The sequence below is a fragment of the uncultured Roseobacter sp. genome, from assembly GCF_947488185.1.
In the GTDB taxonomy this organism is placed as follows: Bacteria; Pseudomonadota; Alphaproteobacteria; order Rhodobacterales; family Rhodobacteraceae; genus Roseobacter.
Genome location: NZ_CANKYM010000001.1, coordinates 383,064 through 439,116, shown reverse-complemented (window position 1 = coordinate 439,116; position 56,053 = coordinate 383,064). Strand labels below are relative to the sequence as shown.

The 56,053-nt window shown below is 61.3% G+C and carries 57 protein-coding genes and 1 riboswitch (2 of these 58 only partly in view); of the genes, 32 read left to right on the top strand and 25 right to left on the bottom strand.

Features of this window, described 5'->3' with window-relative positions; genetic code table 11:
• The 11 genes from cbiE to Q1A52_RS02365 all read left to right on the top strand — a co-directional run.
• Positions 1-424, top strand: partial view of a precorrin-6y C5,15-methyltransferase (decarboxylating) subunit CbiE gene (cbiE, locus tag Q1A52_RS02415; RefSeq protein WP_300010344.1) — the end only. Its footprint begins 776 nt before the window's first position; the window shows 424 of its 1,200 coding nt (coding positions 777-1,200); its start codon lies off the left edge, out of view; its stop codon occupies positions 422-424.
• The gene (locus Q1A52_RS02410; protein WP_300010341.1) at positions 421-789 is read left to right on the top strand and encodes a cobalamin biosynthesis protein; all 369 of its coding nucleotides are present in this window, start codon (positions 421-423) and stop codon (positions 787-789) included. The genes cbiE and Q1A52_RS02410 overlap by 4 nt, the downstream gene beginning before the upstream one ends.
• Entirely contained in the window at positions 786-1,580 is a 795-nt protein-coding gene (gene cobM, locus Q1A52_RS02405; protein WP_300010339.1) for a precorrin-4 C(11)-methyltransferase, read from the top strand. Before Q1A52_RS02410 ends, cobM begins: the two co-directional genes overlap by 4 nt.
• Positions 1,573-2,892: a cobyrinate a,c-diamide synthase gene (locus Q1A52_RS02400; RefSeq protein WP_300010336.1), complete on the top strand. Its 1,320-nt coding sequence runs from the start codon at positions 1,573-1,575 to the stop codon at positions 2,890-2,892. The genes cobM and Q1A52_RS02400 overlap by 8 nt, the downstream gene beginning before the upstream one ends.
• Positions 2,889-3,608: a uroporphyrinogen-III C-methyltransferase gene (gene cobA, locus Q1A52_RS02395; protein ID WP_299780673.1), complete on the top strand. Its 720-nt coding sequence runs from the start codon at positions 2,889-2,891 to the stop codon at positions 3,606-3,608. The genes Q1A52_RS02400 and cobA overlap by 4 nt, the downstream gene beginning before the upstream one ends.
• A gap of 35 nt (positions 3,609-3,643) precedes the next feature.
• Positions 3,644-3,826, top strand: a riboswitch (cobalamin riboswitch).
• Between the two features lie 49 nt (positions 3,827-3,875).
• Positions 3,876-4,553 (top strand): energy-coupling factor ABC transporter permease, encoded by a 678-nt coding sequence (locus tag Q1A52_RS02390; RefSeq protein WP_300010332.1) that lies wholly within the window; start codon positions 3,876-3,878, stop codon positions 4,551-4,553.
• Positions 4,554-4,616: 63 nt separating this feature from the next.
• A complete protein-coding gene (gene cobF / locus Q1A52_RS02385) occupies positions 4,617-5,366 on the top strand; it encodes a precorrin-6A synthase (deacetylating) (protein WP_300010329.1) in 750 nt (249 codons plus the stop codon).
• 103 nt (positions 5,367-5,469) lie between these two features.
• Entirely contained in the window at positions 5,470-6,372 is a 903-nt protein-coding gene (locus Q1A52_RS02380) for a metal ABC transporter substrate-binding protein (RefSeq protein WP_300010325.1), read from the top strand.
• A 91-nt stretch (positions 6,373-6,463) separates the two neighbouring features.
• Complete coding sequence (locus Q1A52_RS02375; protein WP_300010322.1) at positions 6,464-7,363, top strand: manganese/iron ABC transporter ATP-binding protein; 900 nt, start codon at positions 6,464-6,466, stop codon at positions 7,361-7,363.
• Entirely contained in the window at positions 7,363-8,244 is an 882-nt protein-coding gene (locus Q1A52_RS02370) for a metal ABC transporter permease (RefSeq protein ID WP_300012132.1), read from the top strand. Before Q1A52_RS02375 ends, Q1A52_RS02370 begins: the two co-directional genes overlap by 1 nt.
• A gap of 5 nt (positions 8,245-8,249) precedes the next feature.
• Positions 8,250-9,092: a metal ABC transporter permease gene (locus Q1A52_RS02365; RefSeq protein ID WP_300012129.1), complete on the top strand. Its 843-nt coding sequence runs from the start codon at positions 8,250-8,252 to the stop codon at positions 9,090-9,092.
• 68 nt (positions 9,093-9,160) lie between these two features.
• Here the strand turns inward: Q1A52_RS02365 and Q1A52_RS02360 are convergent, their stop codons facing one another.
• Complete coding sequence (locus Q1A52_RS02360; RefSeq protein WP_299780680.1) at positions 9,161-10,849, bottom strand: BCCT family transporter; 1,689 nt, start codon at positions 10,847-10,849, stop codon at positions 9,161-9,163.
• Between the two features lie 136 nt (positions 10,850-10,985).
• On the opposite strand from Q1A52_RS02360, the gene Q1A52_RS02355 reads away from it, so the two are divergent.
• Positions 10,986-11,909 carry a LysR family transcriptional regulator gene (locus Q1A52_RS02355; protein WP_300010319.1) on the top strand — a complete coding sequence of 308 codons (924 nt, stop codon included), beginning with the start codon at positions 10,986-10,988 and terminating at the stop codon, positions 11,907-11,909.
• A 9-nt stretch (positions 11,910-11,918) separates the two neighbouring features.
• Here the strand turns inward: Q1A52_RS02355 and Q1A52_RS02350 are convergent, their stop codons facing one another.
• The 6 genes from Q1A52_RS02350 to Q1A52_RS02325 are packed head-to-tail and all read right to left on the bottom strand — an operon-like array spanning position 11,919 to position 17,884.
• A complete protein-coding gene (locus Q1A52_RS02350) occupies positions 11,919-12,323 on the bottom strand; it encodes a Na+/H+ antiporter subunit G (protein WP_300010316.1) in 405 nt (134 codons plus the stop codon).
• Positions 12,320-12,607 carry a K+/H+ antiporter subunit F gene (locus Q1A52_RS02345; RefSeq protein WP_195819578.1) on the bottom strand — a complete coding sequence of 96 codons (288 nt, stop codon included), beginning with the start codon at positions 12,605-12,607 and terminating at the stop codon, positions 12,320-12,322. The genes Q1A52_RS02350 and Q1A52_RS02345 overlap by 4 nt, the downstream gene beginning before the upstream one ends.
• Positions 12,604-13,104 (bottom strand): Na+/H+ antiporter subunit E, encoded by a 501-nt coding sequence (locus Q1A52_RS02340; protein ID WP_195819579.1) that lies wholly within the window; start codon positions 13,102-13,104, stop codon positions 12,604-12,606. The genes Q1A52_RS02345 and Q1A52_RS02340 overlap by 4 nt, the downstream gene beginning before the upstream one ends.
• A gap of 1 nt (position 13,105) precedes the next feature.
• Positions 13,106-14,659: a monovalent cation/H+ antiporter subunit D gene (locus Q1A52_RS02335; RefSeq protein WP_300010313.1), complete on the bottom strand. Its 1,554-nt coding sequence runs from the start codon at positions 14,657-14,659 to the stop codon at positions 13,106-13,108.
• Complete coding sequence (locus tag Q1A52_RS02330; RefSeq protein ID WP_300010309.1) at positions 14,656-15,012, bottom strand: Na+/H+ antiporter subunit C; 357 nt, start codon at positions 15,010-15,012, stop codon at positions 14,656-14,658. Before Q1A52_RS02330 ends, Q1A52_RS02335 begins: the two co-directional genes overlap by 4 nt.
• A 1-nt stretch (position 15,013) precedes the next feature.
• Positions 15,014-17,884 (bottom strand): monovalent cation/H+ antiporter subunit A, encoded by a 2,871-nt coding sequence (locus tag Q1A52_RS02325; protein ID WP_300010306.1) that lies wholly within the window; start codon positions 17,882-17,884, stop codon positions 15,014-15,016.
• A 272-nt stretch (positions 17,885-18,156) separates the two neighbouring features.
• Here Q1A52_RS02325 and Q1A52_RS02320 point away from each other — a divergent pair, with 272 nt between their 5' ends.
• From Q1A52_RS02320 to Q1A52_RS02290, 7 genes are all read left to right on the top strand, one after another.
• Entirely contained in the window at positions 18,157-19,005 is an 849-nt protein-coding gene (locus Q1A52_RS02320; protein ID WP_300010304.1) for a LysR family transcriptional regulator, read from the top strand.
• A 95-nt stretch (positions 19,006-19,100) separates the two neighbouring features.
• Positions 19,101-20,336 (top strand): 3-sulfinopropanoyl-CoA desulfinase, encoded by a 1,236-nt coding sequence (gene acdA, locus Q1A52_RS02315; protein WP_300010301.1) that lies wholly within the window; start codon positions 19,101-19,103, stop codon positions 20,334-20,336.
• A 128-nt stretch (positions 20,337-20,464) separates the two neighbouring features.
• On the top strand, positions 20,465-21,880 hold the full coding sequence (locus Q1A52_RS02310) for a tetratricopeptide repeat protein (protein ID WP_300010298.1): 1,416 nt from the start codon (positions 20,465-20,467) through the stop codon (positions 21,878-21,880).
• A 66-nt stretch (positions 21,881-21,946) separates the two neighbouring features.
• Positions 21,947-22,672, top strand: coding sequence for a GntR family transcriptional regulator (locus Q1A52_RS02305; protein WP_300010295.1), 726 nt, complete (start codon positions 21,947-21,949; stop codon positions 22,670-22,672).
• A 99-nt stretch (positions 22,673-22,771) separates the two neighbouring features.
• On the top strand, positions 22,772-23,620 hold the full coding sequence (locus Q1A52_RS02300; protein WP_300010292.1) for a glycosyltransferase family 2 protein: 849 nt from the start codon (positions 22,772-22,774) through the stop codon (positions 23,618-23,620).
• 126 nt (positions 23,621-23,746) lie between these two features.
• Entirely contained in the window at positions 23,747-25,522 is a 1,776-nt protein-coding gene (gene aspS, locus Q1A52_RS02295; RefSeq protein ID WP_300010287.1) for an aspartate--tRNA ligase, read from the top strand.
• 51 nt (positions 25,523-25,573) lie between these two features.
• Positions 25,574-26,299 (top strand): GNAT family protein, encoded by a 726-nt coding sequence (locus tag Q1A52_RS02290; RefSeq protein WP_300010284.1) that lies wholly within the window; start codon positions 25,574-25,576, stop codon positions 26,297-26,299.
• Positions 26,300-26,305: 6 nt separating this feature from the next.
• On the opposite strand, the gene Q1A52_RS02285 is transcribed toward Q1A52_RS02290, so the two are convergent.
• Complete coding sequence (locus tag Q1A52_RS02285; protein ID WP_300010281.1) at positions 26,306-27,025, bottom strand: response regulator; 720 nt, start codon at positions 27,023-27,025, stop codon at positions 26,306-26,308.
• A gap of 155 nt (positions 27,026-27,180) precedes the next feature.
• Here Q1A52_RS02285 and mce point away from each other — a divergent pair, with 155 nt between their 5' ends.
• Together mce and Q1A52_RS02275 are read left to right on the top strand one after the other, a co-directional pair.
• Entirely contained in the window at positions 27,181-27,585 is a 405-nt protein-coding gene (mce, locus tag Q1A52_RS02280; protein WP_300010278.1) for a methylmalonyl-CoA epimerase, read from the top strand.
• Between the two features lie 6 nt (positions 27,586-27,591).
• Entirely contained in the window at positions 27,592-27,888 is a 297-nt protein-coding gene (locus Q1A52_RS02275) for a DUF1467 family protein (RefSeq protein WP_300010275.1), read from the top strand.
• Here Q1A52_RS02275 and Q1A52_RS02270 read toward each other — a convergent pair.
• The 4 genes from Q1A52_RS02270 to Q1A52_RS02255 form a co-directional block, all read right to left on the bottom strand.
• Complete coding sequence (locus Q1A52_RS02270) at positions 27,842-28,561, bottom strand: EI24 domain-containing protein (RefSeq protein WP_300010272.1); 720 nt, start codon at positions 28,559-28,561, stop codon at positions 27,842-27,844. The two genes, Q1A52_RS02275 and Q1A52_RS02270, sit on opposite strands and share 47 nt — an antisense overlap.
• Entirely contained in the window at positions 28,558-29,136 is a 579-nt protein-coding gene (locus tag Q1A52_RS02265; protein ID WP_300010269.1) for a nitroreductase, read from the bottom strand. Before Q1A52_RS02265 ends, Q1A52_RS02270 begins: the two co-directional genes overlap by 4 nt.
• A 16-nt stretch (positions 29,137-29,152) precedes the next feature.
• Positions 29,153-30,253 carry a class II histone deacetylase gene (locus Q1A52_RS02260; RefSeq protein ID WP_300010266.1) on the bottom strand — a complete coding sequence of 367 codons (1,101 nt, stop codon included), beginning with the start codon at positions 30,251-30,253 and terminating at the stop codon, positions 29,153-29,155.
• Positions 30,254-30,351: 98 nt separating this feature from the next.
• Positions 30,352-30,831, bottom strand: a complete 480-nt coding sequence (locus Q1A52_RS02255; protein WP_300010263.1) for a VOC family protein — start codon at positions 30,829-30,831, stop codon at positions 30,352-30,354.
• Positions 30,832-31,025: 194 nt separating this feature from the next.
• On the opposite strand from Q1A52_RS02255, the gene Q1A52_RS02250 reads away from it, so the two are divergent.
• The gene (locus Q1A52_RS02250) at positions 31,026-31,568 is read left to right on the top strand and encodes a hypothetical protein (protein ID WP_300010260.1); all 543 of its coding nucleotides are present in this window, start codon (positions 31,026-31,028) and stop codon (positions 31,566-31,568) included.
• Here Q1A52_RS02250 and trpS read toward each other — a convergent pair.
• Positions 31,565-32,581: a tryptophan--tRNA ligase gene (gene trpS / locus Q1A52_RS02245; protein WP_300010257.1), complete on the bottom strand. Its 1,017-nt coding sequence runs from the start codon at positions 32,579-32,581 to the stop codon at positions 31,565-31,567. The genes Q1A52_RS02250 and trpS overlap by 4 nt on opposite strands.
• Before the next feature lie 77 nt (positions 32,582-32,658).
• Between trpS and Q1A52_RS02240 the strand changes: the two genes are divergently transcribed.
• Entirely contained in the window at positions 32,659-33,345 is a 687-nt protein-coding gene (locus Q1A52_RS02240) for a rhomboid family intramembrane serine protease (RefSeq protein WP_300010254.1), read from the top strand.
• Here the strand turns inward: Q1A52_RS02240 and murJ are convergent, their stop codons facing one another.
• From murJ to Q1A52_RS02225, 3 genes are read right to left on the bottom strand one after another with little or no spacing between them, the layout of a single operon-like run.
• A complete protein-coding gene (gene murJ, locus Q1A52_RS02235) occupies positions 33,346-34,899 on the bottom strand; it encodes a murein biosynthesis integral membrane protein MurJ (protein WP_300010251.1) in 1,554 nt (517 codons plus the stop codon).
• A complete protein-coding gene (locus Q1A52_RS02230) occupies positions 34,896-37,673 on the bottom strand; it encodes a [protein-PII] uridylyltransferase (protein WP_300010248.1) in 2,778 nt (925 codons plus the stop codon). The genes murJ and Q1A52_RS02230 overlap by 4 nt, the downstream gene beginning before the upstream one ends.
• A gap of 9 nt (positions 37,674-37,682) precedes the next feature.
• The gene (locus tag Q1A52_RS02225; RefSeq protein WP_300010244.1) at positions 37,683-38,864 is read right to left on the bottom strand and encodes a penicillin-binding protein activator; all 1,182 of its coding nucleotides are present in this window, start codon (positions 38,862-38,864) and stop codon (positions 37,683-37,685) included.
• Positions 38,865-38,949: 85 nt separating this feature from the next.
• Here Q1A52_RS02225 and rsmI point away from each other — a divergent pair, with 85 nt between their 5' ends.
• From rsmI to gshB, 3 genes are all read left to right on the top strand, one after another.
• Complete coding sequence (gene rsmI / locus Q1A52_RS02220; protein ID WP_300010241.1) at positions 38,950-39,807, top strand: 16S rRNA (cytidine(1402)-2'-O)-methyltransferase; 858 nt, start codon at positions 38,950-38,952, stop codon at positions 39,805-39,807.
• Positions 39,808-39,811: 4 nt separating this feature from the next.
• The gene (locus Q1A52_RS02215; RefSeq protein ID WP_300010238.1) at positions 39,812-40,192 is read left to right on the top strand and encodes a YraN family protein; all 381 of its coding nucleotides are present in this window, start codon (positions 39,812-39,814) and stop codon (positions 40,190-40,192) included.
• 72 nt (positions 40,193-40,264) lie between these two features.
• Positions 40,265-41,200: a glutathione synthase gene (gene gshB / locus Q1A52_RS02210; RefSeq protein WP_299780735.1), complete on the top strand. Its 936-nt coding sequence runs from the start codon at positions 40,265-40,267 to the stop codon at positions 41,198-41,200.
• Here the strand turns inward: gshB and Q1A52_RS02205 are convergent.
• The 4 genes from Q1A52_RS02205 to cobU all read right to left on the bottom strand — a co-directional run bounded on the left by Q1A52_RS02205 (position 41,197) and on the right by cobU (position 44,707).
• Positions 41,197-42,711 carry a YifB family Mg chelatase-like AAA ATPase gene (locus Q1A52_RS02205; RefSeq protein ID WP_300010235.1) on the bottom strand — a complete coding sequence of 505 codons (1,515 nt, stop codon included), beginning with the start codon at positions 42,709-42,711 and terminating at the stop codon, positions 41,197-41,199. The two genes, gshB and Q1A52_RS02205, sit on opposite strands and share 4 nt — an antisense overlap.
• A gap of 77 nt (positions 42,712-42,788) precedes the next feature.
• The gene (locus tag Q1A52_RS02200) at positions 42,789-43,469 is read right to left on the bottom strand and encodes a glutathione S-transferase (protein ID WP_300010231.1); all 681 of its coding nucleotides are present in this window, start codon (positions 43,467-43,469) and stop codon (positions 42,789-42,791) included.
• A gap of 60 nt (positions 43,470-43,529) precedes the next feature.
• The gene (locus tag Q1A52_RS02195; RefSeq protein WP_300010228.1) at positions 43,530-44,111 is read right to left on the bottom strand and encodes a histidine phosphatase family protein; all 582 of its coding nucleotides are present in this window, start codon (positions 44,109-44,111) and stop codon (positions 43,530-43,532) included.
• Complete coding sequence (cobU, locus tag Q1A52_RS02190; protein WP_367277980.1) at positions 44,108-44,707, bottom strand: bifunctional adenosylcobinamide kinase/adenosylcobinamide-phosphate guanylyltransferase; 600 nt, start codon at positions 44,705-44,707, stop codon at positions 44,108-44,110. The genes Q1A52_RS02195 and cobU overlap by 4 nt, the downstream gene beginning before the upstream one ends.
• 19 nt (positions 44,708-44,726) lie before the next feature.
• Here cobU and Q1A52_RS02185 point away from each other — a divergent pair, with 19 nt between their 5' ends.
• The 6 genes from Q1A52_RS02185 (at position 44,727) to Q1A52_RS02160 (ending at position 51,312) form a co-directional block, all read left to right on the top strand.
• Positions 44,727-45,605 (top strand): RNA polymerase factor sigma-32, encoded by an 879-nt coding sequence (locus Q1A52_RS02185; protein WP_195819608.1) that lies wholly within the window; start codon positions 44,727-44,729, stop codon positions 45,603-45,605.
• 71 nt (positions 45,606-45,676) lie between these two features.
• Positions 45,677-46,417 (top strand): ChaN family lipoprotein, encoded by a 741-nt coding sequence (locus Q1A52_RS02180; RefSeq protein WP_300010225.1) that lies wholly within the window; start codon positions 45,677-45,679, stop codon positions 46,415-46,417.
• Positions 46,418-46,488: 71 nt separating this feature from the next.
• Complete coding sequence (coaBC, locus tag Q1A52_RS02175) at positions 46,489-47,682, top strand: bifunctional phosphopantothenoylcysteine decarboxylase/phosphopantothenate--cysteine ligase CoaBC (protein ID WP_300010222.1); 1,194 nt, start codon at positions 46,489-46,491, stop codon at positions 47,680-47,682.
• A 22-nt stretch (positions 47,683-47,704) separates the two neighbouring features.
• Positions 47,705-48,157, top strand: coding sequence for a dUTP diphosphatase (dut, locus tag Q1A52_RS02170; RefSeq protein ID WP_300012123.1), 453 nt, complete (start codon positions 47,705-47,707; stop codon positions 48,155-48,157).
• Positions 48,157-49,212, top strand: coding sequence for a molybdopterin-synthase adenylyltransferase MoeB (locus Q1A52_RS02165; protein WP_300010219.1), 1,056 nt, complete (start codon positions 48,157-48,159; stop codon positions 49,210-49,212). Before dut ends, Q1A52_RS02165 begins: the two co-directional genes overlap by 1 nt.
• 84 nt (positions 49,213-49,296) lie before the next feature.
• The gene (locus tag Q1A52_RS02160; protein ID WP_300010216.1) at positions 49,297-51,312 is read left to right on the top strand and encodes a M3 family metallopeptidase; all 2,016 of its coding nucleotides are present in this window, start codon (positions 49,297-49,299) and stop codon (positions 51,310-51,312) included.
• 1 nt (position 51,313) lies between these two features.
• Here the strand turns inward: Q1A52_RS02160 and Q1A52_RS02155 are convergent, their stop codons facing one another.
• The 5 genes in view from Q1A52_RS02155 to mreC are tightly spaced (at most 31 nt apart) and all read right to left on the bottom strand, a layout consistent with a single transcriptional unit that may run on beyond the window.
• A complete protein-coding gene (locus Q1A52_RS02155) occupies positions 51,314-52,246 on the bottom strand; it encodes a glyoxylate/hydroxypyruvate reductase A (RefSeq protein ID WP_300010212.1) in 933 nt (310 codons plus the stop codon).
• A gap of 10 nt (positions 52,247-52,256) precedes the next feature.
• The gene (rodA, locus tag Q1A52_RS02150) at positions 52,257-53,396 is read right to left on the bottom strand and encodes a rod shape-determining protein RodA (protein ID WP_299780751.1); all 1,140 of its coding nucleotides are present in this window, start codon (positions 53,394-53,396) and stop codon (positions 52,257-52,259) included.
• Positions 53,393-55,336 (bottom strand): penicillin-binding protein 2, encoded by a 1,944-nt coding sequence (gene mrdA / locus Q1A52_RS02145; RefSeq protein WP_195819613.1) that lies wholly within the window; start codon positions 55,334-55,336, stop codon positions 53,393-53,395. Before mrdA ends, rodA begins: the two co-directional genes overlap by 4 nt.
• 31 nt (positions 55,337-55,367) lie before the next feature.
• Positions 55,368-55,907 (bottom strand): rod shape-determining protein MreD, encoded by a 540-nt coding sequence (locus tag Q1A52_RS02140; RefSeq protein ID WP_299780756.1) that lies wholly within the window; start codon positions 55,905-55,907, stop codon positions 55,368-55,370.
• Positions 55,904-56,053, bottom strand: the 3' portion of a protein-coding gene (gene mreC / locus Q1A52_RS02135; RefSeq protein ID WP_299780758.1) for a rod shape-determining protein MreC. It continues 753 nt past the right edge of the window; 150 of the gene's 903 nt are visible here — the last part of the coding sequence; its start codon lies off the right edge, out of view; the stop codon is at positions 55,904-55,906. The genes Q1A52_RS02140 and mreC overlap by 4 nt, the downstream gene beginning before the upstream one ends.

Below are 56,053 nucleotides of genomic sequence, written 5' to 3'. Positions count from 1 at the left end.
CTCCGGGTCCATTGGCATCGAATGGCTGTTGACGCATCCCACGCTGGAGGCCACCAGTTTCGAGCCGAATCCGGAGCGCGCCGCACGGATCGCCGCGAATGCAGCACGGCTTGGGGTGGATCGCCTGAATGTCGTCGCCGGGGCCGCACCGAATGCATTGGCTGGACAGAACGAACCGCAGGTTGTCTTTATCGGCGGCGGCCTGACTGGCGAGTTGTTGCACTGGTTGGAGGACAAGCTGGCCAAGGGCACACGGCTGGTGGCGAATGCCGTCACACTCGAAACCGAAGCACTTGTTCTCGAGGCCCAACACCGTCTCGGTGGCACGCTGATCCGTTTGGACGTATCGCGATCAGAACCGCTGGGGCCGAAGCGCGGATGGAAAGCAAGCTATCCGATTGTTCAATGGAGCGTGTCCCTATGATTGCCGCCGGTTTTGGCTTTCGAAAAATGGCTTCCGTCGGCAGTTTGCAGGATGCCCTTGATCGCGCCTGCCAGGCCGCGCAACCGGATGTGCTGGCAACATTGGAAGACAAGGCAACCGCAGAGGCATTTCGCCTCTTTGCCGAAGACGCGGGGGTGCCCGTGAAAGCGGTGCCTTTGGACGTTTTGCGACGGCAATCAACGGTAAGCCAGTCAGACGCCTCACAAGAGGCCTATGGCACAGGCTCCGTCGCCGAGGCTGCAGCCCTCGCCGCAGCAGGTCCAGGCGCACGCCTCTTGACCGTCAGACATACTTCAGCCGACAAGCTTGCGACCTGCGCGCTTGCCATCAGAGAGACATCATGACCGTCCATTTCATCGGCGCCGGACCGGGCGCCCCCGATCTTCTGACCCTGCGCGGGCGTGATCTCATCGCGTCTTGTCCTGTGTGCCTCTACGCGGGCTCCCTCGTGCCGGAGGCGATCCTTGCGCATTGTCCACCGCAGGCAGAGATCGTGAACACCGCGTCGATGTCGCTGGATGAGATCATGGGTGCGATCCAATCCGCACATGCGGCGGGCAAGGATATCGCGCGGCTGCATTCAGGCGATTTGTCCGTCTGGTCCGCGATGGGCGAACAGATGCGCCGCCTGCGCGCGGCCGGTATCCCGGTGTCGGTCACGCCCGGCGTGCCTTCTTTCTCGGCCGCCGCAGCCGCCCTGGGGGCGGAGCTGACCTTGCCGGGGCTGGCGCAATCCGTGGTGCTGACCCGCACGCCGGGCCGTGCCTCTTCGATGCCGGAAGGCGAGACCCTGACAAATTTTGCCGCGACCGGCGCAACCCTGGCCATCCATCTGTCCATTCAGAATCTTGAAACGGTTGTCGGTGATCTGGCCCCCGCTTACGGCGCGGACTGCCCGGTCGCGGTGGTCTATCGCGCCAGCTGGCCGGATGAACAGATCATCCGTGGTACGCTCTCGGACATTGCTACGCGACTGGACACTGGGATCACGCGCACGGCGCTGATCCTCGTTGGGCCCGCTCTGGCGGCGGAGGGGTTTGACGAAAGCTGCCTCTATTCAACGGATTACGACAGGCGCTACCGCCCGCAAAGCGCGGAAAGCCCCTGGGCAAGCTGGAGCCATGGCGATGACTAATGTACCGGGCATCATGATCTCCGCGCCCTCTTCGGGGACAGGGAAAACAACGGTGATGCTGGGGCTACTGCGCGCACTGGCAGAGGACGGGCTGCGGGTGCAACCCTTCAAATCCGGGCCGGATTACATCGACCCGGCCTTTCACCATGCGGCCAGCGGACGCGCGTCCTTCAACCTCGACAGCTGGGCCATGGGGCCGGATTTGCTGGCTGCAATATCCGCTGAGGCGGCGGGTGCCGACATCTGCGTCGCCGAAGGGTCGATGGGCCTCTATGATGGTGTCGCCACTCGTGGACAAAGCGGTTTTGGCAGCAGCGCCGAGACAGCGCAGCGCATGGGCTGGCCCGTGGTTCTGGTCGTGGATGTCAGCGGGCAGGCGCAATCGGCGGCGGCCACGGCGCTCGGGTTTCAGGCGTATAATCCGGAGGTTCCCTTTGCCGGGGTGATCCTGAATCGCTGCGCCTCGCCGCGCCACGAACGTCTCGCGCGTCTGGGCATGGAAAATGCCGGGTTGAACGTGCTGGGCGTTCTGCCACGCCGGGGGGACCTGACCTTGCCAGAACGCCATCTGGGGTTGATCCAGGCCGTGGAACACCCCGATCTGGACGCAGCCATTGCAGGCTATGCGCAGTTTCTACGCGACCACGTCGACATCGCGGCCATTCGCGCGGCGGCCAAGGGCCAGATAACGCCCCTCGACAGCGTCAAGCTGCCAACACCCCCGGCCCAGCGTATCGCCCTGGCGCAGGATGCGGCGTTTTCCTTTACCTATCCGCATGTGCTCAAAGGCTGGCGGGAAGCCGGGGCGGAAATCCTGCCCTTTTCCCCGCTGGCGGATCAGGCCCCGGATGCAAGCGCCGATCTGGTCTGGCTGCCGGGGGGCTACCCGGAACTGCATGGTGGCGTGCTGGCCTCAGCCGCCACATTTCAGGCCGGTCTGCGGAAACACGCAGAGACGCGGCCCGTGCATGGGGAATGCGGGGGCTACATGGCCCTGGGCGAGGCGCTGATCGACAAGGAAGGCACCCGGCACCAGATGGCGGGGCTTCTGGGACTTGTCACCAGCTATGAGAAGCGCAAATTCCACCTCGGCTACCGGCGGGCCGTGTTGAAGGCCCCGCTGCCCGGTCACGCGCCGGGTGCGGCGCTGCGCGGGCATGAATTCCACTATTCCACGATCCTGGAGCAGCCCGATGCGGCACTGGCAGAGGTGGCGGACGCCGATGGCAACCCGGTGCCCGAGACCGGATCGCACCGAGGTCATGTGTCCGGCACTTTCTTCCATTTCATCACGGGTGAGGAAGGCGCGTGACCGGCTTCGTCAGCTTTGTGGGGTCAGGCCCCGGCGATCCCGAACTGTTGACACTGAAGGCCGTAGACCGGTTGAAACGCGCCGATGCAGTATTGTTTGACGATCTTTCCTCGGGGCCGATCCTCAGCCATGCCCGGTCGGGCGCAGATCTGGTCGGCGTCGGCAAAAGGGCAGGCCGCCCATCCCCCAAACAGCATCATGTCAGCCGCCTACTCGTGGAATATGCCCAGATGGATCAGCGCGTGGTGCGTCTGAAATCAGGCGACAGCGGGCTTTTTGGCCGGTTGGAAGAAGAACTGGTGGCGTTGCGCGAGGCCGGCATCCCGTACGAGATTATTCCGGGCATCCCCTCCGCCTGCGCTGCGGCGGCTGCGGCGGGTATACCGCTGACGCGCCGTCTGACCGCACGGCGCGTGCAATTCGTGACTGGGCATGATGTCAGCGGGCAACTGCCACAGGATCTGGACCTGCAGGCGCTCGCGGACCCGACTGCGTCTACAGTTGTCTTCATGGGCAAGCGGACCTTCCCCAAACTGCTCGACGCGCTGACCGAAAGAGGCCTGCCACCCGAGACACCGGCGATTCTCGCCGAAAGCGTCAGCAGTCCGGAGCAGAGCATCCAGCGTACAACGGTGGCGGCACTGGCCGAGCAATTGGCGCAGGAAATCGGTGATAAACCCGCTTTGATCCTCTTCGGGCCGTTTGCCGAGGGCTGAAAGTCGCTTTTCTGCTTGTTCGGGCGCGAACATCAGGGATAGGACTAAGGCACGGTGCCACGTTTTGTGGCTGAAAAGGGAACTGAGTGAAAGTCTCAGACTGCCCCCGCAACTGTAAGCGGCGAGCGCGATGGATGACCCACTGGCCCAAGGGCTGGGAAGGACCTGAGTGCCGCGACCCGCAAGTCAGGAGACCTGCCGCGCAACCCAACCCCGTGCACGCACGGACAACGACCTGCCGGAGGGGCAGGATAGAAAGGACAGCACATGCATATCGAACCAGGTGTCGTGGACGGGGCCAAAATGGCCTTTGCCTATGCGACCGCAGCAGGCGCCGCCGGCTATACTGCGAAACTCGCTTTCGAAGACCTCAAGAGCCACAACGCCGCTTCCTTTGCGCTGCGCACGGTGATGGCCACCGTGGGCACCTTCATCTTTTTCGAAGTGCTGCCGCATTTCGCTGTAGGCGTCTCCGAAGTACACTTCATTCTGGGCACCACGCTGTTCCTGTTGATGGGCGCGGCACCTGCCGCCCTTGGTCTGGCACTTGGCCTGCTGGTTCAAGGCGCGTTCTTTGCGCCCAGCGACCTGCCAATGTTTTTCGTCAACGTCACGACGCTTCTGGTGCCGCTCTTTGCGATCTCGGCGCTCGCCAACCGGTTTATCCCGCGAGACAAAGCCTATGTTGACCTTGCCTATGCGGATGTCTTCAAGCTCTCCGCGATGTATCAGGGTGGCGTCGTCGCCTGGGTCGCCTTCTGGGCCTTCTACGGCCAGGGCATCGGGGCGGAAACAGCGCAATCCGTGCTGACCTTCGGGGCTGCCTACATGCTTGTCGTCCTCATTGAGCCGATTGCCGATCTGGCGGTGCTGGCCGGTGCCAAGGCGCTGCGGTCGGGCAAACTGTCGGGTCTCTTCACCGCACGTCTCTACAACGCGGCCTGATCCGATTGACATCAATAGCCCGGGTCCCTGCGCGGGATCCGGGCTTTTTCGTGGATATTTCTTATGATCGATACCCTCTGGCTCATCGGCATCGGCACCGGGTCACCCGCCCATGTCACGATGGAGGGGATGCAGGCCATCCGCGAGGCATCGGTCATTCTTGTCCCCCACAAAGGCGCGGGCAAAGACGATCTCGCCTCCCTGCGGCACGGCATCATTGCCGCCGCCGGATCGACGGCGCGGATCGTACCGTTTGACTATCCCATCCGCGATCCCGCCTTGCCCTATCTGGAGCGGGTCGAACGCTGGCATGATGAGATTGCCGCGCGCTGGCAGACGGCACTGGCAGATGTTGGCGCGTCTGGTCCGGTTGCTTTGCTGGTCTGGGGCGATCCATCGCTCTACGACAGCACAATCCGTATCGCCCGGCGTCTGACCCCACAACCGGCGCTGCGGGTCGTGCCGGGGATCACCGCGGTTCAGGCGCTGACCGCCGCCCATGGCATCCCGCTGAACGATGTGAATGGCCCTATTCAGATCACCACGGGCCGTCGTTTGCGCGATCACGGCTGGCCAAATGGCGCGACACGTCTTGTGGTCATGCTGGACGGGGAGGCCAGTTTCCAACATCTGGACGAGCCTGACCTGCTGATCTGGTGGGGGGCTTATCTGGGCATGCCCGAACAGGTTCTGGATCACGGGCCTCTGGCCGAGGTGGCCACAAGGATCGTTGCCGCGAGACAGGCGGCGCGTGCGCAGCATGGGTGGATCATGGATACTTATCTTCTGGGCAGGCCGCAGGACGCGCACTAGAAAGTGATCGCCTCTAGTTGCGAGTCATTCTCAAATTCCTTGACAGTTGCGAGTGATTTGCATTTACAGTCGGGAAAGCCCTATAGTCATGACGGAGACTCCAATGCTGCACTCGCTGATCAAATCCACGTCCTGCGCCGTTTTCGCCGCCGCTCTTGCGACACATGCCTATGCCGATGACAAGATGAAGGTGGTCACGACCTTCACCGTGCTTGCGGATATGGCGGCAAATGTCGCCGGTGATGCGGCAGATGTTGTCTCCATCACCAAGCCCGGCGCCGAAATTCATGGCTATGAACCAACGCCGCAGGACATCGTGCGCGCGTCGGATGCCGATCTGATCCTGTGGAATGGTATGAACCTGGAATTGTGGTTCGAACAGTTCCTGTCCAATCTCAAGGATGTTCCATCAGCGACCCTCACGGATGGGATTGACCCGATCCCGATTGCTTCGGGCAGCTACACCGGCAAACCCAACCCGCATGCCTGGATGGGGCTCGACAATGCATTGATCTATATTGACAATATCGCCAGTGCCTTCGCCAAGCAGGATCCGGAGAACGCGGAAACCTATGCCGCAAACGCGGCTGCCTATAAAGACGAATTGCGGGCAACCATCGAACCGCTGCGTGCGGCCATCGCGCAAATCCCGCAGAACGCCCGCTGGCTGGTGACCTGCGAAGGGGCCTTCAGCTATCTCGCGCGCGATTTCGGCATGAAGGAGCTGTACCTCTGGCCGATGAACGCGGATCAGGTGGGCACACCTCAGCAGGTGCGCGGTGTCATCGACGCGGTCCGCGCCAATGATATCCCGGTGGTGTTCTGCGAGAGCACGGTGAATACGGCACCGGCCAAACAGGTCGCGCGGGAGACCGGCGTTCAATACGGCGGCGTTCTTTATGTGGATTCGCTGAGCACAGCGGACGGTCCGGTGCCGACCTATCTCGACCTTCTGAAGGTGACGGCGGGGACCGTGGCCACGGGGCTGACGGAGGCGACCAATTGATTGACGGGCAAATGCGCCCTATTTGCAGGCGATGAAGCAGCATGTGCGGTCGGTGAGGACTGCGCATGCTTTGCAAGGTGAGGACGACCGAATGCGCGATGATCTGCCAGCAGAACGGGAGCTTCCCGGTGGCGATGCCCGCACCAGCGGCCTGATGGCGCAGGATGTGACGGTCACCTATCGCAACGGCCACACCGCCTTGTGGAACGCCAGCTTCGAAATCCCGCGCGGTACGGTGACGGCACTGGTCGGGGTGAACGGTGCGGGCAAGTCGACGCTTTTCAAGGCGATCATGGGGTTTGTCCCGGCCTCAAAGGGGGAAATCCGCATTCTGGGGCAAAGCGTGCGTGACGCGCTGCGCCAGAACCTCGTCGCCTATGTGCCGCAGTCCGAGGAGGTCGATTGGGCCTTCCCCGTGCTGGTCGAAGACGTGGTCATGATGGGGCGTTACGGGCATATGGGGTTTCTGCGCCGCCCCGCCCCTGCCGATCACGCCGCCGTCGATCAGGCGCTCGCCCGCGTCAACATGCAGGACTATCGCCACCGCCAGATCGGGGAGCTGTCCGGCGGCCAGCGCAAACGTGTCTTTCTGGCCCGCGCCCTGGCGCAGGACGGGCAGGTCATCCTGCTGGACGAGCCTTTCACCGGCGTCGATGTGAAAACCGAAGAGCAGATCGTGGGGCTGTTGCGGTCGCTGCGGGACGAAGGCCGGGTGATGCTGGTCTCGACCCATAACCTTGGGTCCGTGCCGGAATTCTGTGACCGGACGGTTCTGGTTAAGGGCACCGTTCTCTGTCACGGCCCCACGGAAACGACCTTCACCCGCGAGAACCTGGAAAAGGCCTTTGGCGGCGTGTTGCGGCACTTCACCCTTGGCGGCGACACGCTGCACGACGATGAAGACGCCCGCGCGGTCACGATCTTTACCGATGACGAACGCCCGTTTGTGCAATACGGCGACAAGACCCAACGGACGGAGCCGCGGGAGTGATCGAGACGCTCGCAGAACCCTTCGCCTACACCTACATGACAAACGCCATGTGGGTCTCCGCGCTGGTGGGGGGCGTCTGTGCGTTCCTGTCGGCCTACCTGATGCTCAAGGGCTGGTCGCTGATCGGCGACGCGCTGTCCCATTCCGTCGTGCCCGGCGTCGCGGGGGCTTATATCCTCGGTCTGCCCTTCGCACTTGGTGCCTTTATCGCGGGCGGGCTTGCGGCGGGGGCCATGCTGTTCCTGTCCGAACGCTCCGGCCTCAAAGTCGATGTGATCATCGGGCTGATCTTCACCTCCTTCTTCGGCCTGGGTCTCTTCATCGTTTCGCTCAATCCGATGTCGGTGTCGATCCAGACCATCACCATGGGCAATATCCTTGCCATCACGCCAGAGGACACGCTGCAACTGGCGCTGATCGGGTTTGTGTCGCTTGCTGTGCTGCTGGCGAAATGGAAGGACCTGATGGTGACCTTCTTCGACGAAAACCACGCACGCGCCATCGGTCTGAACCCCGGCTTGCTTAAGGCGGTCTTCTTCGTACTCCTGTCCGCCTCTGTCGTGGCGGCGATGCAGACTGTCGGCGCGTTTCTGGTGATCGCCATGGTCGTCACACCGGGCGCCACGGCCTACCTGCTGTGTGACCGCTTCCCGCGCCTCATCGCGACCTCCGTGGCCATCGGCGCAGGCAGTAGCTTTGCCGGCGCCTACATCAGCTATTTCCTCGATGGCGCAACGGGCGGTATCATCGTCACCCTGCAGACGCTGATCTTCCTTCTGGCCTTCGTCTTTGCCCCCACACACGGGCTGCTGGCGGCGCGGCGCAAGGCCAGGATGGCTCTGCGACAGGGTGCGCCTATTCCGGTCGAGGAGGTTGCCTGATGGATATGCAGACCCTCCTGATGCCCTTCACCTTTGGCTTCATGCAGAATGCCTTCCTGATCTCGATCATCGTGTCGGTTCCCACCGCCTTGCTGTCCTGTTTTCTGGTGATGAAAGGCTGGGCGCTAATGGGCGATGCGGTCAGCCACGCCGTTCTGCCGGGCATCGTGCTGGCTTACATTCTTGGTTTGCCGCTTATCATCGGGGCCTTTGCGGCGGGCATGACCTGTGCGCTGGCAACGGGGTATCTCTCCAACAACAGCCGGGTGAAACAGGACACGGTCATGGGGGTCGTCTTTTCGGGCATGTTTGGCGTCGGCATCGTACTTTATGTGTCGGTCGAGACAAATGCCCATCTCGATCACATCCTGTTCGGCAATATGCTCGGGGTGGACGTGTCTGAGCTCTGGACCGCTGGCATCGTCTCGGTCGGTGTGGGGCTGATGCTGGTGCTGAAATGGAAAGACTGGCTGCTGCACAGCTTTGATCCGGCGCAGGCACAGGCCTCCGGGCTTTGGGTCAACTGGCTGCACTACGGCTTGCTGGCCGCCCTGTCTCTGACCATCGTGGCTACGCTTTCCGCTGCGGGTCTGATCCTCGCAATTGGACTGCTGATCGCGCCGGGGGCGATTGCCTTTCTGCTGGTACGCAAGTTTTCGACTATGCTCTGGGTGTCGGTGCTGGTCTGTATGATATCGATGCTGCTGGGCACCTATGCCAGCTTTTTCCTCGACAGCGCACCGGCCCCGACCATCATCCTGATCCTGACGACCGTTTTCATCACGGCCTTCGTGCGTCGCCAGATTCTGGCGCGGCGCATGTCCATGCGCCGGGTTGGAGAAAGCTAAAGTGCACTCCAACACGCACAAAAAAAGCCCCGCGTGATGCGGGGCTTTTCAGATTTTGTGAGGCCCGCTTATTCAGCAGGGCTTGCCGACATGTCGTCGTCGATCTGATCGAATGTGGTCGGAACCCCGGCCGCCTCACGGCGACCATCGTTCCAGATCGCCTTGATCAGCGCGATGCACATCAGCGCCATCACGATGGAGAAGGGCAGCGCCCCGATCACCATCGCAGTCTGAATGGCTCCTGTACCGCCGGAGATCAGCAGACCGCCAACCACCAGCGCCAGCGCCGCACCCCAGAAGATGATGTGAGGACGTGCCTTTGGACCTTCGTCGCCAGCGGCGTTGATGGTGTTCACGATCAGAACCGCAGAGTCAGCAGAAGTGACCAGGAAAGTCATCAACAGGACCACGATCACAACCGCCATGCCCCAGGCCAGTACCTGCGCGATAGGCGCCAGCATGAACTCGGTCATCGCAAAGATCTTGTCCCCGTTGGCCGCGTCAAGGATCAGACCGCCCGCACCACCATTGAGTTCAAGATCAATCGCTGTACCCCCGGCCCAGGAGAACCAGACAAAGCACATCAGCGATGGCACGATCATGGCACCCAGAACGAATTCACGGATTGTCCGACCACGTGAAATACGCGCCAGGAACAGGCCCACAAAGGGTGCGAACGCGATCCACCAGGCCCAGTAGAACACCGGCCACCAGCCCTGCCATTGCGTGAGCAGGAAGGCTTCGGATCCTTCAACACCATCAGAACTGTAAACGTTAAAGCTTAGCCATGGCAGCGCGATCAGGTAGTCCCAGATACCGACGAAGAAGGCCGCCGCACCAAAGAATGTCGCGCCAAAGATGATAAAGAAGCTCAGGAGGAAGATCGACAGCACCATGTTGATATTGGACAGCCACTTGATGCCTTTACCAACACCGGACAAAGCCGAGAGCGTCGAGGCCCCCATGATGACCAGCAGGGCAACAACGATACCCAATGATGTCGCAGAACCGTCTTCCAACGCGAGACCGCCAATGCCGATCCGTGTCAGACCAGCGACGAATTGCTCCACACCAAAACCAAGCGTCTGCGCCACACCAAGAATGGTGGCCACAACGGCAACGATGTCGATGAGATGCCCCAGCGGACCGGAGAGCGATTTGCCGAAAAGAGGTGTCAGCGAGGACCGGATGGTCAGCGGCAGACCGCGACGATAGCTGAAGAAGGCCAGTGCCAGACCGGCAACCGCATAACATGCCCAAGCGCCCAGACCCCAGTGCAAGAAGGACCAGACATAGGCCTCGCGCACGTTGTTGGCATCCAATGCGGTCGTGACACCCTGAATAACCGACGGGTTGTTTTTGAAATGTGCCACCGGTTCTGCCACGGCCCAGGTCAGCATGCCAACGCCGATCCCGGCGCCGAACATCATCGAGAACCATGAGAAATTCGAAAATTCGGGCTTCTCGCCGTCGGTGCCCAGGTTCAGACGTCCGGCCGTCGGCCAGATGGCCAGGCCGATACAGACGATCACGAAGGCGGTCACAACCCAGATGTACCAGGCCGCGAATTGCGCAAGAATTGCAGTGTTCCAGTTGCCCAGAACGGTGCCCGCCTGGGTCGGCCAGACGATACACCAGACCACCAGCATACTGATGATGATCTTACTGATGACGGTCACGTTTACGCTGAACCCCCGATAAAAACCGCTGTCGGCGGTCTTGATCGGCAGATCAGATAGTGGGGGTTTTATGGACATTTATTGTCTCCCTGTTCCCTGTTGGCCCGCATCGGAGATGCCAGCGCGTGTTATGGTAGGGGTAACAGTAAAGGTTGTATAGTGTTTGATAAGTGGCAACATTGTCGACTATAGTTTGATAAATAGGAAACCTTAGATGGCTAAACGCGCACTCTTGCGGTCTTTGAGCGATGTGGACATCCGATTGATACGGGTTTTCATCGCCGTGACTGAGTGCGGCGGCTTTGCAGCGTCAGAGCTGGAATTGAATATTGGCCGCTCGACGATCTCGAAACATATCTCTGATCTGGAACTGCGCATCGGGCTGAAGCTCTGCAACCGGGGTCCTGCCGGATTTTCCCTGACGCCGGAGGGGGAACAGGTGCTGGAGGCGGCCCATGGCCTGCTGGCGTCGCTGGACGGGTTCCAGGCCCATATCGACAATATCCACATCCATCTGACGGGCACCTTGCGGCTCGGGCTCTTTGACCAGTCGACGACGAACCCTGAGGCGCGGGTCCACAAGGCCATCCAGGCCTTCGATGCCTCCGCCCCGGATGTGGCCTTTGAGATTGCGCTGGATCCGCCTGGCGTGTTGGAGGCGCGGGTCACGGATGGCACGCTCGACATCGCCATCGTGCCGATCCACCGGCAATCCTCCATCCTGCAGTATACACCGCTTTATCAGGAGCATATGACGCTCTATTGCGGCGAAGGACATCCGCTCTTCGATGTGCCGGAAACGGCGCGCGCTGATGCCCTGAACCTCGCGCAGTACAAATATGCGGGCTACGCGTTCAACTCCCCCAATATGAAGGCCGGGCAGTCCTTGGGCATTCGCCGCGCCGCGCGGGTGCAGGAGGAAGAGGCGCTCTCCCTCTTGATCCAATCGGGTCGCTATCTGGGATATCTGGCGGATCACGTGGCGGAGACATTCCTGCGGAAAGGCGCTGTGCGCCCCGTTGCCGCGCAGGACACAGGCTACAGCAGCACCTTTGCCGCCATCGTCCGCCGAAAACCGGAGCCGACCCGGAAGACCGAAGAGTTCCTCAATTGCCTTGTTGCGGCACACCAGGCCTAGGACCGTGCCTCAGCCTTTCGGGGATTGCACTGTTGCCGGAGACGCCATTTCGCGATCCGCTTCGGGCACGTTCAGGGTGGACCAGGTGTCGTCCTGTGGCGGCTCTGGCGGAGTGTCACAGGCGCGGCGATGAATGTTGACCTTCGCCATGAAATTCGCCGAAATCGGCGCGGTCACGAAGAGGAACGACATGATCAGCAGCTCGTGCAGCGAGCCGTCCCCCACCGTGAAGGAATGGATCATGGACGCGAGCAGCAAGGCGCCGATCCCCACCGTGCCAACCTTAGTCGGTGCATGCAGTCGGGTCATCGAGTCGTTGAACTTCAGCAGGCCAATCGCGCCCACCATGGCAAAGCCCGCGCCAATCAACAGGCAGATGGCAACGGCGTAGGTCCCGATAATCTCAGCGGTCATTCGATGATATCCCCCCGCAGAACAAATCGCGCATAGGCGACAGTTGAGACAAACCCCAGCATGGCAATGATCAGCGACACCTCGAAGTAGATGCGCACGCCCTGTGCAATGCCGAGCAAGACAATCAGGCCGATGGCGTTCACAACCATCGTGTCGAGCGCCAGAATGCGGTCGCCCGTCGACGGCCCCATCACCAGCCGGATCATCGACATGGCCTGCGCCAGAGCGATGACGACGAAGGTCACGATGAGCGCGATGTCCATCAGCTGTGTCGCGAAACTCATGCGAAAATCTCCTTCAGGCGGCGCTCGTAGCGGGTTTTGATCTCGTCACGCACGGCGTCGGGATCCTCCGTGTGCAGCACATGCACAAGCAGGCTGTGCCCTTCGTCCGACAGATCGGCCGAGACGGTGCCGGGGGTGAGTGTGATGGTGCCGGCGAGGATGGTAATGGCCTCGGGCTGGCGCAATTCCAGCGGGACCACGATCCACGCGGGGCGCAGTTTGGAATTGGGCTTGGTCAGCACGATCCAGGCCACCTGCACGTTGGCGACCATGATGTCCCAGATCACCATGATGCTGTAGGTCACCATGCGGCTGACGTGAAAGGCGCGGGGCGTATCCGGCCACCAGACCGAGGTGCCCCAGGGGATGATGATCCCGAGGATCACGCCAAAGACCACCATGCCTGCCGAGATTTCATTTTGCAGCAGTGTCCAGACCACCGCGAGCAGCAGGGTGACAAGGGGGTGTGGCAGGAGCCAGCGGTATGCCTTGATCATGTCAATATCCCTCCTTTGGTGTGCTGAGTTTTCCGGGTGTGTCCAGCACGGTCTCTATGTAAGGTTCCGGATTGAAGAGCTGGTCGGAAATATCCGCCATGTAGGCAGTCGCCGGTCCGGCAAAGACCGTGTGCGCCACCAGCAGCGTCAGCAACCCGCCCACCGCAACATAAGACAGCGTCGCAGGCGCGGGAGTGGCGGCGGTGGTTTCTGCCGGCTCGTCCGCCACCGGCATTGATTTTGCCTTCCAGAAGAGGGTGCTGCCCGCGCGGGAGAACCCGACGACGCAGATCAAGCTGGACGACAGGACCACGGCCCAGATCCACGCAGCGGCTGAGGTGGAAAAGGCCGCATCGAGGACCAGCAGCTTGCCGACAAAGCCCGACAGCGGCGGCAGACCGGCCATGGCAATGGCCGCCAGAAAGAACAGCGCGGAAGTCAGCGCGGCCCCCGGCACGACAGGCTGGGCGATCAGGTTGAGGTCCGCGCGTCCGGTTCTGACCAGATCGACGATCAGGAACAGGGCGGCTGCGGCCAGAGTCGAATGCACGGTGTAATAGAGCGCGGCCGTGATACTTGTCGGCGTAAAGAGCGAGATCGCCACCATCACCATCCCCATCGACCCGATGACCGCGAAGGCCACCAGCCGGTCGAGGTGACGCGCAGCCAGAACGCCTATCATACCAATGGCCAGCGAGGCCAGCGCGGCAGGCATCAGCCATGTGGTGTGCAGCCCGGCGGTCACGTCCAGATCGGGGCTGAAGATCATCGTGTAGACGCGGATGATCGCGTAGGCCCCGACCTTGGTCATGATGGCAAAGAGCGCGGCCACCGGCGCGGGCGCTTCGGCATAGCTCGAGGGCAGCCAGAAGTGCAGCGGCAGTACCGCCGCCTTGATCGCGAAGACCAGCAGCAGCAGGACAGCGGCAAGGCGAATCCCAACGGTCTCCGCGCCGTCGATCAGGCGCACACGCTGGGCCAGATCGGCCATGTTCAGCGTCCCGGCTTCGGCGTAGATCGCGCCGAGGGCAAAAAGGAAAAGGGTCGATCCCAGCAGGTTGAAGAGCACATATTGCACGCCCGCACGCAGGCGCGCATTGCCGCCTGAGTGGATCATCAGACCGTAGGAGGCGATCAGCAGCACTTCAAAAAAGACGAAGAGGTTGAAGAGGTCACCGGTCAGGAAAGCGCCCATGATCCCCATCAGCTGGAACTGGAACAGCGCGTGGAAATGCCGCCCGCGATTGTCCCATTCCGATCCGATGGCATAGAGCAGCACAAAGAGCGCCAGCACGGCCGTCAGCAGCACCATGAGCGTGGACAGCCTGTCTGCCACCAGCACGATCCCGAAGGGCGCGGCCCAATCGCCGAGCTGGTAGAGCGTGATGGTTCCGTCCGAGGCCTGCCAGGCAAGGCCTGCGGCTACGAAAATCAACGCCAGAACCCCGGCAATAGAGAACACGCGCTGAATGCCGATGTGATACCGTGCGGCCAGCACGATGAACGGGGCCAGCAGGGCGGGCAGCACGACGGGGGCAATGATCCAATGGGTCATGTGGCGTCTCCCGTACCCGTCGATGGCTTATTGATGGCGTCATCCACGTGGTCATCATCCGAGCCGAGATAGGCACCAAGGGCGATCATCACCACAACTGCCGTCATCCCGAAGGAGATCACGATGGCCGTGAGCACCAGCGCCTGCGGCAGCGGATCGGCATAGACCTCGATACCGTCGCGCAGGATCGGGGGGGCGCCAATGCTCAGACGCCCGGAGGCAAAGAGAAACACGTTGACCGCATAGGTCAGCAGCGAAATGCCCAGGATGACCGGGAAAGTGCGCAGGCGCAGCATCAGGTAGATGCCCCCTGCCGTGAGAATGCCGATGGCGGATGCGACAAGCAGTTCCATATCACACGCCCTCCCGCGCTGGTGTCATGGGGGGATCGTCACGTGACGGATCGATGTCCATCGGGTGTTCGGTATCGGGGACATGGGCCCGGCGCGCCAGCCGCGAGAAGCTCTCCAGCGACAGCATCACCGCGCCGACCACCGCGAGGAACACGCCGAGGTCAAAGAGCGCCGCTGTTGCCAGCTCGAACTTCTCAAAGGGCGGGATGCGCACATAGGTGAAATCCGACGTCAGGAACGGCTTGCTGACAAACCACGACCCGATGCCCGTGAGACCGGCGATCAGCACACCCGCACCGATCACCCCGTGATAGGGATAGCGCAGCCGCGCGGAGGCCCAGCTGAACCCGCTGGCCATATATTGCATCACCACCGCGATGGAGACGACCAGCCCGGCGATAAAACCGCCGCCCGGCTCGTTGTGACCGCGCAGGAAGATGTAGAAACCGACCATCAGCACCACCGGCATGATCACGCGGGTCAGCACCACCATCATGGTGGGGTGCATGTCACCCGCACGCGGCTGATCGGGCTTGCGGTTCAGCAGGCGGGCACGAACGGGGCCGGACAGAAGCGTTTCGGTCAGCGCGTAGATCAGCAGGGCGGCGATACCCAGCACGATGATCTCGCCATAGGTGTCAAAGCCCCGGAAATCGACGAGGATCACGTTGACTACGTTAGTGCCGCCGCCGCCTTTGTAGGAGTTGGCAAGGTGGAATTCCGAGATCGGTGTCGTGATGGCGTCACGCACCAGGAAGTGCCAGGCCATGCCCATGGTCGCCAGACCGCCCGCAAGGGCGATGGCGGTATCGCGTGTCCGCCGCATCGCCGTGCTTTCAATCGGGGTCTGATTGGGCAGGAAGTTCAGCGCCAGCAGCAGCAGGATGATGGTAACCACCTCGACGGTGATCTGCGTCATCGCAAGGTCGGGCGCGCTGAAATAGACAAAGCCGACCGATACCATCAGCCCGGCAATGCCGATCAGGATCAGCGACATCAGGCGGTTGCGGTGCAGGAACACCATCCCGATGGTTGCCGCCAACAGCATGACCCAGCCTGCAAAGGCGACGGGTGTAACAGGCTGCATCTCTCGGCTGGCGGGGCCCACGGTGCCTGTGCTCCAGGCGTAAAACCCTGCAACGATGACTGTGACGGCCATGATCGCGCCATAGCGGGTGAAAGCACCATTGTGCAGCCCGTGGATAAAGCGCTGGGAGAGCGCAACAATTGCAGCGATCAGCGCTTCGAAAATCGTCTTGGCCTCGGGGCGTGGGGTCGTCTCCCACAGGCGCAGGGCGGGGTTGAAGATGGCCAGCATCAGCAAGCCACCCACGACGGCAATGACCGACATGAAGAGGGCGGGCACAAGGCCATGCCAGATTTTGAAATAGGCCTTGGGCACCTCGGCGGTGTCCCCCAACACGGAGGCCGTTACCACTTTCACAAAGGGCTCTGCCAGGAAGGGGGCAACACCGATCATCACCACCAGCACGACCAGAATGGCGGGCGGCAGCCACATGCCCGCGCCGGGATCATGCGGCTTGGCCGGGTAGTCGTCGCGCACCGGGCCAAGGAAGGTGTGACCGATCAGGCGGAAGCAGTAGGCCGCCGAGAACAGGGAGCCGAAAGTCGCAAGGGCAGGCACCAGCCAAGGCGCACCGAAGAGCACGGTGTGGGTGGCTTCCTCCAGCATCATCTCTTTGGACAAGAAGCCGTTTAGCAGGGGAATACCCGCCATCGACAGCGCCGCGAGTGTTGCGATGATAAAGGTGATCGGCATCAGGTGGCGCAGCCCGCCAAGTCGACGGATATCGCGTGTATGGGCCTCGTGATCGACGATCCCTGCGGACATGAAGAGCGCGGCCTTGAAGGTGGCATGGTTGAGAATGTGGAACATCGCCGCCATCGCCCCGAACGCGGTGCCGGTGCCCAGCAACATGGTGATCAACCCGAGGTGACTGACCGTCGAAAAGGCCAGCAGTGCCTTGAGATCGTGTTTGAACAGGGCGATGATCGCGCCCAGCACCATGGTGATCAACCCGGCGGTCGTGACAATGACAAACCACTCCGGTGTGCCCGACAACACCGGCCACATGCGGGCCATCAGGAAGATGCCCGCCTTCACCATCGTGGCGGAGTGCAGATAGGCAGAAACGGGTGTCGGCGCCGCCATGGCGTGCGGCAACCAGAAATGGAACGGAAACTGCGCCGATTTGGTGAAACACCCCAGAAGGATCAGCAGCAGGGCCGGGACATAAAGCGGGTCGGCCTGGATCAGGTCGCGGTTCTGCAGGATGACGCTCAGATCGTAGCTGCCCGCGATCTGACCGAGGATCAGCATGCCACCGATCATGGCCAGGCCACCCATGCCGGTGACTGTCAGGGCCATGCGGGCGCCTTGCCTGCCTTCGGGCAGATGCTTCCAATAGCCGATCAGCAGGAAGGAGGAGAGCGAGGTAAGTTCCCAGAAGACCAGCAAAAGCAGGATGTTGTCGCTGAGCACGATCCCCACCATCGCGCCCTGGAACAGCAGCAGATAGGTGAAGAATTCGCCCATGTTGTCGTCGCGCGACAGGTACGAGCGGGCGTAGGCAATGATCAAAAGGCCGATGCCGAGGATCAGCAGCGCAAAGAAAAACCCGAGCCCATCCAGCATCAGCGTGAAGTTCATGCCCAGAGAAGGAATCCAATCAACCCGGGCGGTCACCAGATCGCCCGCAAGCACGGCGGGCAGGTTGGTCAGCAACCCGATGAACGCCGCCAGCGAGACGGTAAAGGTGATCCCGGCGCAGGCCTGTCTGCCTGCGGAATTCATCAGTCCAGGAAGCAGCGCGCCGAAGAATGGTAATGCGACGATCAGGAAGAGGGACACGCGAACTCCTAGTCTTTTGGTCTGAAAAGTTCTCCATTATCTGTGCCAGAATGCGCCTGTTCTCAAGCGAAACCGTCAAAAATTGTTACAAAAGGCAGCTTTGACGTTAATTGGTCGCATCTGCAGCGCCAATTGTTCAGGCCGGCGGTGTTGCGGCTGGTGCGCCCCTCGTCTCGGATGGGCGGTCGCAAGATGGACCTGCCTGTGAGGATCGACTAGGCTTTGCCTGATCCTCAGCGCGTGACGCGTCCCTCTGACCCCCGGCCCTTTCCATGAACATCCAGCAAATGCGTATCCTGATCGCGGTGATAGACGAAGGATCGTTTGCGGCTGCTGGTGACGCTATTGGCCGCTCTCACTCCGCGATCAGCTTGCAGGTCAAGGCGTTGGAAGAGGAATTGGGCGTTCTTCTGTTCGACCGTATCGTGCGTCCGCCCGCACCGACGGGCAAAGCACGCGCGCTGGCGGATCATGCCCGCAAGGTGATCAAGCTTTTCGACGCGACCGAAGATGTGGTCATGGGGCAGATGATCCGGGGCCGGTTGCGTGTCGGGGCGGTCCCGACCGTGTTGAGCAGCTTCCTGCCGCCCGCGCTTGCGGAACTGCGCATGCAGCACCCTGATCTTTCCATTGATGTGCACAGTGGCAGTTCCGACCAATTGGCCGCGCGATTGCAGCAAGGTGCTCTCGACATCGCAATCTGCACGAAGCCCCCAGCGCCTATCGAGGGGTTGGAATGGCATCACATCGCGCATGAGCCGCTGGTCGTCATCGCGCCCGCGGAAGCGGTGGGTGACGAAAAAACGCTGCTCTCGTCTCTGCCCTTCATCTGGTTCAACCGCAAAACATGGGCGGGCAGCGCGATAGAGGCGCATTTGAACAAACGGGATATCGCGGTCACGGCAATCATGGAAATCGATTCACTGGATGCCATCGAATCCATGGTGCGTGAAGGGTTGGGGGTGTCGATTGTGCCGGTCTGCCGGGGCAGCAATGGGATCTGGCCCGGATTACGCTCTGTCTCCTTTGGTGATCCGCCGTTTGCACGTGACGTCGGCGCGTTGCTCTTGGGCGATCCTCCGCATGATCCACTGATCGCGACGTTTTTGGCGGCACTTTAACATCAGTAAATCTCATGAAAAATGCAAGAATATCTCGATATGTTTTGATATCATCATGAACTAGACTGCGTCTATCCACAGTCAAAGGCGCTCTCATGTTTGATCGGCAGATGCAGGACCCTCCCTCCTTCTTTCTCAATGAGGCCCAGATTGCGTTGCAGTCGCGCGCAAGGGATCTGGCGCGCGACGTTGCCCTTCCGCTTGCGACACAGACCGACGCGACAGAGCGATACCCGCAGGAGGTGGTCCGGCAGATGACCGACGCCGGGTTCATGGGCATGTGCGTGCCTGAAGACCTGGGGGGCCTCGGGTTGAGCTGTTTCGACATCGCGCTGGTGGTCGAGGAGTTCGCGCGGTGCTGTGGCGTCTCCGGGCGGATCGCGGTTGAAGGCAACATGGGCGCCGTTGGAGCCATCCTCGCCTACGGTACACAAGCGCAGCGCGAGATCGCGGCGCAACACGTGTTGGCGGGAGACAAACCCGCCATCTGCATCACCGAGCCACAGGCAGGCAGTGCCGCAACCGAGATGCGCACAACGGCGGAGCGTACGCGCGATGGCTGGGTGCTGAACGGCACCAAGCACTGGATCACCGGCGGGGGCGTGTCCCGGTTGCACCTGATTTTTGCGCGCGTGATCGAAGACGGCGCGTTCAAGGGGATCGGCGGATTCATCGCCTATCTGGATGAACCCGGTCTGGAGATTGGGGCGCGTGAACCCACGATGGGCCTGCGTGGCATCCCGGAGACGACTATTCGGTTCAACAATCTGCATCTGCCAGCCGACCGTCTGATCACGCCGCCAGAGGGGATCGAACGGGGCTTTGCCGGTCTGATGAACGCCTATAACGCCCAGCGTGTTGGCGCGGCCACGGTGGCGCTTGGCCTCGCGCAAGCGGCTTTCAATGCCGCCTGCAGCCACGTCAAGACCCGCGAACAATTCGGCCGCCCGATTGCAGAATTCCAGGGCCTACAATGGATGCTGGCCGACATGGCCACACAGATCGACGCAGCGCGCATGATGATCTGGCGCGCGGCAAAAAGTGCTGAGGCTCAGGCCTCTGGTTTTCCCGATCCATTGCTTGCCGCACAGGCGAAGGTCTTTGCCTCGGAAATGGCTGTGAAGGTCACCAACGACGCTTTGCAGTTGCACGGTGCCGATGGGTATTCCCGTAACAACCCGGTTGAACGTCTGGTCCGGGATGCGCGGATGTTCACGATTGGCGGGGGAACCGCCCAGATGCTGCGCAATCTGATCGCGGGCCGGGTGCTCGATATGAAAACGCCGCAGACGCGGGACGGATACACGGTTGAGGCGCGTCCAGGCGGTTAGGATTTCGGCAAGGCGCGACAAACCGCTGTTAACGCCAGATAGAATTTTCGTGAGACTATCGATCCTTGGAAAATTTGCGATAGAAGGGGTCTGTAACCCCGTGCCGCTGTCGCAAAGGATGACCCAGGATGTGTGCCGATACCGCTTTGAAATCTGCGACGCCCTTTACGGATATCAGAGGCGTTCCCGTGTCCTATCGCGACCGGGGCGCCATTGACGGGCTGGAGCGCGCGATCCTGATGTCACTCTCTTTCCGTGGGGATGCCGATGCGGAGATTAACGCCGTTCTGGCAGAGCATCCCGATTTCATCATGGGCTGGCTTTTCAAGGCGGGGTGGCTGACGCAGGCGATGGAAACCCGGGTCTACGACACGATGCTGCAGTGCCTTGCCCAGTCTGAACGCTTACTGCCGGGCTGCAACGAACGGGAATTAGGCCACCACGAGGCGATCAAGGCCTGGGTCCACGGCGATTTCTTTGGCGCCGTGCAGAAATGGGAAGCGGTGCTGACGCGGTACCCGATGGACCTTTTGGCGTTGGAGTTGATCCACTACACGATGGTGTTGCTGGGTGACGTGCCGGGGCAGCGCGATGTGGTCGCACGGGTGTTCAACCTGTGGGACGAGAGCATTCCCGGCTATGAATTCGTGCTGGGGTTCTATTCCTTTGGTCTGGAGGAGAACCGCGATTTCGCGCGCGCCGAAGAACTGGCGCGTCAGGCGTTGGCGATCCGTCCGGATAATCCTTACGCCGTGCATACCGTCAGCCATGTGATGGAAATGCGTGGGCGGCAGGCCGGTGGCATCCGCTTCATGCGCGATCACGCGGGCATGTGGGGGACGTCGAACTTTGCCAATCACCTCTGGTGGCACACCGGCCTCTATCACCTCGATCTCGAACAGTACGATCAGGTCTACGACATCTTCGATACCCACCTCGATTCCCGGAACAAGGATGGTCACAAGTATGAGGAGTTGGATGCGGCAGCTTTGCTGTGGCGCATGAACCTCGTGGGGCAGGATGGGGGGGACCGTTGGACCCATCTGGCGAATAAATGGGAGCCCGCCGCCCAGGATACACTTTATGCGTTCAACGACGTGCATGCGATGCTGACCTTCGTGTCAGACGGTCGCGAAGACGCGCAGAAAGCGCTTTTGTCGGCGAACGAACGGTATCTTGAAAATGCCTCCGATGCCAATGTCGCGATGACCCGCGAGATCGGTCTGCCTTTCTGTCTGGCCATGCAGGATTTTAAGAAAGAGAACTACGCAGGCTGCGTCGACCGGCTGTTGCCAATCCGCTACATGACCCATCGGTTGGGGGGAAGTTACGCGCAGCGCGACATCATCGGCTGGACGCTCCTGGAGGCCGCATTGCGCGCACGTCAGTTCGATCTGGCACTGGCACTGGCAAACGAGCGGACGGGGATCAAACCGACCTCGGCCCAGAACTGGCGCGCGGTGGCCCGTGCTTTCAAAGGTCTGGGGGATCAGGGGCAGGCGGATCGCGCCACGGCCAAGGCGCAGTCCCTGATCGCCGCTTGATCCGCCACGAATACGCAGCGTTTTTGCGCCCATACCTTGCAATGCTGCGGACTTTGGGGCCTCTTGATGGGTGACGGGCGGCTGCGGCTGCCCAGCCTTCGCATCGGAACGCCTTTGAACGAGACATCTTCCAAACCGCAATCCAACGTCCAACGCGCGCTGCATGAACTGCGCGACATGATTTTCACCGGACAGCTGGCGGCGGGTTCCAACCATCTCGAATCCGAACTTGCCGCGATGCTGGACATGTCGCGCACACCGGTGCGCGAAGCCGTTCTGATGCTCGAAGGGCAGGGGCTGCTGGAGTTGAAACCGCGCAAGGGTGTCCGCATCCTGCCGGTGTCGCCGGAGGATATGCGCGAGATTTACGACGTGCTGACAGAGCTGGAAAGCCTCGCTGCTGAACAGGCCGCGCAAAAAGGCTATGCTCGTGCCGATCTTGAAGATCTGGCGCGCGCCATCGAGGACATGGAAGTGGCCGTCATGGCCGAAGATCTGGAGCGTTGGGCGGCGGCGGACGACCGGTTTCACGCCGAGCTGGTGCGCCTGGGACGCAATCGCCGTATCGAGATGATCGTCAGCATGATGCGGGATCAAGTCCGGCGGGCACGCACCACGACACTGTTCATGCGGCCCATGCCGCTCAAGTCAAACGAAGCCCATCGCCGGGTCTATCAGGCCATCGAACAGGGGGATGCGGATATGGCGCGGGCAGCACATCGGGCGCATCGCCAGCAGGCCCGTGAAATGCTGGTCGATCTCCTGGAACGTCACCGCCTGCGGGCGCTCTGACGCCGCGGCGGGGCTGGCATTGGCTTTGGTTTCCCGGTAGTGTGAGCGTTCCCAATTCCTCATTTCTTTCAGGTCCCCATGCACAACTGTCTTCGAATTGTGACCGTCTCCTACAATAGTGCGGAGGTGATCGGCGACTTTCTTGCCAGTGTGCCGCAGGGCATCGAGGTTGTTGTGGTGGACAACAGCAGCCGTGATGCCTCGCGCGAGATTGCGGCGGATCATGGCGCGCGCGTTATCGCGCTGGACCGGAACCTCGGGTTTGGGGCGGCCTGCAATCGCGGTGCTGAAGGAAACGAGAAAGACTTTGTCTTTTTCTGTAACCCGGATTCCACGCTCACACCGGACTGCTGTGATCTGCTGATCGAGGCGGCGGATCGGCATCCAAAGGCGGGGGCGATGAACCCGGCGATCCTGAACGGAAAAGGGGCGATCCGGCTGAACCGCCGCTCGGCGCTGATTTCGCGGGCGGAGTTTACCGACCGTCGCTATGCAGAGCCCGGCAACAAGGACAGCGTCGAGGTGAACATCCTGACAGGGGCTGCGCTTTTCTGCCGTCAGGCGGCCTTTGACGCAGTAGGCGGCTTTGACGAGCGGATATTCCTTTATCACGAGGATGATGATCTGGTGTACCGGATGCGGCAGGCGGGCTGGACCCTGCGGATCGAACACGGCGCCACCGTCACCCACCTGGGCGGCAAATCCTCCGGCAACGCCATTTCCGGCGCGGCGCTCAAGGCCTATTTCATCGCGCAGTCCCGCATCTATGTCGAACGCCGCCACGGTGTCTCAATGCCGCGCACCCGTGCCGCGCTGCGGGCGATTGCCAAACTGCTGTCGCCATTGACCCTGTTCTCGGCGCGCAAACGTGCCCAGGCGCTGGCCTATCTGAAGGGCACGCGGCGCTTTGACATGCAGCGTTACATCGATGGCGACTACATGCCGTGACCGCCACAATGGTCACCGGCAGGGTGGTCACAATCTGCCTCCCGGAGGTTCTTGGCCTGACGCCTTGACTTCTCGCTGCGCAAACGGTGTATCTGGCGCGAAAATTGACCCCGAAGGAATCCCCTTATGCATGCCTATCGCAGCCATTCCTGCGCCGCTCTGACCGCTGACAACGTGGGCGAAAAAGTTCGCCTGTCGGGCTGGGTGCATCGCGTGCGAGATCACGGCGGGGTGTTGTTCATCGACCTGCGCGACCATTACGGCATGACGCAGGTGCTCTGTGACCCCGACAGCGCTGTTTTTGCCGAGGTCGAGAAAGTGCGCGCGGAATGGTGCATCCGCGTCGATGGTGAGGTCAAGGCCCGCGATGCATCGCTGGTGAACGCCAAGATCCCCACCGGGGCGATTGAGGTCTACGTGCGCGATATCGAAGTGCTGGGGGCTGCCGCTGAACTGCCGCTGCAAGTGTTCGGCGATCAGGAATACCCCGAGGAGACACGCCTGCGGTACCGTTACCTCGATCTGCGGCGCGAAAAGATGCAGGCGAACATGGCGCTGCGCTCTGACGTCGTCTCTTCGATCCGCCGCCGCATGTGGGACAGCGGGTTCCGCGAGTATCAAACCCCGATTATCACCGCCTCCAGCCCCGAAGGCGCGCGCGACTTTCTCGTACCGTCGCGCCTGCACCCCGGCAAGTTCTACGCGCTGCCGCAGGCACCCCAGCAGTTCAAGCAGCTGCTGATGGTCTCGGGCTTCGACAAGTATTTCCAGATCGCGCCCTGTTTCCGCGATGAAGACCCGCGGGCCGACCGGTCGCCCACCGACTTCTACCAACTTGACCTCGAGATGAGCTTTGTCGAGCAGCAGGATGTGTTTGATACGATCCAACCGGTGCTGACCGGTATCTTCGAGGAGTTCGGCGGCGGTAAATCGGTCGATCAGGACTGGCCGCAGATTTCTTACAAGGACGCAGCGCTCTGGTACGGCAGCGACAAGCCGGACCTGCGCAACCCGATCAAGATGCAGGTGGTGTCAGAACACTTCGCCGGATCGGGTTTCGCTATCTTTGCCAAGCTGCTGGAGCAGGAGGGCACGGAAATTCGCGCAATTCCGGCACCGAGTGGCGGCAGCCGCAAATTTTGTGACCGCATGAATGCCTTTGCGCAAAAAGAAGGCTTGCCGGGGATGGGATATATCTTCTGGCGGGATCAGGGCAACGGCATGGAGGCCGCGGGGCCGCTGGCCAAGAACATCGGCCCGGAACGCACCGAGGCGATCCGCCAGCAACTGGGGCTGGAGGTCGGCGATGCGGCCTTCTTCCTCGGTGGCAAGCCGAAGACTTTTGAAACCATTGCCGGCAAGGCGCGCAACGTGATCGGCTCGGAGCTTGGGCTGACGGATGAAAACCGCTTTGCCTTTGCCTGGATCGTGGACTTCCCGATCTATGAAAAGGATGAGGAAACCGGCAAGGTTGATTTCGAGCACAACCCCTTTTCCATGCCGCAAGGCGGGATGGCGGCGCTTGAGGGCGATCCGCTCGACGTGCTGGGGTACCAGTATGATCTGGCCTGCAACGGCTACGAGCTGGTGTCGGGTGCGATCCGGAACCACAAGCCCGAGATCATGTTCAAGGCGTTCGAGATCGCGGGATACGGCGAGGACGAGGTGCGCAAGCGTTTTGGCGGTATGGTCAACGCCTTCCAATACGGCGCGCCTCCGCACGGTGGTTGTGCTGCAGGCATCGACCGGATCGTGATGTTGCTCGCGGACGAAAACAACATTCGCGAAGTCATCCTGTTCCCGATGAATCAGCGCGCTGAAGACCTGATGATGGCGGCACCCTCCGACCCTACAAGTGACCAGTTGATGGAGCTTGGCTTGCGCGTCATTCCTCAGGATTGAACGGAACGAATTGCACTTGGCTCTCTGCCAAGCGCGATCTAACGTCTGCGCATGACAACTTCAGATGCCCCTGCTCCGGATCTTGGAGAGCCGGTGAACGGATGGAGCCCAAGGCCAGCTCCTGACGGTGCGCCATTGCACGGTCGCTATGCCGAACTGGAGGCTTTGGACGCGGATCGTCACGCGGCCCTTCTTTACCGGGCGTATGAGGGTCAGGACCACGTCTGGGACTACTTGCCCTACGGACCGTTTTCTTCATCGGCCCTCTATCACCGCTGGGTTCGCGAACTGGTGCAGGACCCTGCGCATTTCTTTTATGCGGTGCGCAACCTTGAAAGCGGCGATTGGGAAGGTGTGGCAAGTTTCCTGCGCATTGATCCTGCAAATGGATCCATTGAGGTGGGACATATCAATTTCAGCCCGTCATTGCAGCGGACACGTGCGGCCACGGAAGCAATCTTCCTGATGATGGACTGGGTGTTTTCCCAAGGTTACAGGCGTTTTGAGTGGAAGTGCAACGCGCTCAACATGGGCTCGCGCCGGGCGGCCCAACGTTATGGGTTCAGCTATGAAGGTATCTTCAGACAGGCTGCAATTGCAAAGGGGCACAACCGGGACACCGCTTGGTTTGCGATGATTGATAAGGAATGGTCAGCTTTGAAGGCGGCATTCGAGGCGTGGCTGGATCCGAGTAATTTCGATCCTGATGGCCGACAGAAAGAACGCCTTGGCGATCTCACGAGACTGGTGCGCGTCGCGAGGGACCCCGCGCTCTGAACTTGTTCAGATCGCCAATTTCTGCGTGAGCCGTTGCTGAATCAAACCGGCAATTTCCGCAGTCTCGATCCCGGCCGGTTCGCCCGCGGCGCGTTTTTGTGCCAGTGCGGCCGCTGCCTTTTCAAGCACCTGATCCTGTGCCGAACGGGCGACACCTCCTAGGAACTGCGCCACGTAGTCGAGCGAACGGTCGTCCGCCGGATCTTCCAGAACGTCCGCGATATGCGCCATATCATCCTGAAAAGCCATGCGGTCGGGATGGATGATTTCATCGGGCAGCTCACGCAGGCCCGTCGGCTGGCGATCTGCCGGCAGGTTGGATAGGACGGCTTGCTGAAAGACGGCGAGCGAGTTGATAGGTTTCTCCAGAAATCCGTCCGCACCGGCAGTCAGCGCTTGATTTTCTCCGTCTGGGTCACCGGAGGTGCCCAGCACAACGTCTACACGGGGTTCAGATTGGGTCAACTCGGTGATCAAGTCGACACCGTTCCCATCGGGCAGACCAAGGTCGACAATCACGACGGAGGGACGATAGACCTGCAGATGCCGCCGCGCCGAGCGCAGACAATCGGCCCGCCGGATTCGCGCCCCACTGCGCAGGCATAAAAGCCGCATCGCTTCACAGGCAAATCGACTGTCCTCGATTACAAGGACGGTCAGACCCAGCAAAGGCCGTGAAGCCGTGGGCGCGGGGATCGTCGCTGCAAAAGGGTCCGTTTTATCCATGATCGTCTCCGGGGTGACTCGGGTTTCGACTCAGCATGGCGCACATATGGCTAACAGCACGTTAATGGCCCCCGGGCCCTGCGGCGGTGCGTCCCTTGCATCCGCCAAAACCTCCCCGCATAAGCAGACAAAAGCCTTTATAGCGGAGAGTTCACATGATTGGTCGTCTCAACCACGTCGCCATTGCCGTTCCTGACCTTGAGGCGGCCGCAGATCAGTATCGCACGGCGCTTGGGGCCAATGTTGGCGCACCGCAGGATGAGCCGGATCATGGCGTCACCGTCATCTTCATCGAGCTGCCGAACACCAAGATCGAATTGCTCTATCCGCTCGGGGACAACAGCCCCATCCAGGGCTTTCTGGACAAGAACCCGTCGGGCGGCATTCATCACGTCTGCTATGAGGTGGACGATATTCTGAGCTCGCGCGACCACCTTCTGAAAACGGGTGCACGGGTGCTGGGCACAGGTGAGCCAAAGATCGGCGCCCATGGTAAGCCGGTGCTGTTCCTGCATCCCAAGGACTTCAACGGCTGCCTTGTCGAACTGGAACAGGTCTGACACCCCATGGGCATTACATCAGCACTTGTTCTCTTTGCGGTGATCTGGTCGATGACCTTCCTCATCGTCTTGCCGATCAGGGTGAAGACCCAAGGGGATCTGGGAAAGATCGTGCCCGGTACCCATGCCGGTGCGCCCGAGGTTCACAACCTGAAGAAAAAAGCATGGATCACCACGGGCATCAGCCTCGTGCTCTGGGCCGTGATCACGTTTATCATCCTGTTCGAGGTGATCACTGTGCGTGATCTCGACTGGTTCAACCGCGGGGCGCCTGAGGTGCCAGCAAGTGGAACAGATGGGTAAAGGTTGCGGCGCCCAGAATTGGAATGATCAGGTTCAAGATCGGGATGGTCAGCGGGATCGCCATCAGAACGCCCGCAATCCAGATCGTTCCGGTGTGGCGTGATCTGAGCAGTTTTGCCTCGGCCCGGCCCACCCGGCGTATCGCGGCCAGCGTGAAGTATTCCCGGCCGAGCAGGAACCCGTTCAATCCCCAAAAGACAAAGGGGGCGGCAGGCGCCAGTGCTACGGTGGCGATCAGTATGAGATAGAGCAGAAGCGCCAGAACATTCGCGGCAATCAGCACGCCGAGAAAATTCACCGTGTCGCGCAGGGCATCGCCAAACGGAACGGGCGTCGGAGCGGGCAGATGCGGATAATGTTCATCTTCCACCGCCTGCGCGACAGTGTCGAGAAACATCGATGTGATGGCCGAGGCCACCGGGATCATCAGGAAGACCGACAGCACCGCCAACAGCAGGGCCGAGCCCCAGCTGATCAGATCGTTCAGCCAGGTCACTTCACCGATGAACGGCAGGGTTGTCTGATCCCCGACCAGACTGCCCAGCAACCAGACAAACCCGGCGGAGGCGGCAATCAGCAGGGCGAGGGTCAGGGCCACGCCCAACAGCAGGACGCGGCGAAAGCGCGGGTCGGTCATCTGCCCAAGTGCTGCGAAAAAGGCGGTGAGGATCATGCCCGCACCCAGGTCGTAATGTCGTGAAGATCCGGACGGGGCCGGTCCGGCGGCGCCGAGGTCTCGGTGCCGATGTGTACGAAGCCCGCAATGCGTTCATGATCAGCCAACCCCAGAGCATCTTGCATGAAACCACGGTCATGACTGGGCCAGCCGCTCAGCCAGTTGGCCCCCCAGCCAGAAGCGAGCGCAGCATTCAGCAGCGCCAGACAGACACATCCTGCGGAATAGGTTTGTTCCAGCGCGGGGATTTTTTCGGAAGGTTTCTGTACTTCGATCACGGCGACAGCTAGGTGACCCTGATCGAATTGCCCACGCCCCTTGTCGATCTGGTCGCTCTCTAGGCCCAGGGCCGCGCCCCGCTTTTGTGCCACGTCGGCCAGTCGGGCCATGGCTGGTTTTTCGATCACGATAAAGCGCCAGGGCTCCAGCTTGCCGTGGTCCGGCGTCCGTGCGGCCGCCTGCAGCAGCGGCATCAGCTCCTCAGCCGATGGCACGGGCATTGCCAGCGTCTTGGCCGGGCGCGACCGGCGGGTGGTCAGAAAGTCGAAGGCATCCGGGTTTGGTAAAGGCATGAACGAGGTTCCGAGGTCAAAGCTGCTGTGCGAAGTGGTCAATCTCGCCTTTGAGAAAGGCGTCGAAACGGGTCCCCGGCTGGCGCACATCCAGTGCCGCCGCCAGCGGGTCTGGAGCGGTGATACGACTGCCAGACAAAGCTTCCAGCGTCGCATGGCCGCAAAAGGGCACGTAGACTTCGGAATATCCCCCCTCATGCACCAGCACCAACCGCCCGTCGCAGAGCCGCTCGGCGGCGTCTTTCACCTTCAGTGTCATCTCGCGGAAGGTTTGCGCCGTGGCCAGCATGCGCGCCAATGGGTCAATCGCGGCGGCATCAAATCCGCAGGCAACGATGATCAGATCGGGCTTGAACGCCTCGATCTGCGGCAAGATGATTGTGTCCATTGCGTGCAGATAAGCCGTGTGCCCGGTCCCGGCGGGGAGCGGCAGGTTAAGGTTACAGCCCTCGCCTGCGCCACGTCCACGGTCTGCAAAGGCACCGGTATCGAGCGGGTAGTTGCCTTCCTGGTGCAGCGAAAGCGTTAGCACATCGTCCCGGTCGTAGTAGATCGCTTCGGTGCCATTGCCGTGGTGCACATCCCAGTCCAGCACAAAAACGCGTTTCGCCATGCCCTTGGATTGCGCCTCTTCAATGGCGATGGCGATATTGGCCAGGAGGCAGAAACCGTTGGGAAAGTCGGGCAGGCAATGGTGGCCGGGCGGGCGCGACAGCGCATAGGCATTGTCGACCGCGCCCGTCAGAACGGCATCCACAGCGGCCACGGCTAACCCGGCCGACAGGGCCGCGATCTCATACCCACCTGACGCGAAGGGGGTGCGCCGACCAAGCTCACCGCCCCCCGCATCCGACATCTCCTTGAAGGCATCGAGATAGCTTTGCGGATGCACCCGTAACAGCATATCGCGCGTGGCTTCCGGTGCCGTGCGCATGTCCAGTTCCTTTGACAGGCCGGTAACATCCATCAGGTTTTTCAGGCGGCGCTTGGTCTCGGGGTTTTCGGGCAATCCCCCGGCGGCCAGCGGTTGCACGTGACCTCCGATGGGCAGCGTGAAAGCATAGCTGCCGCCTGCGTGCCAAAAGCATCTTTCGTCCCAGAAAAACCCGGTTGCCATATCCAAATCCGCTTGCCTCTTGTTGCTGTGAAAGTGGCGTAGCGATGACCGATTGTCCATGCGGCCCAAAATCCGTTTCTTTGATTTCTGCCGGAAAGTCAGTCTGCCTCTGCGAGCAGGGCAGGCACGTCAAGCGGTACATTGACCATGGCAAGATCGCCTTGCGCATCCCGGGGCCAGTCTTCAGGCGCACGGTCCCGGTAGAGTTCTACGCCGTTGCCATCAGGATCGCGCAGATAGACGGCTTCGCTGACACCATGATCCGCCGCACCATCGAGGTCCACGCCCGCGTCCATCACGCGTTTCAGGACATTGGCGAGGCTCTTGCGATCCGGGTACAGGAAAGCCGCATGATAGAGACCTGTGTGGCCTTCCGGAGGTGGATTTGATGCCTTGCTGTGCCACGTGTTCAACCCGATGTGGTGATGGTAGCCCCCCGCGCCCAGAAAGGCGGCTGCCTCGCCATAGCGCTGAGTCACTTCAAACCCCAGAATATCCCGGTAAAACGCGATGGATCGTTCAAGATCGGCCACTTTCAGATGCACATGTCCGACGCAGGCTGCCTGTTGTTCTCTCATCTATCAGCTCTCTCTTGTTTAGGTTCTGTCCTTGTCTACGAACCGCTGATTTCATACGCCAGCTGCGCATTTGCGCATCACCTGTGCGGAGCATTAGCAGATGCATCGGCAAGAATTCGCTAGTTGCGGGAGCCTGAATGAGACTCATTCTGCCACCTATGGTAGCATCTTATGGTTCGGGTGAGGATAACCGTATGAAACGCATCGAAGATTTCCTGATGTCAGGCCGTAATTATCTGCAGTCCGTTGGGCTCAAGCGGATGGCGTTGTTTTGCTTTTGTCTTACGTTGCTTCTCGTTGTCGCAATCCTCTGGACGGGTTTCTTCTTTGTGATCGGAGCAGGCTTGGTAGGTGCCGCGCTTGCGCACCGGGCAAACCAGCGCTGCCAGAAAGAGAACCCGGCGCTGACGATTGCCAAAGTGTTTGGTGTGCGGCGTTTTCTGTTCGATATTTGGGTAAGCGGAGGTGCTTTTGCCGCTGCCGTTCTTATGTTCTTGCAAGGCATATACACGACAGAAGATCAGGTGGTTTTCAGCCTTATCTGCAAAAGTCTCGCAAACGGCTTGTTTGTTTTCAGCGCATCATACTTCGTACTGAGCAGCTTGCGTATCGAGGACGCCAAAATCAAACTGAGCACCTGCTCTGCGGAACAGGCCATGCTCTGGCGCAAAGAAGCGTCAACTGTAAGCGCGACAAAGGGCAGGTCTTTGCTGCACGGTCTGTGGTCCGAAGCTTAACGCACCATGCCGACAATCTCGTAAGTCTTCTCAAGAATAGGCGCCGTGATGTCCCGCGCCTGTCTCGCGCCACGTTTCAGGATTTGGTCAATCTCTGACGGGTCGGCCATCAGCCGTGCCATCTCGCTTGAGATCGGGGAGAGCTTTGAGACGGCCAGCTCTGCCAGCAGCGGCTTGAAGGCCCCGAATTGCTGGCCTCCGACATCCCGCAGCACCTCAGCCACCGATTGATCATTCAACGCGGCGTAGATGTTCACCAGATTGCGCGCCTCGGGCCGGTCGGCAAGCCCTTCAGCTTCCGAGGGCAGCGCATCTGGATCGGTCTTGGCCTTGCGGATCTTCTTTGCAATCGTGTCGGCGTCATCGGTCATATTGATCCGCGATGCATCTGACGGATCGGATTTGGACATCTTTTTGGACCCATCACGCAACGACATGACACGCGTGGCCGCCCCTTCGATCACCGGTTCGGTCAGCGGAAAGAAGTCAACGCCGTAGTCGTGGTTGAACTTGGCGGCGATGTCGCGGGTCAGTTCCAGGTGCTGTTTCTGGTCCTCGCCGACGGGCACATGGGTCGCATGATAAATGAGAATGTCGGCCGCCATCAGCGCCGGGTAGCCGAAAAGGCCCAGCGAGGCGGCCTCGGCATTTTTGCCGGCCTTATCCTTGAACTGGGTCATGCGTTTCATCCAGCCCATGCGCGCCACGCAGTTGAAAATCCAGGCCAGCTGCGCGTGCTCCGGCACCTGGCTCTGGTTAATCAGGATGGATTTCTCCGGGCTGATACCGCTTGCGATGAACCCCGCCGCAAGCTCGCGCGTGTTGCGGCGCAGGTCCGCCGGGTCCTGCCAGACGGTGATGGCGTGCAGATCAACCATGCAATAGATCGTCTCGAACGCCTCGTCCTGCATGCTGACAAACCGTTTGATCGCACCCAGGTAATTGCCCAGCGTCAGCCCGCCCGATGGCTGAATGCCGGAAAAAACACGCGGCGTAAAAGTCGGGGTGGTCATTTCGGGCTCCGTTCTCACTGGAAAAGCAGTTTGAGGTGCCTTACCCATGGGTCAGAGCAGCGTCAAGGAATGAGCCCATGCACGACCACAAAGAAGCCTCCCCGGTCAATCCCTTGCCGCCCGTGGTGGTGATCCTGTTTCTGGCGATTGCCCTGCCGGAGGTTGCGTTCAGCCTCGGCGCGCGCGGTCTGATCGGGGGGCCCGAGGCCGTGGGATGGCGGTTGGCATCGGTGGAAGCTTACGCGTTTTCAGGCGATATCTTCGACTGGATGGTCACCAATGGCCGCTGGTTGCCCGAGCACCTGCAACGGTTCTTGACCTATTCCTTCGTGCACTCCGGCTTCACCTCGGCGCTCTTCGCGGCAGTGCTGCTGCTGGCGCTTGGCAAGCTTGTGGGCGAGACGATGGGGCAACTGGCCGTGCTGGTTCTGTTCTTCGGCGGCGCGATCTTCGGCGCGCTGGTCTACGCTCTGCTGCTCAACGATCCCAATTGGCTGATTGGCGGCTTTCCGGCGGTCTATGGCCTCATCGGCGGCTATTCCTTCGTGATGTGGCAGAGCCTCGCGGCGAGGGGAGAGGAACAACTGCGCGCCTTTAGCCTGATCGCGATGCTGATGGGGCTGCAGTTGATCTGGGGCGTCTTCTTTGATGTGGGAAATGGCTGGGTTGCCGATCTTGCCGCCTTCTTCTTTGGCTTTGGGGCGTCTGCGGCTCTGGTGCCCGGCGGGATCACGCGGGTTCTGGCAGCGTTGCGCCGCGACTGATCAAGTGCCGCTGCGGGACCGACCCAGTGCCTGACGGATTTCGCCAATTCTGATCGCACCGATCAGATGTGCGGTGCCGAAATAGCTGATCATGCCAATCCCGATCAGCACCATCAACGCCAGTGCCCGCCACCAAGGGATGCCGAGGAACGGGCTCAGGGTCACGTTGCTGAACCACAGAGCCGCCCCCATGACCGCCGAGGCGACAACCATGCGCCAGATGCGACTGCGGAACCGTGCATCGAATTGCGCCACATCGCCGTAGCTTTTTGCGCCGACGCGCAAAAGGGCCACCATCACCCAGGCGGCAACGGTTGTCGCAATGGCGGGCGCAATCCAGCCCACAACGGGGGCCAGCCCAATGGCCAGCGCCGCATTCACGACCATCGACACAACCGCGTAGTGAAAGGGCCGTCGGGTGTCCTCGCGCGCGAAAAACAGGGGCTGCAGGATTTTCTGCAGAACAAAGGCGGGCAGCCCCAGCCCATAGATCGCAACGGCCACGGCGATGGCGGCGGTATCGTCCACGGTGGCAGCCCCGCGCTCAAAGAGGACAGAGACCAGCGGGAAGGGAATGATCATCAGCGCCACAGCTGCCGGGATCGTGAGGGCCAGCGAGATTTCCGCCGCCCGGCTGAGCGCGGATTTTGCCCCGGTATCATCGCGGGCCTGAAGGCGGCGCGACAGATCCGGTAGCAGCACGACCCCCACGGCAATACCCACCACACCCAGCGGGAGCTGGTAGAGCCTGTCCGCCGCGAAAAGCCACCCGACGGCCTTGTCGAAATAGCTGGCGACTTGTTGGCCGACCAGCAGGTTGACCTGCACCACGCCCCCCGCCAGCGCTGCCGGGATCGCAACCCGGATCAACCGGCGCATGGCCGGGGTCAGGCGCGGCCGTCGCGGTTTCAGGGCAAAGCCTGCCTTGCGCACAGCAATCCATAACAGCGCGAATTGCGCCACACCCGCGACCGGAATGGCCCAGATAAGCGCCCGCGCCACATCACCGCCCAGCCAGGCCGCAGCGGCCATCGCGCCGACCAGGAATATGTTGAGCAGGACAGGGGCTGCTGCCGCCGCCGCAAAGCGACCGGAGGCGTTCAACATCCCCGATAGAAGGGCGGCGAGCGAGATGAAAAGGACGTAGGGGAAGGCGATGCGCCCGAATTCAACCGACAATCCGAACTGTTCCTGACCCGCAAACCCGGAGGCCAGCGCGTAGATCAGCCACGGCATCGCTGCCATCGCCACCAGCGTCAGACCGATCAGAACCGTCGCCAGACCCGCAAATGCGTCCGAGGCAAACCCGTCCGGATCGTCCCCGCCTTCCAGCCGTTTGGAAAACATCGGCACGAAAGCCATGTTGAACGCGCCTTCGGCAAAGAAGCGGCGGAACATATTGGGCAGGCGAAAAGCAACGACATAGGCCTGGTAGAGTGGCCCCGTGCCCAGCAAGGCAAGGATCATCGCATCCCGGACAAAGCCGAGGATGCGGCTCATCAATGTCCAGCCGCCGACGGTGAAGAGGCCCGAGATCAGGCGGATAGGCTTCACTCGCGCGCCCTTTCAACGCCATCATCAATGGCCTGGCGCAGCTTCTTCTCAAGCGCGCGCTGTTTGCTGGTCGCGTAGTACTTCAGCCCGAACATATCCTTGACGTAGAAGGTATCGACCACCTGTTCGCCGTAGGTCGCGATGACGGCATTGGCGATGTAGACATTGGCGGTGGCCAGCGTGCGCGCCAGATCATAGAGCAGCCCAGGTCGGTCGCGCGTGTCCACCTCAATGATCGTGTAGATTTCCGACCCTTCGTTGTCGAAGGTGATATGCGTGGGCACCTTGAAGGCACGTTCGCGCTTCTTGACCTTGTCGCGGGATTTCAGCGCATCGCGCGCGACAACCTCGCCACGCAGGGTCTTTTCGATCATCTGGCGCAGGCGGGGCAGGCGGGCAGCGTCATAGGGGTTCCCCTCCGCGTCCTGGATCCAATAGGCGTCGGTCACCATCCCGTCCTTGGTGGTGTAGCTGCGCGCATCGACGACATTCGCCCCCACCAGCGCCAAGGCCCCGGCAAGGCGGGCAAAAATGCCGGGGTGATCTGCCATGACGAAACAGGCGCGAGTGGCGTCGCGATCCTCATCTGGGTGCAGGTCGATCAGAATCTCGCCGTCTTTTATGTCGCGCAACATCTTGGCAAAGACCACGTGGGCGGTGACATGCAGTGCCTGCCAGTAGGGATCGTAGTGGCGGGCGGTCTCTGCCTGCAGTTCCTTGCGGGGCCAGTCGCTGAGCGCCTCGCGCAGGGCGCGTTTCGCCTCCACACCTCGGTTTTCGCGATTGAGATCCTCCAGGCCGGTTTCTAATGCGCGCTGGGTTTGCCGGTAAAGGGCGCGGATCAGCACGGCTTTCCAGTTGTTCCAGGTGTTCGGCCCCACGCCACGGATGTCGCAGACCGTCAGCACGCAAAGCAGATCAAGCCGTTTCACGGTCTGCACCGCCTTGGCAAAGTCGCGCACGGTGCGCGGATCGGCGATGTCGCGTTTCTGCGCCATATCCGACATCAGCAGATGATAGCGCACCAGCCATTCCACTGTTTCCGTGTCGGCCTTGTTCAGGCCAAGGCGCGGGGCGATCTTGCGCGCCATTTGGGCGCCGAGGATCGAATGGTCCTCGGACCGCCCCTTGCCGATGTCATGGATCAGCAGCGCGGTATAGAGCACCTTGCGATCCACGCCGCGTTTTAGGATCGAGGAGGCGACCGGCAGGTCTTCTTCCAGCTCGCCCCGCTCGATCTGCGCCAGGTTCTTGATGCATTGGATGATGTGCTCATCCACGGTGTAGCTGTGATACATGTTGAATTGCATCATCGCCACGATCGGTTCGAACTCGGGCACAAAGGCCCCGAGCACCCCCAACTCGTTCATCCTTCTGAGCGCGCGTTCCGGGTTGCCGTGTTTCAACAGCAGATCAAAGAAAATCCGCTGTGCTTCGGGGGCGGTCCGCACCTCATCGTCGATGAGATGCAGGTTGGATTTGATGAGACGCATGGCATCGGGGTGGATCAGCATGCCGGTGCGCAGTGCTTCCTCGAAGAGCCGCAGCAGGTTCAGCTTGTCGGAGAGAAAGACCGTGTCATCTTTGATCGCGATGCGGTTGTTGACCACCATATAGTTGGCCTTGACCCTTGGACGCCGCCGGAAAATCCGCTCCAGAATGGGCTCTGCCTTGACATGGTCGGCTTCCAGTTTGGTCAGGAAGATGCGGGTCAGATCGCCCACTTCCGTGGCATGCAGGAAGTAGTGCTGCATGAACACCTCGACCGCGCGGCGGCCCTTGGTGTCCTCATATCCCATCGCATCGGCCACCTGCACCTGCATGTCAAAGGTCAGTTGTTCCGAGGCACGTTTCGACAACAGATGCAGATGCCCCCGCACCGCCCAGAGGAAATCCTCCGCAGCCGCAAAACCGCGCAATTCGTCTTCGGTGAAGACACCGAGGGTCACCAGATCGGCGACGTCCCTCACGTTATGCACGTATTTTGCGATCCAATAGAGCGATTGCAGGTCGCGCAACCCGCCCTTGCCCTCTTTCACATTGGGCTCCACCACGTACCGCTGGCCCTGCTTGATATGACGGTTTTCGCGTTCGGCCAGCTTGGCCTCGATGAATTCACGTTCGGACCCGGCAAAGAGATCCTTGCGCAGCCGTTGCGCCAGCGTGTCGGCCAGCGCCTGATCGCCCGCCAAATAGCGTTGTTCTAGCATCGCGGTGCGGATGGTGAAATCGTCGGTTCCCAGTCGCAGGCACTCTTTGACCGTCCGGCTGGCATGGCCGACCTTCAGTTTCAGGTCCCACAGGATGTAGAGCATGGATTCAATCACGCTCTCCGCCCAGGCCGTGATCTTGTAGGGTGTCAGGAATAGCAGATCGACGTCTGAAAAAGGCGCCATTTCACCGCGTCCATACCCCCCCACCGCAATCACCGCGAGGTGTTCGCTGGCCGTCGGATTGGGTTTGGGGTGCAGGACCTCGCGCGCCACGTAGAGCGCGGATGTCACCAGTTGGTCGGTGAGATAGGTATAGGCCCGCGTCATCGGACGGGCGTCAAAGGGGTGTTCGGCAAAGGCCGCTGCGATGCGCGCGCGCGCCTCTTTCTGACGGCCACGCAACAGGTTCACGGCGGCGGTACGGATATCGCCAGGGGTTTTTTGCTCGGCAAGCGCCGACGTCAACTCCTCATTGAAAGAGGCCTTGTCAAAGATCAGGTCTGGAGCACAGATCAATCCCTCCACCAAAGGGGCATCGACCTGCTGGACTGGAAGGGACATGAGCCTGCCTTAGAAACCTGCGCCGCCGAAGGATTGAGGGGCGGGGCTGAGAATGGTCACCTGGGCATCGGTAATCGTGGCCACCGCAAGGCCGCGTTCATTGGTGCCATCCGCGCGCAGCCGGAAGATACCGCTGGCGCCCCGGAAGCCGGCGCCCTGTGTCAGGGCTGCCCCCGTGAGCGCATCAGCGTTGCCCTGGCTCACCAGCGCACCAATGGCGGCAATCCCGTCAAAGGCCAATCCGCCGATGGGATGGGGAACACCACCATAGGCCCCTTGATACTGCGCGCTGAAGGTTGCTGAGGCTGCAGGATCCGGGACCGCAAACCAGCCACCCTGCACCCCGGGCAGACTGAGCGTCTGGGCAGGAATATCCCAGCGGGTCAGTCCCATGAACTGCGACGTCTCCGACGTCACACCGGCCTCGGGCAAGAGTTGGGAGAGCAGCGGCAGCGCGCTGGCCGTGTCAGTGGTCATGAAGATGGCATCCGCCGCGTTCCCTTCCACGGCGGATTTAATCTGCGGAATGGCCGCGATCACGTCCTGTTGTGACAGAGCGTAGCCGACCGTGCCGACAACAGACGCGCCCTGTGCCGTCACTGCCCGTGAAATGACATCCCGGCCCTGAGTGCCAGCAGAATCCTGCCCATGCACGACGACGAACCGCTGCTTGCCCTGGGACCGCGCATAGCCAACCACGCGGTTGGCGGTGTTCTGAAAGGTTGGCCCAAGCACGAAAACATTGCCGCCTGCAATGGCAGCGTTGTTCGAAAACGAGAGTACGGCGACATTGTCACCAGCAACCGCGTTCCCCACGGCATTGGCGGAGGCTGCATAGACCGGCCCCAAGATGATTTTTGCGCCGTCATCAACCGCCTGCTGTGCCCGCGCAGCGGCTGTTCCTGCGTCTCCTGCCGTCTGATACACTCGCAAATCGATCGTTGCACCGTTCAGGTCCCGCATGGCGAGACGCGCTGCGTTTTCAAGGCTTTGTGACAGCAATTCGTCCGTTGTAAGGCCTGAGCCGCCAGGTACTAGCAGGGCAACCGGCACCGCGTCGCCGGTATTGATGCTGGGCCCGCCACCAAAGCCGCCGCCCGGAATGGTGTCACAGGCCGCGAGCGCCAAGGCGACAAAGGGCAGGGCAATCAGCTGCACGACCTTGCGGGCGGATGGGAAAACGGCAAACATATGCGGATACTCCAGCAATCAAAGTTTTCGGCGCGAAAGAGCGCGGTTGCGGCAATCATAGACGTCAGGAAAGGCGGGTCCAGCGTTGAATTACCAAAAGGTGCCTTTGCGCGCGGGTCTGTATTTCGTGGGCGTGCCGATTGGAACGGCGCGCGATATCACCTTGCGGGCGCTGGATGTTCTGGCATCGGCGGATGTTTTGGCGGCGGAAGATACCCGCAGTCTGCGGCGTCTGATGGATATTCACGGCATCCCGCTGGCGAGCAGGCCGCTGGTGGCGCTGCACGATCACAGCAAGGATGGCGTGACGCAGCGCTTGCTGAGCGCCGTGGCGGAGGGCCAATCTGTTGCCTATGCGTCCGAGGCGGGGATGCCGCTCATCGCGGACCCAGGCTTCGAATTGAGCCGGGCCGCAGGAGAGGCGGGGGTGATGCAGACCTGCGCGCCCGGTCCGTCGGCTATCCTCACGGCGCTGGTTCTGGCCGGTTTGCCGACAGATGCCTTTCACTTCTCCGGTTTCCTGCCCAACGCCAAGGCGGCGCGGCGGGGCGCCTTGGATGCACTGCGTGAGGTGCCCGGCACATTGGTTTTTTACGAATCCGCCAAGCGACTGGCCGCTATGCTGGCCGATGCGCGCAAGGCTTTGGGGCCTGAACGGCAGGCCGCAGTGTGCCGGGAACTGACCAAGAAGTTCGAAGAGGTGCGGCGCGGAACCCTCGCGGAGCTGGCCGACGTATATGCGGGCGCGAGCGTCAAAGGCGAGATTGTCGTGCTGATCGACCGGAACCGTTCAGAAACTGTTAGCCAAGATGGCCTAGAAGAAGACCTGAGTCGGGCTTTGCAGTCCCTGTCCATGCGTGACGCGGTGGATATGGTGGCCAAGGCCCATGACGTTCCGCGCCGACAAATCTACCAGATGGCGCTGGCACTTTCGAAAGGGTGACGACATGTCCTTGCTTGCGCAGCCTGTGTCCCGGGGGCAGATGGCACATCACGCGGGTAGTGCTGCGGAAATCACCGTGGCCCGTCATTATGAAACGCTGGGGTTTCGGGTGGCCGAAAAGCGATGGCGCGGTGAAGGTGGCGAAATTGATCTGATCATGGAAACCCCTGACCAAGTGGTCTTTGTGGAAGTAAAGCAGAGCCGCAGTTTCGAGGCGGCGGCTCTTAGGATCAGTCAGCGGCAGAGGATGCGCATCTTTGCCGCTGCCGCTGAATATCTGGGGACGCTGCCCAATGGCTCACTCACGGAAGCGCGTTTTGACGTTGCACTTGTGAACGGCCTCGGCGAGGTGCAAATCCTTGAAAACGCCTTTGGCGAGAGTTGATCTTCTGCCCGCATGGGCATTGAACCTTTCCTGCGGCTACGCCATTTAAGGGCGAGCAATGCAGGAGCCGCCATGAAGATCGCCTTTCAGATGGACCCGATCGGGGACGTGGATATCAACGCCGACAGCTCCTTTCGGCTTGCCGAAGAAGCGCAGGCGCGCGGCCATGAGTTGTTTTTCTATTCACCTGACCATCTCGCCTATCAGGAAGGGCGCATCACGGCGCGCGGCCATGATCTGCGGGTGCAGCGGGTGCAGGGAGAGCACGCGCAACTGGGGCATGCCCGTGAAGTGGATCTGGCGGGGTTCGATGTGATCTGGCTGCGACAGGACCCGCCCTTTGACATGCACTACATCACCTCCACCCATTTGCTGGACCGGCTGACGCCGGAGGTTCTGGTGGTGAATGACCCGTTCTGGGTGCGCAACTATCCTGAAAAACTGTTGGTGCTCGACTTTCCCGATCTGACGCCGCCAACAAGCATCGCGCGCGATCTGACGACGATCAAGGCCTTCAAGGAAAAGCACGGCGATATCATCCTTAAGCCGCTTTACGGGAATGGGGGGGCGGGTGTTTTCCGCCTGGATGCGAACGACCGTAACCTGTCATCGCTCTATGAGCTGTTCACCGGGTTCTCGCGCGAGCCGCTGATCGTGCAGAAATTCCTGCCGGCGGTGTCGAAGGGCGACAAGCGGGTGATCCTCGTGGACGGTGAGCCGGTCGGTGCCATCAACCGGGTGCCTGCAGCGGGGGAGACCCGCTCCAACATGCATGTGGGCGGGCGGCCTGAAAAGATCGGGCTGACGGCGCGCGATCAGGAGATCTGCGCGGCCATCGGGCCGTTGCTGAAAGAAAAGGGTCAGATATTTGTCGGGATTGACGTCATCGGGGATTATCTGACCGAGATTAACGTCACCTCGCCCACCGGCATTCAGGAGTTGGAGCGATTTGATGGTGTCAACATTGCCGCAAAGATTTGGGATGCCATCGAGGCGCGTCGGGCCTAGGCGTCGGCAGGACTCACGAGCCGGAAGCTGATGGCTTCTGCGATATGCGGGCGTTGCACGGTGTCGGCTCCTTCCAGATCGGCGATGGTACGCGCGACGCGCATGACCCGGTGGTATCCGCGGGCCGACAGTCTGAACCGCTCCGCTGCACGCAGCAGCAGATCGCGGCCCTCCGCGTCGGGTGTCGCGATTTCTTCCAGAGCCTCGCCTGCGGCATCGGCATTTGAGCGCATGTCCGGCCTGTCGCCAAACCGGGCCTGTTGCACCGCCTGAGCCGCTGCGACCCGTGCGGCGACGGTGCTGGACTTTTCGCCATTGGCGGGCAGGTCCAGGTCCGTATAGGCGACAGGGGGCACATCGACACGCAGATCGAACCGGTCCATCAGCGGGCCGGAAATGCGCCCGAGATAATCCTCTCCGCACTGCGGGACACGGGCGCAGGCGCGTTCCGGGTCGGATAGATAGCCACACTTGCAGGGGTTTGCCGCTGCAACCAGCATGAAGCGACAGGGATACCTGACATGTGCATTAGCGCGCGAGATCATGACCTCACCGGTCTCAATCGGCTGGCGCAGTGTTTCAAGGACGTTTCGCTGGTATTCGGGAAACTCATCCATGAAGAGCACCCCGTTGTGGGCCAGCGACACTTCACCCGGCTTCGCCAGGCGTCCACCTCCGATGATCGATGCCATGGAGGAGGTGTGATGCGGATCGCGAAAGGGCCGGTCGCGGGTGATGCCGCCTTCGTCCAGCAGACCGGCAACAGAATGGATCATCGAAGTTTCCAGCGCTTCCAGCGCTGTCATCGGGGGCAGGATGCCGGGCAGGCGCTGTGCCAGCATGGATTTTCCGGATCCCGGTGTGCCGATGAAGATCAGGTGGTGGTGCCCGGCGGCGGCAATTTCCAACGCGCGTTTGGCGCGCTCCTGCCCTTTGACTTCCGACAGGTCTTTGGTCAGCGCAGAAGCTGCGACTTCCCCCGGTTGAGCTTGCGCAATCGGCACCTGTCCGGTGAAATGACGCACCACATCGCCGAGCGACTTTGCAGCAATCACCCTGGCGTCGCTGACCCACGCGGCCTCTTTTCCGCACTCTTCGGGACAAAGCAGGCCGAACCCTTCGGCGGCGGCCGTCATGGCGGCGGGCAATGCACCAGTAACGGGCACGATCTTGCCGTCCAGCGATAATTCCCCCAAGGCCACGACGGATTGCGTGATGTCACGCGGGATGATCTCAAGCGCTGCGAGCAGCGAGACAGCAATCGGCAGGTCGAAATGGCTGCCTTCTTTCGGCAAATCCGCCGGGCTTAGGTTGATGGTGACTTTCTTCGATGGAAAGGCGATCGCCATGCAGGAGAGAGCGGCACGCACGCGCTCTTTGGCTTCGGAAACAGCCTTGTCAGGCAGGCCGACGATGCTGAACCCCGGCAAACCGGGTGCGAGCGAACATTGCACTTCGACAAGGCATGCTTCCACCCCGCGAAACGCAACCGAATGTGCCACCGAGACCAAACCACCCCTCCATTCCGACGTGGTTAATCGGTACGTGAGGGGTGTTTACGAAAGGTTAATGTGTGCGGTGGCCCCGGTCACACGGGCCAGTCCGCCAAAGGCACACCCATCGGGTAGGGAAACGGATCGTATCTGGTCTTCAACCCGTCGGCGCGCCAGGTCTTGAAGGCAGGATCGTCGATCACTTTCATGCAATAGGCGCGGCTGGCCTGGGAGACCGGCAGGTCATAGCCGATGATCCGCGCGGCAACAGGGGCGTAGAATACATCCGCGAGGCAATAGTCGCCCATCAGCCATCCGTCTTTTGCCCCCGACAGCGCACGGGCAGCGGACCAGATATCTTCAAGGCGGTCCAGATCGGCCATCACGGCGTCCGAGGCTTCAAAGCCTTTGTTGACATGCTGCAGCTGCATTGGACAGGCGTCACGCAGGGCCGCAAAGCCCGACGCCATCTCCGCGCTGATCCAGCGCGCGCGGGCCCGCAGATGCGCCTCAGCTGGCCAGAATCCGGCCTCTGGGTGCCGTTCCGCCAGCGTTTCGGCCATCGCGAGTGTCTCGCCGATGATATCGCCATCCGGCGTCTGGAGCACCGGCACCAGCCGCGCCGGTGACAGCGGCGCAAGGTCCGACGCCATCGTGCCGCTGTAAAGCCCCACCAGATGGGTCCGGTAAGACAGGCCAAATTTTTCCATCATCAGCCAACCCCTGAGGGACCAGCTGGAGAAGGTGCGATCGCCGATATACAAGTCGTAGGTCATGGTGATGACGTTATCTGTTCGGCAGTGCCAGGATCAAACGAACTCTTGTGGCGTGCAGGATCACGGACAGTGATTGATCTGGCTTACCGTCGGCGTTCCGCCTGACCAGACGATGCGCGTGCAGGAAAGGTTGTCGATCTCATGGGACAGCGCCTTGTAGGGCGTGACCCCCAGACCGCGTTGCACCTGCGTGAGGATCACGCCGATATGAGCCACTGCGATGATCTCCGCATCGGGATGGGCGGCGTTGAGTGCGTCCACACGGGCGTTCACGCGGGCCGCCGCCATGTTCCAGCTCTCGCCTTCCGGCGGCTTCACGTCACCGGGTGTTTCCCAATAGGCGCGGCTGAGCGCCGGGTGCTCTTCCGCCACCTGGCTGAAATGCATCCCGTCCCACACGCCGAAGTTGAACTCCCGCAACTCGGGCTCGCTGGGCAGCCGACGGTGTGACGGTCGCTGAACTGCGTCCGCTGTTGCAGAGGCGCGGATCAGATCGGATGAAACCAAAAGCGCCTCCTGTGGCAAGTGGTTTTGCAACCGATTGATGCGCGTTTTGTCCGACAGATCGGCGGGCACATCGCGCCACCCTACAAACGCTTTTTCATGTGTCGGTCCGTGTCGCACCCAATGCCAGACCGTCATGGCAGTTGCCCTTTCAATACCGTGGGCAGGCCAGCCGTCACAAAGACCACCAGATCAGCTTGCGCAGCGAGCGCGATGTTCAACCTGCCCTGAGCCTCGCGAAACCGCCGGGCGAGCGCGTTTTCGGGGACAATTCCGTGCCCCACCTCGTTGGAGACAACCACGCAGGGCGCATCACAGGATTTGAGGTCCGACAGCAACCGCCTCTGTGCGGCATCGATGTCATTTTCATCCAGCATGTGGTTGCTCAACCACATCGTGACACAGTCGATAAGCACGCCCTGACCCGATTCCAGCTCCCTCAGAACGGGCCCTAGTTCTAATTGTGCCTCAAAATTCACCCACCGGTCACTTCTGCGCGATTTATGGACCTCGACGCGCATTTTTATTTCGTCATCAAAGACACGCGAGGTGGCAAGGTAAACAGGAGCTAAATGACTGCTTAACAAAAGGTTTTCGGCCCAAAGCGATTTCCCGGACGCGGCGCCACCTAGCACGAAGGTCAATTTTGGCAACATTTTATCAACCTTTGCGGTGAACCAATCGGGTGTATGGTGCGTATCTATATCAACTGTGCACGGCAAGGTGTGCTTCATCTGACTGGGAGATGTCGCTATGGCTTTGGATACTGCAAGAGATATGTCACTGTCTCGAACAGCGATGAAGGCGGAACTTTTGGACGCGGAGACGGAGTTGCGTCTCGCCTATGCCTGGCGCGATGAGCGATGTGAGAAATCTCTGCACCGGTTGATTACAGCCTACATGCGCCTCGCTATTTCCATGGCGTCCAAGTTCAAACGCTATGGCGCGCCCATGAACGACCTGATTCAGGAAGCAGGTCTGGGGCTGATGAAAGCGGCTGATAAGTTCGACCCCGACAGAGGCGTGCGCTTTTCGACCTATGCCGTGTGGTGGATCAAGGCATCTATCCAGGACTACGTGATGCGCAACTGGTCGATGGTGCGGACGGGGTCGACCTCTTCGCAAAAATCGTTGTTCTTCAACATGCGTCGCGTCCAGGCGAGGCTGGAGCGTGAGAGCGCTGCGGCGGGCGAGGTTCTGGACCGGCACCAGCTGCGCCAGATGATCTCGACTGAGATTGGCGTGCCGTTGCACGACGTCGAGATGATGGAGGGGCGTCTTTCGGGCTCGGATTATTCGCTGAACGCCACCCAGTCGACCGAGGACGAGGGGCGTGAATGGATTGACGCGCTGGAAGACGACAGCACGCAGGCTGCCGAAACGGTCGAGCATCAGCATGACACCGAACAGCTGCGCGAATGGCTCTTGCAAGCCATGGGAGATCTCAATGACCGGGAGCGGTTCATCGTGCGGGAACGCAAGCTGCGTGACCAGCCCCGTACGCTCGAAAGCCTCGGACAGGAGTTGAGCCTCAGCAAAGAGCGCGTCCGCCAGTTGGAGGCCGCAGCCTTTGGTAAAATGCGCAAGTCGCTTGAAAACCAGTCACGCGAAGTGCATCACTTCTTGATGTGATCTGGCGAAAACTCTCAAAAATCATATTCTCGGGGGCGGTCGGTTTGGCCGCTCCTTTCGCGTCTGCAGACGTGGTACCACCCCCGGCAGCAAAGGTTGCCGATGTCGTGTTCATCGGGGAACAGCATGACAACCCGGCCCATCATGCGCTGCAGGCCGCGTGGGTCGAAGCGCTTGCTCCCAAAGCGGTAGTTTTTGAAATGCTCAGACCCGCGCAGGCGGCTTTAGTGACGGATGACAATCGCACCTCCGAAGAAACCCTGAACCGTGCGTTGCAATGGGAGGAGAGCGGCTGGCCTGACTTTGCGATGTATTTTCCGATCTTTGATGCCGCGCCTGAGGCGGTGATTTACGGTGCGGCGGTCCCACGCGATCAGGTGCGTGGGCTGATGCAGCAGGAGGTGACGCAGGTTTTCGGCGCAGCGGACGCGGCACGGTTTGGACTTGATCGACCGCTTGAGGCGGATCAGCAGGCGCGTCGGGAAACCCTGCAGGCAGAGGCGCATTGCGATGCGTTGCCCAAGAACCTGCTGCCAATGATGGTGTCCGTACAGCGGCTGCGGGATGCGGCGCTGGCGCTGGCCGCACTCGAGGCTTATGAGCGCGCGGGCGGACCTGTCGTCGTCATCACCGGCAACGGGCATGCGCGCGCGGATTGGGGCGCGCCGGTCTACCTGCGTCATGCCGCACCCGATCTCGCGGTGTTTTCTCTGGCGCAGGGTGAGGAGGGTTCGGTCCCGCTAGGTCAATTCGACGCAACGGCGGATGGCCCGGGCGTGGATCGGGGCGACCCCTGCGATGCCTTTAACTGATCCGCGGGGGCTGGCGGTCGCGTCATACGCGGCATATGGTCGGAAAGAATTCCACCCGGAAAGGGCGCATCATGCTGGCCGGAAAACGCATTCTTCTGATCATTGGCGGCGGCATAGCGGCTTTCAAATCGCTGGACCTGATCCGCAGGCTGCGTGAGCGGGGCGCAACCGTTACGCCGGTGCTGACCAAGGCGGGGGAAGAATTTGTCACGCCGCTCTCTGTTTCCGCGCTGGCGGGGCAGAAGGTTTACCGCGATCTCTTCGATCTGACGGACGAGGCAGAGATGGGGCATATCCAGCTCAGCCGGGTTGCTGATCTGGTGGTCGTGGCCCCAGCAACCGCTGACCTCATGGCCAAGATGGCCGGTGGTCTGGCAAATGATCTGGCCAGCACAGTGCTTTTGGCCACCGACACGCCGGTGCTTGTGGCGCCTGCGATGAACGTACGCATGTGGCAGCATCCCGCGACCCAGCGCAACCTGACGACCCTGTTACAGGACGGTGTGTCCGTTGTCGGGCCCAATGACGGCGACATGGCCTGTGGTGAGTTTGGCCCCGGCCGTATGGCGGAGCCTCTGGAGATCGTGGCGGCGATAGAGGCGCGTGTCGCGAATGGCCCGCTGTCGGGCAAGAGGCTGATCGTGACATCAGGCCCGACGCATGAGCCGATTGACCCGGTGCGCTATATCGCCAACCGCTCCTCCGGCGCACAGGGGACGGCGATTGCCCGCGCGCTTGCGGCGCAAGGCGCGCAGGTGGTTTTCGTGACCGGACCGGCGGATGTGCCGCCACCGGGTGGCGTCGAGGTCATCCGCGTGCAGACGGCACGGGAAATGCAGGCCGCCGTGGAAGCCGCCCTGCCTGCGGATGCGGCAGTTTTTGCGGCCGCTGTGGCGGATTGGCGGGTGGATGGGGCCAGCACCCGCAAGCTGAAGAAGAGCAAGGACGGCTTGCCGCGCCTTGAGTTTGCAGAGAACCCGGACATTCTGCGGCAGGTGGCCCAGATGAAGAAAGGGCGCCCCGGATTGGTGATCGGCTTTGCCGCGGAAACAGATGACGTGGTGGAGAATGCGACAGCCAAACGAGCGCGCAAGGGCTGTGACTGGATCGTGGCCAATGACGTCTCCGAGGCCAGCGGCGTGATGGGGGGCGCGGAGAATACGGTTGTGATCATCGATGACAGTGGCACGGAGAGCTGGCCCACCTTGAGTAAATCTGACGTGGCGCGCCGTCTGGCAGAGCGCATTGCAGCGGCGTTGGGCTGAGTTCGTGACGGAAGCCGTTGATATGGTTCAGGTGAAAGTGACCTATGGCGAAGGCGCGGACACCACCGTGCCCCTGCCGTCATATGAAACGACAGGTGCCGCGGGCGCGGACATTCGGGCGAACCTGCCAGACGGGGAGATCGAAATCACACCCGGTGCCCGCGTTCTGATCCCAACGGGCCTGTCCATGGAAATCCCGCACGGTTTCGAGGTGCAGGTGCGCCCGCGATCCGGGCTTGCGCTGAAACACGGGCTGATGCTGGTCAACAGCCCAGGCACCATCGACAGCGACTACCGTGGCCCGGTGGGCATCATCGTTCTGAACGCGGGAGAACAGCCTTTTCTGGTCACGCACGGCATGCGCATCGCCCAGCTTGTGGTGGCCCCGGTTGTGCAGGCGCGTTTTGCCCGCACTGAGACGCTCAGCGAAACCGCGCGGGGCGCGGGCGGCTTTGGGTCGACAGGAGGGCACTGATGCTGCTGGTTCTTGCAATGGCGGCAGCGCTCTGGGGGATCGGCGGCGCGATGGGCGCACCGCGTACGACCCGGCTGACGATGATCGGGGCACTTTACGTTGGTGTCCTGATCATTCATCTGACCTTGCCAGACGGCAGTCCGTTGCGCATGGCGACGGGAGAAAGTGCTGCTCTCTGGCTCATCTTGGGTGGGTTTGCCGTTCTGGTTTTCGCGTATCGCCGTATCCTGCTGGCGCTGCGCCGCCGGGCAGAAGTTACGCAGGCACCCGATATGGAGGCGGCCCCGAAACCGGGATTTAGCGAGGCGGAACTGAACCGCTACGCCCGCCATATCGTGCTCCGTGAAATTGGCGGGCCTGGTCAGAAGCGGCTGAAAGAGGCGAAGGTGCTGGTGATCGGCGCGGGCGGGCTTGGTGCCCCGGCCCTGCAGTATCTGGCGGCTGCGGGTGTCGGCTCCATTGGCGTGATCGACGATGACGCGGTGGAGAACGCAAATCTTCAGCGGCAGGTCATTCACAAGGATGCGGCCATTGGGACGCCCAAGGTGTTTTCCGCGCAGGCGGAGATGACCGCACAGAACCCGTATGTGATCGTGCGCCCCTACCACCGCCGTCTGACCGAAGAGATCGCGGCCGATCTCTTTGCCGACTATGATCTGGTGCTGGACGGCACCGACAACTTCGACACCAGGTACCTGGCCAACCGGGTGGCAGTGGCGCAGAAAATGCCACTGATTTCCGGAGCGCTGAGCCAATGGGAAGGGCAGTTGAGCATCTTTGACCCCGCGCAGGACGCGCCCTGCTACCAGTGTATTTTCCCGCAAGCCCCTGCGCCGGAACTTGCGCCCTCTTGTGCCGAGGCGGGCGTGTTGAGCCCCTTGCCCGGCGTGATTGGGGCGATGATGGCTTCTGAGGCCATCAAACTGATCACCGGGGCGGGCACCGTCCTGCGGGGGCAGATGGTGATCTATGATGCGCTTTACGGGGAAAGCCGCACGATTTCGATTGCGCGCCGCCCGGAGTGTCCGATCTGTGGGAACGCTGCGGACAGATGATCCGGAGAATCCGCGCCGATTGCGACGGCGCGGCTTGTGCATCCCTGCCCGCAAACCTAGCTTGACGGACAAAGGAGAGCCGCGATGACAAACCCCCTGCTGCAGGATTGGACCACACCGTTTCAGATTGCGCCGTTCGACCGGATTTCAGACGATGATTTTGCCCCCGCTCTGACGACGGCTCTGGCGGAACATCGTGCCGAAATCGACGCGATTGCCGGCTCCGACGACGCGCCGGATTTCGCCAATACGATCGAGGCGCTGGAGGCGGCAGGGCATGCGCTGCATCAGGTCTTGGGCGTATTCTTCGCGGTGGCGGGTGCGGACAGCAACCCGGAACGCGAGGCGTTGCAGCGCGACTTCTCGCCCAAGCTCGCTGCGCATTTCGCGGAGATTTCGGGCAACAAGGCGCTCTTTGCGCGTGTGGCAGCGATCTGGGAGGCGCGGGCAGAGGCGGACCTGACGGCAGAGCAGGAGCGGGTCCTGATGTTGACGCACCGCAACTTCGTACGGGCAGGTGCGGCGCTGGAAGGCGATGAAGAAAACTGCATGAAAGAGATCAAAAGCCGCCTTGCCGTGCTCGGCACGGAATTTACACAAAACCTGCTTGCGGATGAGCGGGACTGGTTCATGCCACTGGCCGATGCTGATCTTGACGGCCTGCCGGATTTTGTCATCCGCGCCGCGCGGGCAGCAGGTAAGGAAAAGGAGGCGGGCGGGCCGGTTGTCACCCTGTCGCGCTCGCTCATCGTGCCGTTTCTGCAATTCTCGCCACGGCGCGATCTGCGTGAGATCGCCTTCAACGCCTGGACGGCACGCGGTGCCAATGGTGGCGAGACGGACAACCGGGCCATTGCCGCCGAAATCCTTGGCCTGCGCGAGGAACGTGCCCGTTTGCTCGGGTACGAAAGCTTTGCGTCCTACAAGCTCGAAACCGAAATGGCCAAAACGCCGGAGGCGGTGCGCGATCTGTTGATGGCAGTATGGACACCGGCCCGTGCGCAGGCGGAAGCAGATGCCGACGTGCTGACCCGCATGATGCAGGAAGACGGTGTGAATGGTCCGCTGGCGCCTTGGGACTGGCGCTATTATTCCGAGAAACGTCGGGTGGCCGAACACGATCTGGATGAGGCGGCGCTCAAGCCGTACTTCCAGTTGGAGCGCATGATCGAGGCGTCTTTTGCCTGTGCCACGCGGCTTTTTGGGCTCGCCTTCAAACCGCTCGATATCCCGCTCTATCATCCCGATTGCCGTGCTTGGGAGGTGACCCGCGACGGCCAGCATGTGGCGGTGTTCATCGGTGACTACTTCGCGCGCGGCTCAAAGCGATCCGGCGCGTGGTGTTCCGCAATGCGCGGGCAGGCCAAGTTTCCCAAGGTGCAGGCGCCGGTCGTGATTAACGTGTGCAACTTTGCCAAAGGCGATCCGGCGCTCTTGTCCTATGACGACGCGCGCACCCTGTTTCACGAGTTTGGCCATGCCTTGCACCAGATGCTGTCCGATGTGACTTATGAAAGCATCTCGGGGACGTCGGTGGCGCGGGACTTTGTCGAACTGCCCAGTCAGCTCTATGAACACTGGCTGGACGTGCCGCAGGTTCTGGGGGAATTCGCCACACACGCGGATACCGGCGCGCCCATGCCACAAGAGTTGTTGGACAAGGTGCTGGCGGCCGCCACCTATGACATGGGCTTCCAGACCGTCGAATATGTCGCCTCCGCCCTTGTCGATCTTGATTTCCACGAGGGGGCTGCGCCGTCTGACCCGATGGCGCGCCAACGTGACGTGCTCGAGGCGTTGGGCATGCCGGCGGCAATCACCATGCGTCACGCCACGCCGCATTTCGCCCATGTCTTTGCCGGGGATGGCTATTCGAGCGGATACTACAGCTACATGTGGTCGGAAGTGATGGATGCCGACGCCTTTCAGGCCTTTGAGGAAGCGGGGGGCGCATTTGATCCCGACCGGGCTGCGGCGCTGGAAGAGCACATTCTTTCAAAGGGCGGCAGCCAGGATGCGGCTGAGCTCTACACGGCATTCCGTGGGCGGCTGCCCGGCGTGGAGGCCTTGTTGAAAGGACGCGGCCTGGCGGCGGTGTAATTCAGTAGCCGCTGCTGCGATCGACCAGGTGCAGAAAGGGTTCGCCCGCTTCACCCCGGCGAATGTTCTCGGCGATCACTTCGGCAGCGGTGACGGGTCGCGTCTCTGCGGCCACATGTGGGGTCACGGTGACCTTTGGATGGGCCCAGAACGGATGCTCTTGTGGCAGTGGTTCGACACGGAACACGTCTAGTGTGGCGCCTGCCACGCGCCCTTGATCCAGAGCTTCCAATAGCGCGTCATCGTCAATCAATGGGCCCCGTCCGGGATTTATGACAAAGGCACCCTTGGGCAATTGCGCAAGGGCCTGCGCATCCAGCGTGTTATTCGTTGCCGGTGTGTCGGGCAGCAGCAGGATGAGAATCTCGGCCGTTTTCAGCGCAGTGCTCAGCCCATCTGTGCCGTGGTGCATGGAGACACCGGGCACGTCCCTCGCGCTGCGGCTCCAGCCGTTGACGTGAAAGCCCAGGCCGGTCAGCGTGGCCGCGACCGCGCTGCCTAACGCGCCCATGCCCAGAATGCACACTTGCCTTTCAGAGGCCAGCGGCGGGGTATGTGGCACCCACGCCTGATCCGGGTTCACGATGTGTCGGTCCATTCCGAGATGGTAGCGCATCACATGCCCGGCGACCCATTCGGTCATGGATTTGGTCATGCCCGGATCGACCATACGCGCGAGCGGGATCTTCAGGGTCGGGTTCTTTACCACACCCTCGACACCGGCCCAGAGGTTCAGAACGGCCTTGGCACGGGTGTAGGGTGTAAAATCCTGCAACGGTGAATTCGGCGTATAGACGATGTAGTCCACGTCAGCCGGGGCAAAATCGCAGGAGAGGTGAGCAGCTATCCCCTTCGCTTCAAACGCGGTGTTGAGAGGCGTCTGGTAGTTGGCCCAGCGATCCGCATGGGCGGCAAAGAGAACATTCACGGTCATATCAGGTCGGCTATCTCAACCGGTGCACATGGGCGCTTTGCATCAGGCCAAAGGCAAGCATCAGCACCAGCATGGCCGACCCGCCGTAGCTGACCATCGGCAGGGGCACGCCGACGACCGGTGCCAGCCCCATGACCATCGACATGTTCACCGCGAAGAACAGGAAGAAGTTAAGCGCGATCCCGAGAATAAGCAGCGAGGAAAAGCGATCCTTGTTGGTCAGGGCGGACCAGATGCAGAAAACGATGATCAGCGCATAGAGCCCCAGAAGCGATATGCCGCCCAGAAACCCGAACTCTTCGGCCAGGGTCGTAAAGATGAAATCGGTGTGTTTTTCCGGCAGAAAATTCAAGCGGCTTTGGGTGCCCTGCATGAAGCCGCGTCCGGTCCAGCCGCCAGAGCCAAGGGCAATCTTTGACTGGGTGATGTGATAGCCCGCACCCAGCGGGTCCGTACTTGGATCGAGGAAAGTGTCGATCCGCCGGAACTGATAGTCCTTGATCAGCTGCCATTCTGTGCCGCGGGATTGGAAAACGGTTGTCACCAGACCGATGACGCTGGCCAGAACCGCGGCAAAATACGCCCAGTGCACGCCCGCCAGGAACATCAACCCGCCACCCGCCGCCAGCAGGAGGATTGACGTGCCGAGATCAGGTTGCCGCAGAACCAGCAGCGTGGGGATGATGATCGCAATCACCGGGATCAGCACCCAGAACGGGTGGGACGTGCGTTTCGCGGGCAACCAGTCGTAGTAGGCCGCAAGGAACATCACCAAAGTGATTTTCATCAGTTCCGAGGGCTGCAGCCGCATGAAGCCGAGATCAATCCAGCGCTGCGCGCCCATGCCGACGGTACCGAAAAGCTCTACCGCGACGAGCAGGGCGACCGTGAGCAGATAGCCCACGCCCGCAAGCGATCGCCAGAACCAGATGGGCACCATGGCCACGCCGATCATCAGCGCAAAGCCCATGGCAAAGCGCTTCATCTGCGGCTCGGCCCAGGGGCTGAACGACCCGCCCGCGACAGAATAAAGCATCAGGAAGCCTGCGCCGGAAACGGATGCGAGCAAAAGTGCCACCGGCCAGTTCAGGTGGAAAATCTTGCGAAACCCTGTAGGTGCGCTTTTGACAGCATATTCGAGGTAGCTCATGCCTGATCCCGCCCGACAAAGGAGGCCTGTGGTTCCATGCCGCGCAGCTTTTCCTGCTGTTCTTCGATGCGCTCACGGTCTTTGGCGGGATAGGCCTCAAGCGGGGGCTGCCCACCATAGAGCGCCTGCAGGGTGATATCGCGCGCAATGGGGGCTGCGGCTTTGGACCCGCCACCGCCATGCTCAACCACGACGGCCACGGCATATTTCGGCGCTTCAATCGGCGCGAAATTCACAAAAAGCGCATGGTCCCGCCGCTCCCACGGCAGGTCCTCGTTGCGAATGACGCCGGCGCGTCTTTCCGCTGCGGTGATGTTACGGACCTGGCTGGTGCCAGTCTTGCCAGCCATGCGCATCGCATCCTCGATGATGCGCGATCCATAGGCTGTCCCGCGCCGGTCATTGACCACCGCATTCATCGCCCGCCGCATTTTGCGCAGGTTGTTTTCATTCATCCCAAGGCTTTCGCCGCCACGCGAGGGTTGTTCGACCCCGTCAACGGATTTGATCAGGCGCGGCTCGACCGCGCGCCCGGTTGCGATGCGGGCGGACATGACGGCCAGCTGCATCGGCGAGGCGAGCATGAAGCCCTGACCGATGGAAACGTTGACCGTGTCACCGACGCGCCAGCTCTGCCCGTAGGTTTGCTGTTTCCATTCCATGTTGGGCGCAAGCCCCTGGGCCACGGCGGACATCGGGACGTCATGCTTGATGCCGAGGCCAAAGCGCCGTGCCATGTCGGAAATCTTTTCGATGCCGACCTTGATCGCCAGATCATAGTAGTAGACGTCGCAGGACCGTTTGAGCGAGGTCTGCAGATCGACCCACCCGTGGCCCGCGCGCTTCCAGCAGTGAAAACGACGCCCGGAGACGGTCAGATGGCCGGGGCAATAGACCGTCTCATCCGGGCCGATCAGCCCTGCTTCCAGCGCGGCCATGGCGGTGACCATTTTGAACGTCGATCCGGGCGGGTAGAGGCCCTGCACCGTCTTGCTGGCAAGCGGGCGATACTTGTTTCCCGTCAGTGAGCTGTAATCCTTGACCGAAATACCGCGCACAAAGAGGTTGGGATCGAAGGTGGGGGCGGACGCACAGGCCAAGACATCCCCGTGTTCACAGTCGATGACCACGGCGCTGGCGCTTTCCTGATCAAGCCGCGCCTGCACGTAGCCTTGTAATTTGGCGTCGATTGTCAGTTGGATATCGGATCCGGGCGTTCCTTCGCGCCGGTCCAGTTCGCGCATGACCCGTCCGGCAGCGTTGACCTCGACACGTTTGGCACCGGCCTTGCCGCGCAGCACGGGCTCCAGCTTGGTCTCGACGCCGACCTTGCCGATCTGAAACCGCGGGATGCGCAGCACCGGCTCGGGATCGGCGATTTTTTCCAGGTCGTAGTCCGAGACCGGGCCGACATACCCCAAGACATGCGCGAAATCAGATCCTTGTGGATAAACGCGGCTCAGGCCTACCTCCGGGGTGACACCGGGCAGAGCCGGTGCGTTGACCGAGACGCGGCTGATGTCTTCCCACCGCACATCCTCGGCGATGGTGACGGGGAGAAAGGACGGCGAGCGTTTCAATTCGTCCTTCGTGCGCTCAATATCCTCGGGCGCCAGTGGAATGATCTGGGACAGACGATGCAGAACCTCGTCCGTGTCGCCCGCATCTTCGCGCACGATCACGATCCGATACGACGGCGCGTTCTGGGCGAGCCGCGTGCCGTTGCGGTCAAAGACCTCGCCGCGCGACGGGGGGATGAGTCGTACGTTGATGCGGTTCTCTTCCGCCAGCAGCCGGAACTGATCCGCCTGATCCACCTGCAAAAACCGCATGCGTGCGGCCAGGCCACCTATGAACAACAGCTGCGCACCGCCCAAGAGAGCGGCGCGCCGCGAGATCCGGCGGTGGCTGAAATCTGTTTCGGCGCGGGTCTTTTTCATGCTCGCTCTCCCGCTGGGACGTCAGGGCAGGTCATATACGGCCTCCGGATCCATCTACATCGCCCGGCGTTGCCTTGCGCACCCCCATGAAGCCGTGGGTGATGGCAACAACAAGCGGATAGAACAGTATTGTCATGATGGCCTCGAAGACCGTCAACCCAAAGGGGGGCAAATCGACAAGGGTGATCATCAATCCCGCGCGATAGGCGACAGTGATCATGATGATAACGGCACACACAGCGAGCCACTCGCCGGGAAATCCGGTGTCCCGCAGACTGCGCGCACGCTGTTTCAGGCTTTCGCATCCCAACAGCGCCAGAAGCGCCCAGAGCCCGGGGGGGCGCTGCAGCAATAAATCTGCCAGCAGGAACAGTCCGGCCAGCGCGAGTGTAGGCACGAATTCGGGTCGCCGCAGAGACCATGCGCAGGCAAACCCCAGCAACAGATCCGGTCCAACCCACCGGCGGGGCGTGGTTTCCAGAGGCAGCAGGTGGAAAAACAGGATCACACAGACCAGAAATGCAAAAGCGATCCGCATGCTCCAGAGCCGGGCCTGTGGAAGCTCGCTCACTGGCTGACCTCCTCTTGCGCAACGACGGGCTGGGCGGGCAACTGAGGTCCGATGATCTGTGCTGTGTCCGAAACGGGGTCGGTTCCATGATGACGCAAGACACGCAGGAATTCGAGGCGCTGATAGTCGGCGGCCAGGCGGACCCG

Coding starts and splice junctions, on each gene's coding strand:
- cobM (WP_300010339.1), top strand. CDS start 786: ATGACCGTCCATTTCATCGGCGCCGGACCGGGCGCCCCCGATCTTCTG.
- gshB (WP_299780735.1), top strand. CDS start 40,265: ATGAAGATCGCCTTTCAGATGGACCCGATCGGGGACGTGGATATCAAC.
- acdA (WP_300010301.1), top strand. CDS start 19,101: ATGTTTGATCGGCAGATGCAGGACCCTCCCTCCTTCTTTCTCAATGAG.
- Q1A52_RS02160 (WP_300010216.1), top strand. CDS start 49,297: ATGACAAACCCCCTGCTGCAGGATTGGACCACACCGTTTCAGATTGCG.
- Q1A52_RS02310 (WP_300010298.1), top strand. CDS start 20,465: ATGTGTGCCGATACCGCTTTGAAATCTGCGACGCCCTTTACGGATATC.
- cobU (WP_367277980.1), bottom strand. CDS start 44,707: ATGAAGCACACCTTGCCGTGCACAGTTGATATAGATACGCACCATACA.
- Q1A52_RS02155 (WP_300010212.1), bottom strand. CDS start 52,246: ATGACCGTGAATGTTCTCTTTGCCGCCCATGCGGATCGCTGGGCCAAC.
- Q1A52_RS02345 (WP_195819578.1), bottom strand. CDS start 12,607: ATGAGTTTCGCGACACAGCTGATGGACATCGCGCTCATCGTGACCTTC.
- Q1A52_RS02340 (WP_195819579.1), bottom strand. CDS start 13,104: ATGATCAAGGCATACCGCTGGCTCCTGCCACACCCCCTTGTCACCCTG.
- Q1A52_RS02335 (WP_300010313.1), bottom strand. CDS start 14,659: ATGACCCATTGGATCATTGCCCCCGTCGTGCTGCCCGCCCTGCTGGCC.
- Q1A52_RS02250 (WP_300010260.1), top strand. CDS start 31,026: ATGAAACGCATCGAAGATTTCCTGATGTCAGGCCGTAATTATCTGCAG.
- Q1A52_RS02255 (WP_300010263.1), bottom strand. CDS start 30,831: ATGAGAGAACAACAGGCAGCCTGCGTCGGACATGTGCATCTGAAAGTG.
- Q1A52_RS02355 (WP_300010319.1), top strand. CDS start 10,986: ATGGCTAAACGCGCACTCTTGCGGTCTTTGAGCGATGTGGACATCCGA.
- mrdA (WP_195819613.1), bottom strand. CDS start 55,336: ATGAAAAAGACCCGCGCCGAAACAGATTTCAGCCACCGCCGGATCTCG.
- dut (WP_300012123.1), top strand. CDS start 47,705: ATGGTTCAGGTGAAAGTGACCTATGGCGAAGGCGCGGACACCACCGTG.
- trpS (WP_300010257.1), bottom strand. CDS start 32,581: ATGACCACCCCGACTTTTACGCCGCGTGTTTTTTCCGGCATTCAGCCA.
- Q1A52_RS02305 (WP_300010295.1), top strand. CDS start 21,947: ATGGGTGACGGGCGGCTGCGGCTGCCCAGCCTTCGCATCGGAACGCCT.
- Q1A52_RS02195 (WP_300010228.1), bottom strand. CDS start 44,111: ATGACGGTCTGGCATTGGGTGCGACACGGACCGACACATGAAAAAGCG.
- Q1A52_RS02290 (WP_300010284.1), top strand. CDS start 25,574: ATGACAACTTCAGATGCCCCTGCTCCGGATCTTGGAGAGCCGGTGAAC.
- Q1A52_RS02380 (WP_300010325.1), top strand. CDS start 5,470: ATGCTGCACTCGCTGATCAAATCCACGTCCTGCGCCGTTTTCGCCGCC.
- Q1A52_RS02330 (WP_300010309.1), bottom strand. CDS start 15,012: ATGGAACTGCTTGTCGCATCCGCCATCGGCATTCTCACGGCAGGGGGC.
- Q1A52_RS02360 (WP_299780680.1), bottom strand. CDS start 10,849: ATGTCCATAAAACCCCCACTATCTGATCTGCCGATCAAGACCGCCGAC.
- Q1A52_RS02165 (WP_300010219.1), top strand. CDS start 48,157: ATGCTGCTGGTTCTTGCAATGGCGGCAGCGCTCTGGGGGATCGGCGGC.
- Q1A52_RS02390 (WP_300010332.1), top strand. CDS start 3,876: ATGCATATCGAACCAGGTGTCGTGGACGGGGCCAAAATGGCCTTTGCC.
- Q1A52_RS02350 (WP_300010316.1), bottom strand. CDS start 12,323: ATGACCGCTGAGATTATCGGGACCTACGCCGTTGCCATCTGCCTGTTG.
- Q1A52_RS02230 (WP_300010248.1), bottom strand. CDS start 37,673: ATGTCCCTTCCAGTCCAGCAGGTCGATGCCCCTTTGGTGGAGGGATTG.
- Q1A52_RS02260 (WP_300010266.1), bottom strand. CDS start 30,253: ATGGCAACCGGGTTTTTCTGGGACGAAAGATGCTTTTGGCACGCAGGC.
- Q1A52_RS02275 (WP_300010275.1), top strand. CDS start 27,592: ATGGGCATTACATCAGCACTTGTTCTCTTTGCGGTGATCTGGTCGATG.
- Q1A52_RS02225 (WP_300010244.1), bottom strand. CDS start 38,864: ATGTTTGCCGTTTTCCCATCCGCCCGCAAGGTCGTGCAGCTGATTGCC.
- Q1A52_RS02400 (WP_300010336.1), top strand. CDS start 1,573: ATGACTAATGTACCGGGCATCATGATCTCCGCGCCCTCTTCGGGGACA.
- rodA (WP_299780751.1), bottom strand. CDS start 53,396: ATGAGCTACCTCGAATATGCTGTCAAAAGCGCACCTACAGGGTTTCGC.
- mce (WP_300010278.1), top strand. CDS start 27,181: ATGATTGGTCGTCTCAACCACGTCGCCATTGCCGTTCCTGACCTTGAG.
- Q1A52_RS02270 (WP_300010272.1), bottom strand. CDS start 28,561: ATGATCCTCACCGCCTTTTTCGCAGCACTTGGGCAGATGACCGACCCG.
- Q1A52_RS02215 (WP_300010238.1), top strand. CDS start 39,812: ATGTCCTTGCTTGCGCAGCCTGTGTCCCGGGGGCAGATGGCACATCAC.
- Q1A52_RS02410 (WP_300010341.1), top strand. CDS start 421: ATGATTGCCGCCGGTTTTGGCTTTCGAAAAATGGCTTCCGTCGGCAGT.
- aspS (WP_300010287.1), top strand. CDS start 23,747: ATGCATGCCTATCGCAGCCATTCCTGCGCCGCTCTGACCGCTGACAAC.
- Q1A52_RS02200 (WP_300010231.1), bottom strand. CDS start 43,469: ATGACCTACGACTTGTATATCGGCGATCGCACCTTCTCCAGCTGGTCC.
- Q1A52_RS02185 (WP_195819608.1), top strand. CDS start 44,727: ATGGCTTTGGATACTGCAAGAGATATGTCACTGTCTCGAACAGCGATG.
- Q1A52_RS02240 (WP_300010254.1), top strand. CDS start 32,659: ATGCACGACCACAAAGAAGCCTCCCCGGTCAATCCCTTGCCGCCCGTG.
- Q1A52_RS02285 (WP_300010281.1), bottom strand. CDS start 27,025: ATGGATAAAACGGACCCTTTTGCAGCGACGATCCCCGCGCCCACGGCT.
- cobF (WP_300010329.1), top strand. CDS start 4,617: ATGATCGATACCCTCTGGCTCATCGGCATCGGCACCGGGTCACCCGCC.
- coaBC (WP_300010222.1), top strand. CDS start 46,489: ATGCTGGCCGGAAAACGCATTCTTCTGATCATTGGCGGCGGCATAGCG.
- Q1A52_RS02365 (WP_300012129.1), top strand. CDS start 8,250: ATGCAGACCCTCCTGATGCCCTTCACCTTTGGCTTCATGCAGAATGCC.
- Q1A52_RS02320 (WP_300010304.1), top strand. CDS start 18,157: ATGAACATCCAGCAAATGCGTATCCTGATCGCGGTGATAGACGAAGGA.
- Q1A52_RS02375 (WP_300010322.1), top strand. CDS start 6,464: ATGCGCGATGATCTGCCAGCAGAACGGGAGCTTCCCGGTGGCGATGCC.
- Q1A52_RS02265 (WP_300010269.1), bottom strand. CDS start 29,136: ATGCCTTTACCAAACCCGGATGCCTTCGACTTTCTGACCACCCGCCGG.